We start from the raw sequence: 57,671 nt of genomic DNA, 5'->3' as shown, positions 1-57,671 counted from the left end.
CGTACGTACGGATTTTCCATCAATTCCGCCGCAATCCGCCGCGATTGCTCACGAAAGGCAGGGTTCAGCTGCTGAAGCAGTCCTCCCAAGGATTCCATGGCTTCAAGCCCCCTTAATGTTTCAATATAGAATGAACAATTGAAGTGTACCCCTGACCATCTTGATGGCATAGGAACTTTCGATCATTTGCAATTCTACTGTTCATTCTATAGAAAAACAACCAATAACTCAACAGATACATCTGGTAAATAGCGTAACCCTTCCACCACCGTACGTAATGCCTAGTATAGAGCACACTTGCAGTCCTGTACCTTTTAGTGTGTGTTCAAAAGTCTGTTTTTTGACTCTTTAAACAACTACTATCAGCGGCGCAAGCCGACAGTAACGATCTCGCATGAACCTGTCTGTATGTTCCATTCCTTGCTGGCAAATGATAATGTCGACGCCTCTTCTATGTTGTGGGAATGAAGCATTTCGCCCTCTTCCTCCAGGATGTTGCTTTTGTATGCCGTTTCGAATGGCTGTGGAATCACTTGTGATGTTGCAAGCTTCAACGTGGCAGATTCGGTGGTCATATTGAACCAGCGGAGCATCACATCACCGGAATCCTCATTTACCTTGAGTGAAGAAAATGCTAAACCGTCTCCTTGCCATGCAAACGGTGTGTTGCTAGGTGTCAGATAACCCGGGTGTACTTCAGTCTGTGCCAGCGTCCAAGGAACCTGGAACTGATACGCCTCAATATATGCACCTGACGCTGCACCATTGCCATCATGCGGAATGATCTCGATTTTAAACGTATGTTCACCAAGGCATTGTGCTTCAGGTGTCGGGAACAAGCCCCAGTCTCCAAGTTCACCCACAGCACGAAGCAGCGTAACCGCAATAGTATTGCGACCATCCTGAAGGACTTCATATTCATTCAGGCCCAGATTGGCAACGACCAATCCTGCGTTTTGTTCACTTACATCTACAAAACTCTGTTGATGCTGTGTATTGCTTGGATTTTGCCACTCCGGTGCAGGCTTGTTATCACGTGTTGCAATTTCGAACATGGAATCCACATGATGAACAGCAGATACGAGATCCGTTGGGAAAAGAGCACGTACCCGATGATCCTTCGCCTGATTGTTGAAGGTTGTTTCCATTTGTACTCCTTTTCCATTACGACTGAGGGATACAACCGTGCGAATCTGGAGCGGAACCATTTTAGTTGAACGCTGGGCTTTGCGATGTGGATAATAAATTAGTTCTCGCTGTTCCTGATCCAGCATCTCATCCGCTGACTCCGGTATTTCCCATTGATGAATTACCTCGATCGAGGCTGAGTATGATGTATCTTCTAATACCCGAATCTCAGCCTGAAGCGCTTGTGTTGTCAATGCTACTTCATTCTCTGGTTGCTTGAACATGTATTCATTACCAATATCGCCTACATTTTCGTACACGCCAAGGTCCTTGTAAGTCCGGCCTGTTCGTTTATCCGTGAGTGTGAATGAACCGTTGTCTGCAATCGTGACGATCATATGTTGATTTTCCATGCCACGTTCACCACGCAACAGCGTAGTCGTTTTTGACGGAGTATCACTCTTAGCATCATCCGCAAAGTTGACCAATGCATAGGTTTTCAGGCCAAATGCAGCTACATTCTCTGTTTCAAAACGAATGCGAACTCGTCGACAGCTATACGGCTGGCGGAAACGGTCATCCGGCAGATCATAGCCAAATTGCAGACCCAGATCCTCCACGGTACATGGAATGTGGTTACCATCTTCATCTACAAGTATGCGATCCAACAGATCAACGGCTTTCATCTGCGTCGCCATCTCTTCCAATGTATATCCATCCCGGAAATACAACCGAGCCGCGTCCAGTTCCATCTGAACCACACCGCTGCGTTCCCAACCCGTTGTATTAAACACCACAACAGGTCGAGCCTGCTCGCCATAACGTGCAAATATGGAGGTATCCACGGCTGCGGCAATCTGGCTGGTGCTCTCCTCAATCAATGCCTCTGCTACATGACGGCTCTTATCAAACCGTGTTACCATCTCACGGTGCACCTCATCCACACTGCATCCACAGATGCTGTCATGCGGGTGATTTTGCATCAGCGTTTTCCAGGCATACGTCAGTTGATCATGTGGATAAGCATGACCAAGCAGATAGGCAGAGGATGCCAGTGGTTCGGCCACTTTTTCCAGCATGGTCTGGCCCAGTTGGTTCATCTGTTTCAGATACACACGAGCCGAGGCCGTGTTCACCAGAGTTCCCCAGCCATCGGTACGCTGGCTGCGCAGTTCTCCTTTGACCGTGGACAACTCATGTTCAGCCGATGCTCTCAGGGCAGTCAGATAATCTGGAAAGTTCGAGTGAACGAACTCGATATCAGGATATAATTGCTCAGCCATACGAATCGCTTCCGGCAGGTCTCGCTGAATCGGCTGATGATCACATCCGTTCATGTATAACAACTCATTGGTGGATGCATATTTCTCTGCGTCAGCAAGCTTGGTTTCCCAGAACTTGCGGGCTGAAGCCTCATCTACTGGAACTTCATTCCCGTTGGAATACCAGTTGGCAAACAATACGCCGAGCACTTTCGATCCGTCTGGCCCTTCCCACATCAGCTCCGAGAAGCTTGATTCATATCCGGCATCCGAAACCGTATTATTAAATCCCGTAGGCTTCACGCCACGTCCAAAGAACACATTATCAATGCCTGATTGCTGCATCAGCTGCGGGGTCTGTCCGACCAATCCAAATGTATCGGGAAAGTAACCAATTTTCGAAGGGGTGCCGTAACGTTTGGCATCCTTATGTCCAACCTGCATGTTGCGCACATTGGCTTCTCCACTCGTTAGAAACGCATCCTGCAAAATGTACCATGGTCCAATCACAATCCGTCCATTGCGGATATGTTTCTCCAGTCGTTCCTTCTGCTCCGGGCGAACCTGAAGATAATCTTCGATGATAATCGTTTGTCCATCCAAATAAAAGCTTTTATAGTCCGATCCCTCATCAAGCTGATCCAACAGTGAATCGACGAGCTGAATGAGTCGCATATGATGCTTCTCATACGGCAAGTACCATTCCCGATCCCAGTGGGTATGCGAAATAATATGTGCTCTCTTCTTCTTGGTCATCGTGTGATCCCACCTCTTTCATCTTGTTGTTCAATCTCAACCTCATCAGGGCGATACACCGCAGTCAGCTTTCCGGAAGCATCAGTCGCAAACAGCACCGAACGATTTTTCTCCAAATGGAACGAGTACGATACACCTGTACGTTGATCTCTCACATGAACTTCATGGTTCAAGGCAAACTCCGATACAAATACATACAGATTTCCTTTTGGAAAACTCAGCTTCCGGCCGTAGATCCCTGCGATATCTCCGCCAGATATCCATTCCAACTCCTGTCCGATGCCCGAAATCTCGGTTGCATAACGATACAATTCAGCAAGTGGCTCGTCCCGTCCATTTAACTCGAGCGGCAGTGGAGTCCAGATTAATTTCCCTTTGCCCAAAGGCAGCACGTGTACTTCATCTGGTGTACCATTATCCCTGTAAAGTAAAGTTTCCTTTGCCACCTCGGCGATACGACGCCGTCCATAGGTCACCCGGTGATTCACGCCATTAATATTCAGCAGTTCTTCCCGCTGCACGTTACCCAGACTGCGTTTGCCTACGATATGATCTGCCCGGTCAGTTGCCTTCCAGTATGCATCCAGCCCCAGTGGTCCAGTGATGAGCAGACTTGTACCTTCCTTCTCCGCAAACGTGAGCAATTGTTGAAGTGCATCGCTGTCCATATTGTGCGGACTCGGTACGATAATCAGTTTCGGTGGTTGCTGCCCCAACGCTTCCAAATGATATTCGGATAACGCACAGAATGGCAGTTTCAAATCATAGGACATCACGCGAGTAAGCTTCGTAGTAGCATCATAGGCCAGGGCACGGTTGGAGAAGTCATTGGAATACGGGAACACCACTGCAATATCCTCCAGCTCACGGTCTTCAAAGAGATCACGAATGCCATGCATGAATCGGCCGAAATCATAAGATACATCCGCCTCCGGTTTCTCCGTACCATCTGCACGCAAGGCTCCGATATGAGACTCATTGGCATTATCCATATAAAAGTTAGTGTTCCATATCCATTGCACCGCTCCTGCGCCGCCTGTCGAGAAAGCATAGGCGTACTTGCGTTCGAGAATGCCACGAAGCTCTTCTTCCGTACGTTTGGCTCGCCCATCCGGGGTTTCCACATACATGATGCCCGTCTCCTGGATGAGATTTGGCTTATGTGGCGTTTTAGCGAAAATGCCATCCCAGATCAGATCATCATTCAACCACCAGGAATGCACGGTTGTATAATCCACTTCTCGTTCATAGAAGAATGGCGAAGGACGCTGTGCACCAAGGGCTTCGTCCTGTCCCACCGTGACCAGATGATCCGGTACCAGATCCTTGATCGTACCTACAAGCTCTCTTGCCCAAACATTGTGCATTTCCATGGAGAAAAGACAGTAATCGAGCCAGCGTGTTCCTTTTTTGGCCTTGTGCATGTCCTGTACATCAAAGTTAATCTCTTCTGCCTCCGGGATCACCGCGGCTGCAAAATTGGGGAGCTGCTTCGGTGACATGTTCCATGCCTCCTGCAACGCTTCAATCGTCTGATGCCGCTGCTGAAGCCATTCGACAAAGGCTTGCTGTTCATATGAATCCCTCGCCGAGCGTGGACCAGCTGAGAAGATGCGCACCGGATCAAACATGGATGGCTCATTAATCAGATCCCAGTCCACATGTGTTGTATGCGTGTGACGACTGACGATACTGCGGATGAAACGTTTCTGTGCTTCGACACTCTGTGGGTCCAAATACGGATTCGCTCCTTCCCATGTCTCCGGTGTAAAGGAGAAGAAAGTGAACGTGACCTGCAAGCCGTGGCGCTTCGCCGTTAAAATAAATGCATCAATGGCACGAAGCACATCCTCTGCCATATGTCCGTCCACCTGCATCATGTTGCGATAGGCGGTCCAAATTCCCGTCCGAATCCAGTTGATTCCTGCTTTTGCCATCTGGGCCATGTCTCGATCCCAAACATCCGCATTCGGCAGAAACAGAAATTTCCGTGCGACATCGGAGGTCATGTAGGTCATGCCCACAACGGGCAGAGGACGTCCGTCTTTTACAAAATAATCTCTGCTGCGGGTAATCACTTCCCCTTCTGCCAGCAATGCTGCATCTTGTCCCCAGAAGCCTTGACGCAAAGTCCGAACTTCCCCGTCAGGTGCCTGCGCGTGGCATACGATCCGATACAGCCCACTTTCAATGGAAACCGGGAGAAGTATGCGTTCGAAACGCTGCTCACCGGAAAGTTCCATCTCCAGTTGATGGCTCCATACCTTCTCCGTCGTTCCACTTATACGATCCTCATGCTCGACCGTTATGTCAAACGTCCACAGCTCGGACTCGGTAAGTCTATTGCCTGCTCGCTGTAAAATCTGGCCTTGAAGTGTGAGTACAGCCCGTTCATCTGGCTCATACGAAGCATAATTCGTTTTCAGGGATAACTCAGTTACACCTTGCGCACAGAATTGCGCCCACTTCACCATCTCGTCAGCGCCATCCTGCGTCCAGAATGAGGTGGTCAGCGGCAGATGCACAAATATCCATCGTGAACCAACGAAAGTCCCGCGGGAGTTTTCCCACAGAACGACCGGAGCGGCGATGCTACGTCCATCCTTGCTCATGCCACGAAGTAATGGATAAATCTGCGTACTCATGGGACCGGATGAACCCATCTGGTGGGGCAGATCACTTGTTTTGGTTGTATGTGGAACCAGATTCCATGTATCTGCCTTCTCGAACAGCCCCTCTTTCCCAGTGAGAAGCGGTATCTGTTCGGATGAAGTGTACGATTGCACATTGGCAGAAGATACGTTCAGTGCCTCATGAATATAGAGTTCCTGGTGATAAGCAGTCTGCTCGGACTCTACAACCCATGCCCCATTCTCATATCGAACCGGACGTTTAAAGGGTGCGCCCCCCACACTAATCAGGCTTCCGCCCTGGTGCAGGTAAGCTGCAATCTCCGTCCAGGCGGACTTGGGAAAATAGGGTGCATGCAGATTGACCAGACATCCTTCACCTGCTGTAGTCTTCAAAGACTCTGCGAGTTCTTCGGCGTTTACAACGGTGATCTCTTTGACTGCTTTCCATGTATTCAGAGCCTGCTCGGTTGGAAAAGCACCTTCCATTGGAAACGCAGGATCAGCGAAGATAATCAGCTTTTTATCATTAGGTTGGATACTCATAACAGGCCATCCTTCATGGATTTATAGACCAACTGGGAGAACAAACTATTGGACCACGCAAACCATTTTCGTGTAAAAATCGTTGGATCATCAGCGTGGAAGCCTTCATGCATATAACCTGTATCCGCATCTGTCGCTTCGAGCATGCGAATAATCTCCAGTTTCTCCTCGGCAGACTGCGCAGTCAGACCTTGCATGGACAATCCCATATGCCAGATGTAATCTGGTGGTGTGTGCGGGCTACCGATTCCTTTGGCAACCTTACCCTCATAATAGAACGGGTTCTCTTTGCTCAGAGCGAAGCGGCGGGTATTTTGGTAGATCGGATCATCCGCTGTGACGTAACCCAGATATGGAATGGACATGAGTCCCGGTGTACCCGCATCGTCCATGAGACAGTGGTTGCCATAACCGTCCGTCTCGTACGCATAGATCGGTCCAAATTCCGGATGACGATAAATACCGTACAACTGAATGCCGTGATCTACGTCCTGCTCCAGATCCTTCAATTCCTGCAAAAGTTCCATATCCCGGAACACCCACTCGGCAAACTCCTGCATTTGGCGCAGAGCTACCACCGCGAACATGTTGCCAGGGATATTGTAGTGGAAATCACACGCATCATCACTGGAACGGAAACCGGACCAGATCATACCCGTGTAATTGACTGGCATGCCCTTTCCGTGATTGCGCAGGGAATCTGTTGGGATACCGTTATTGCGTGTGAAGCGATATGGGGATTGTTCCATGTGATGCTGTTCGACTTTGAACAAATCCACGATTTTACACATCGCTGCCTTGAAACTGGAATCGAAAATGTCAGTCAGCTCGGTTTCCTTCCAATATAAATAGGCCAGGCGCACAACGAAACATAATGAATCAATCTCAAATTTGCGTTCCCACACCCAAGGTGACATCTCGGTCTCGTCCGTAGTGTTCCAATGCCAGTCGTTAGCAGTCTCATTGAAGGCATTGGCATATGGATCGATGTGAACATACTGGATATGACGTTTGATCAGCCCGCCAATGATGCGTTGCAGGTCCTCGTCTTCCTTTGCAAACGGAATGTAATGTACCACCTGCTCCACGGAATCACGCAGCCAGGAAGCCGGAATATCTCCTGTGATAACAAAAGTTGTACCGTCCTCCATCAACTTCGTAGTTGTTTCAATGGTGTTGGGGAAGCAGTTTTTGAATAATTGAAGTAGCTTTGGTCGGTGAGCCAGTTTCTGTTCTGCTTCTTCGAGCACGGCCTGAATGGATTGTGGCAAAGCAACAGGTGGCATGGATATTTTCGGTAATCTGAACTGTTCCATGGATGAGTACAACTCCTTAAACATATTGAATGGTGTAGCGATACAGGATGAAACATAAAATTTACACGGGACCACTGCGCGGTCAGAAATATCCTCCGATCGCTGTTATCCCCAGATTTTTTTGATTCCCTTTTCTAAAGGGTAAAATCTGGGGATAAAGGCGAACGCTTCGCTTCTTCGAATTCTTTCTGTCCTCTCCGTTATCGTGTAAATGTTTGGTTGAACATGTATAGCTCAAAAATATTTCAAAAAGGTTTACCGCAGTAGTACGGTTTGTATTTCGTAAGGTTTAAAAGATAATGTGATCTGACCATGGGTATGGGCCAGTTTTTGGACCGGTTCTTCCAGGGCATTGGAGTGATAGGCTTGCTCAAAGGCATGTGGCCATTGCAATGTGATGCGTTCGCGTTTGCCTGACGATTCATAGAAACGGAGGACGGTGCCTTGTCCATCCTCTGCCATTTTGACGGTATCCAGAATGACATGGTTACTATCAAAATTAATCCATGCTCCGGTTGCCGGGCGTACAGGTGCCGCATTAGCAGTTACATCTGGAGTTGGATCGTCGCCATCTCCTGCGCCATGTTGTACTTGATCACTCTGTTGTACCTGCACCGTCTGTTGCACTTGTTTCATTTGCTGTACCGTCACCTCATGATTCAGTTCGGCGGCCTGACGTACGGTGTGTGCTGTTCTCCAGTCTCCATCGTGTGGATATAACGAATAGGTGAATTCATGTTCTCCCAGATCGGCTGTGCGATCAGGCCATTTTGGTGCACGAAGCAAGGACAAACGAATGGTACTTCCCTGCACGTCGTACCCGTACTTGCAATCATTGAGCAAGCTCACGCCGTATCCATATTCGGATACATCCGCGAAGCGATGTCCACAGACTTCATACTGGGCTTGTTCCCAGCTTGTGTTGCGATGTGTTGGACGTTCCAGTGCGCCAAATGGAATTTCAAATGTGGCCTTGGAGGTCACCACATCAATCGGGAAACCAACTTTCAGAAGTTTGTGATTTTCGTTCCAGTTCACCTGTGTCTGAAAGTCAATTCGTCGTGAGTCATGATAAAAGACAATATCCTGTGTGATTTCCGATTGATGTAGCTTCCAGCGGAAGCGCAGGACATCCTTTGTTGTACCCGCCAGCACCAGCTTTTTCTCCAACAGTTCCACTTCGCCAGCAATCTGCTCTTCATAACGACTGTCGATATCCCATGCATCCCAGAGCGTTGGGCGATCGTGGAAGAAGTGAAGTTGATTGCCACGTTCACCCGGTTTCAACATCTCACGCTCTGCGGTTTTATCCCACAGACGGGTGATCTCCCCACGTTCATTGAACTGCACATGATAAAAGGCAGTATCCCATGTATCATTAAAGGTTGGTTGTGCGGCAAGGGTGGTCATTTCCCGTACATTCGTTTCCCTTGTATTTTCCGGTACCAGCCAAATCGTCTTATATCCAAACGCCGGAATGTCTGTCACGAGAATAGACATACTGCCATCCTCCCGATCCATCCGCAAGCGCTGGCCTTCTTCATCGATGCCGTAACGATCCAAGCTATCCTGCACAGCCAATTGAACAACTGCACTGCGTTTCCAGCCCAGGCTGTTGAATACAACATAGGCTAATGAACCTTCCGGTCCCTCTGTGTTGATACCGGTAGTCAATGCTGCAATGCCTTGATCCAGTCCGGTTCTGCCCAATTCAAATACCTGTACATATTCTTCATTCGAAGTGACGTAGGATTCCGTAATCGCCGATCCCGGTATAATATCGTGGAATTGATTCAGCAAAATTAATTTCCAGCCGTCATGCAGTGCTGAACGCACTTCAGTTTCGGTATCCGCCTCCATATCTGGCAGAGCGAGTGTATTCCACAATTCAGCTTCACGATATAGAACTTCCGCTTTCCGGTTGTTGCGCTTATTGCGCGCATGGGTCGTGTAGGTTCCCCGATGTAACTCCAGATACAGATCGCCATGCCAGTTCGGAAGTACAGGTTGCTCCTTTTCAATTCCGGCAAAGAAAGCTCCAGCTGTGCTATAACGGCTCGCAGGCTGACCTACCATCAGGTCTGCGCGATCCACATACTCCAGCATCTCGCGTGTTACGCCACCGCCGCCATCTCCGTGTCCGTATAGAAGCATATGCTCCGGATGCGCTGCTTTCTCACGGTAGGACTGCCAGTGATCATGAATGTCCTTCGGCAACGTATGCTCGTTAACACCATGATTGAGGTAAGACAGAATGGGTGTTCCATCAATGCCCACCCAGTGGAAGAGATCATATGGAAACACATTTGTGTCATTCCATCCGAGCTTTGTTGTCATGAAATATTCCACATTGCCATGCTTCAAAATCTGTGGCAGAGATGCACAGTACCCGAATGTATCCGGCAGCCATTCAATCTGTGATGTCTTGCCAAACTCCTCCATATAGAAACGCTGACCATATAACATCTGGCGAATCAGGGACTCCCCGCTTGGGATGTTCAGATCAGGCTCAACCCACATGCCGCCCACCAGCTCCCAGCGACCTTCTACAATTCGCTGCTTCACCCGCGCGTACAGCTCAGGGTCATGCTCTTTCAAAAATGCATATAACAAGGGTTGGCTCTGCGAATACGCATAGTCAGGATATTCATTCATGAGTGCATCCACGGTAGAGAAGGTACGGCTAGTCTTACGTACGGTCTCGCGCACAGGCCACAGCCAGGCAATATCAATATGGGATTGTCCCACCATATGCTCCAGACCTTCCGCGTTTCCGCCAATCTCACGCACATGATGCTTCAGATTATTCTCAATCTGACGAATACCCTCTCCCTGCTCAATCTCTTCTGCTGACATGCCTACAAATTGATCCATCGCACGATACACCAGTTCTAACAGGCGAACCCGCCGAAAGTCACTTTCCGGTAGCAACACAGCCGAATCACGCACAATAATGACGGTATACATCAGACTACGAACCGCTTCATTGGGTCTCACCAGCAGGCTCGTAATTGATGTGATCGGCGGCTGAATAACCGCCTGTTGATTCAACGGGTCCACAGGTTCAGGTACCGGGTCAAACATCTCAATCTCAAGTTCTGGAGCGTTTCCGACTTTGGATGGATCAAGCGTGACGTAGGTATGATTGCGGTCAAGGCCCTGATAAGAGTGCCCATTTACCCGAAGCAAACCTTCTCCGCCTGTCTCAAATACAAGCCCATAAGGTGCTTGCTGCCATGTAGCAGGGATCTCCAAACGTGTTCTAAAAAAATAAGTCGTTCCCTGTTTGCTCGGAAAACGCTCAAAATCTTGCCCTTCGGGGTACTCACCATGATCCTCATACTGTCCTGGCACATTATAATAAGCGCGGGTAATGTCCCAGCTACGCAGCTGTAATTGCTCCAACCACTGATGTTCGGACAACTCGCGAATAAATCGTCTGATACGTTCCAATGTCTTACGCCTCCCTTACGGTCAGTTCGGCCATTTGCGTATCGTTAACGCAGCTGCCGATATGAATATGGAATTTTCCCGGTTCAACGACAGGTTTCAAATCACGACCAATATACTGCAGTTGCTCGGCTCCGATTCGGAATTCCACGGTCTGTGTCTCTCCAGGCTCCAGGTTAACTTTTGCAAACCCCTTCAGTTCCTTGGCGGGACGAGTCAGTGAGCTGACCACGTCAGAGATATACATCTGTACAACTTCTGCACCTGCATAAGGGCCAGTGTTGGTCACATTCACAGATACCGTGACTGAATCACCCGCTGTCATGGATGCACCACTCAGCTGCGGTTCGCTGTACTCATATGTGGTATAACTCAGTCCGTATCCAAATGCATAACGTGGCTCCAAATCCTCTTCGAGGTAACGCTTGCCTCGGGAACGTTTGCCGTTATAATAGATCGGTAATTGGCCGACATGCTTTGGAATGGAGATCGTCAATTTACCTGACGGATTCACATCACCGAATAGAATATCTGCAATGGCACGACCGCCCTCTTGACCCGGATACCACGCCTCCAGAATTGCATCGGCATGTTCATCTACCCAAGGTTCAGTGATCGGACGACCATTAATGTAAACAACTACAAGTTTCTTGCCGAGCTTGTGAATTTCCTGAATGAGTTCCAGCTGTACTCCGGCAAGACCCAACGTCATCCGGTCGATCCCTTCGCCACACTCCATATCGTTCCATGAGTTATCCGAGACATTGGAAGCGCCCGTTTTCAGATCGATCGTTCCTTCTCCAAAGTCACGCGCACTGGAGCCACCAACCACCATAATGACTGTATCTGCCTGGCCGGCAACTTCAAGGGCACGCTCGAATCCTTCTTTCGAATCACCTTTGATCCGGCAGCCTGGTGCATATAACAACTGATCTGTACTGCTGTCACCAGTCAAAGGACCAACAAAACTCTTCTCCGTTTGCCCATCCACATGATTAGCAAGCTTACTGCGAATCCCATCCAGTACCGTCGCCACTTTCGACTTCGGTTGCGGAGATGTGTAATCGCCCAGTTGATTGTAAGCCTGATCCGCATTGGGACCAATGACGGCAATCCGGCCCACATTTGCTATCGATAGAGGTAGCGTTTCAGCCTCATTTTTGAGAAGTACAATACCTTCCGCAGCCAATTGTCGAGCCAACTCAACATGAGCTTCACTGCCAATGACCTGCGCTGCGCGATCGGCATCCACGTAAGGCTGTTCGAACAATCCCAGTCTGAACTTCAAGGCCAGCACACGAGAGACAGCCTGATCCAGAACCTGCACATCAAGCTTGCCTTCTGCCACCGCCTGCACCAGATATTGCCCAAACATCTCACCAGACATTTCCATATCGATGCCTGCCTCAATCGCCTGTACGGAAGCTTCCATTCCATCTGCTGCGACATCATGCCCACTTGCCAGCATGTTGATCGCACCACAATCCGTAATAACCAGACCGTCAAAGCCCCAATCCTTACGCAAAACATCTTCCAGCAATTCCGTATTCACGGTGCAAGGCGTGCCATCAATTTCGTTGTACGCTGGCATGATCGACGCAGCGCCAGCTTCCACCGCTTTGCGGAATGGATACAGATCCACTTCCAGCAGTTCGCGCCAGCCCATATGTACAGGCCCTGCATTGCGTCCACCTTCCGAGCTGCCATAACCGACAAAATGTTTCAGGGTTGCCGCTACTGTATCTCCACGGTCAAGACTTTCACCCTGCAGTCCTTCCACGGACGCAACTGCCAGCTCTCCAATGAGAAACGGATCTTCACCGAAACATTCCTCGGTACGTCCCCAGCGCGGATCACGCACAACATCCAGTACCGGAGAATAGGTGACCGCGCCACCTTGAGCACGTGTCTCCCTCGCTACTGCCTGGCACATCTCCCGGTACAGATCCACATTCCAGGTGCTCCCCAATAAAAGGGGAACGGGATAGACCGTTCCGTCAATGGCCATATGACCATGCGAGCACTCCTCCCCAATCAGAATGGGAATCCCCAGTCTGGAATGCTCTACCGCATAACGTTGAATCAGGTTAACCGCCTCAGCGCCTTCTTTGGCGGATAGTCCATTTTCCAGCGTAACGCCAGTCCAAGGGTCTGCCCGAAGTGCACCATAGAGGGAGCCGATGCCCCCATTTTCCACTTGCTGTTTAAAGGATTCACTTAACGTGATGTTCCCTTGATCATTCGTATAGGTCTGCCAGCCAAATGGCTGCGTAAGTTGGCCTACCTTTTCTTCCGTAGTCATCAGGCTAAGCAGGTGTTGTACCCGCTCCTCTACGGATTTGCTCTGGTCCTTATAAGTCATCAATCTGCATCTCTCCAATCCTATAACCTGATCCGATTATTCTTTGACCGCGCCCACCGTCAGACCCTGTACGAAATAACGCTGGAAGAACGGATAAGCGAATATAATTGGCAACGTGGCAAGCACAACCATTGCCATTCGGGACGTATCCTGCGGAATGGACTGCATGGCTGCCAGACTCATCGAACTGTTAGCAGAGTTCTGCTGGATAAACTGGATACTCGACTCAATCCGCATCAGCATGGATTGCAGCGGCACCAGATTAGGATTATCAATGTATAACAGCGCATTAAACCAATCATTCCAGTAACCGAGTGTACTGAACAACCCGATGGTTGCAAGTCCCGGCAAGGAAAGTGGAATTACGATTTTCATAAAGGTATAGAATTCTCCGGCACCATCAATTTTCGCCGATTCAATGACTGCATCCGGCACACTGGTGGAGTAGAATGTACGCAGAATCATAATATAGAAGGCATTCATCGCCAGCGGCAGAATCAGTGCCCATAACGTATCTTTTAATCCAAGCAGCTGGGATACGACCATATAAGTTGGGATCATCCCGCCGTTGAACAACATGGTCAGAATCGCAAAGATGGAGAAAAATCTCCGGTATCTGAAGCTCTTGCGGGAAATCGCATACGCATACAGCGACATGAGAATCAGACTGATGATGGTACCAAGTACCGTCACCAGGATGGTAACTCCATACGCACGCAGCAGCGTGTCCCCACTCTGCCAGACAAACTGATATGCCGCGAGACTCCATTCTGCCGGAATCAGACGATACCCATCACGGGCCAGTGCTTTCTCGTCTGTAAACGAGATAATAACTACAAATATAAAAGGAAATACACAGATCAGAGCGAATAGACCAGCGATGATGTTCATGATCACGTTCCAGCCGCTGGATACGTGGTGGAAGTCGCGTTTTTTAACAAGCCCTGCTTGAGCCATAGTGGTTCACTCCTTTCCCTTGTCCTAGAATAGGCTGCTGTCTTTATCGATTTTGCGGACCACATAGTTGGAGATCATAACAAGCACAAAGCCCACGACGGATTGATACAATCCGGCAGCCGTACTCATCCCAATCTCACCACTAGTTTTCAAACCACGATATACATACGTATCAATAACATTTGTCACGGAATAGAGCGTACCCGAATCCCTTGGCACCTGATAGAACAGTCCAAAGTCGGCATAGAAAATGCGGCCTACGGCCAGCAAAGTCATAATCGTGATGATGGGCGACAGCAACGGAATCGTAATGTTACGAATCTGCTGCCACTTGCTTGCTCCATCAATCATGGCTGCTTCATACAGCGATTTATCAATCCCCAGAATCGAAGCCAGATAGACAACGCTGCTATAACCGATGGTTTTCCATAACGCTACGAATACCAGAATATACGGCCAATATTTCGCCTCGGAGTACCACTGAATTGGTTCCATCCCAAACCAGCCGATAATCTGATTCAACATCCCGCGGTCCATGCTCAAGAAGCTGAATGCGAAATAACCAACAATAACCCAGGATAGAAAATACGGCAGAAACATGCCGGTTTGATACAGTTTGGCGAGTCGTTTATTCACCAGTTCCGAGAGCAGGATTGCCAATGCCACAGCAAATACCAGTCCCAGGAAGATAATGGCGATGTTATAAAAGAGGGTGTTGCGTGTAATGAGCCATGCGTCACTTGTGCTGAACAGGAATTTGAAATTGTCCCAGCCAACCCATTCACTCTTCATCAGACTTGCCCAGAACCCTTCACGACTGAACCGATATTCCTTAAAGGCAGCCACTGTACCCACAAGAGGCAAGTAGGAGAAGAAGAAGAACCAGATGGCGCCTGGCAGCACCATGAACAGCATGACCCGGTTTCTAATCAGGTTTTTCAAAAATGTAGTCATTGTGGAGTTCCTCCTTCAGGCTTGAATGAAAAAGGACCGGACGCGATAAGCAGCCGCCCGATCCTTGCGATGTACTGTTACTTGTTTTCCGCTCTCCAGGCATCCAGCTGGCTTTGGGCTTCAGCCATTACTTTCTCCAGCCCGGCTTGATTGAACTTCTCAATCACTTGATCCAGATTGGCTGCCGGGTCCAGTGTACCTGTCATCAATGCTGCCCAATACTGCTCTTTCACGTTCTGTACCGCCGTCAGTTCGGCAGATACATTGCTTGAATCAAAGTTAAAGCTGAGGATCGGGGAATTGGTACCTTCAGCGTTAAACTTCTTGAACTCATCCCATTTGTTGTCCGGGTCATTGCTGTTCAGATAGAGCAGCATGTTATTCCCAAGGGAGTATGAAGGCATATCGTAGTTTTTCGATTCAGGCAGATTTTCCATATGCGTGTCATCCACTTTTTTGTAGTGTGTGCCCTCGATACCGGAGTCCACCATATTACGCAGCACAGGATCTGTATTCAGCAGGTTCAGGAATTCCATCGCTTTCTCTGGATATTCCGAGTTGGCCGAGATGGCCATGATGGAACCTTGTACAGATGTATTCGTTATAATTGCTTCACTTGCAGGTGTTGAAACGACTTGATAACCGTAACTTGCAGACCATTGGTTGTCCGCGAGCGGCTGTGTCTGTGCACGATCCAGGAACCAGTTGCCCGATGTTGTCAGGTCGTTCGTGGAACCTGTTGTAGCTGCTTCAGCAGATACATAACCGGCTTTGTAATATTTGTGCATCGTCGTAAGTGCTTCTTTCATTTCAGGTGTTTCCAATATGTTCACGAGTTTATAGTCCGTTGTATCCAGCTTGATTGCCATCGGCAGATTCTGAATGACATAGTCATACGGCACGTAAGGAACATAGTTTTTATCCATGGCAAAAGGTGTTACACTTGCCTCGTTTTCCTTGATCGTTTTCAGTAAAGGCTCCAGACTGTCTAACGTACGGACACCAGAGGTGTCCAGCTTGTATTTATCAACCAGCATTTGGTTAAAGCGCCATACCTCTTGTTGAGGCAGCTCTTTGTTGGCTGGAATTCCGTAATTGTGTCCGTCTACCTTCGAACCGCTGAGGAATGCAGGATCAATGGTCTTGGTGAGATCCTGACCGTATTCAGCAAGCAGGTCATCCAGTTCAAGGAATGCACCTTTTCTGGCATTTTGTACATAATCAAATCCACCAGAAGAAGTGAACAGAATGTCCATTGGCTCACCGGATGCTACGTTAACCTGCATCTTCTGCGGGTAGTCACCCCAGTCAACCATCTTCATCGTTACCGTGGCATTAATTTTCTCTTTGGTATACTTGCTCACTTCTTCCATCACTTTATTGACGTCTTTCTGAGGGGTACCGATGGTATACCAGATCAACTCTACCGCGTCATCTCCAGCTCCCCCGGATTCTGAAGCATCTTTGCTTCCTCCACAGGCACTAAGAACAAGTGTAACGGCCATTAACAATGCAAGAACGAGTGAGAAGCGTTTTCTTTGTTTACTCATTTCTTTGATCCTCCCTTTTCGTGTTCCCTTAGGCTCTACTTACTAACTGCTTTAACCTTATCGAATGAAAGCATTTACAAAAAGAAGATAAACTTAAGTTTTCGAGGTACAAATTAAAGAGAAATTGTCCTTGGGCATCTATTTTGTACCTATTTAAATAAATCGCTTACATGAAAGAGACATGCCGGGTAACGTATGCCATGATTTTCTACCATGCCATTCCTGTTCCCGATATGTCTCTTGGCTCTCTGTCCCCATGGTTGGATCTACCCGTCACCGAATTAACCAAACACCTTGAAATCAGTCGGTGAAATCCCCACATATTTGCGGAACTGTTTATAGAAATACCCCGTCTCCCAATACCCCACATTTCGGGCGATCTCATGTACCTTCAGATTGGAATTGCGTAGTTGCTCCTTCGCACGTTCAATCCGGTATTTGTTGATATATTCGGCAAACGTCTCCCCGGTCTCCTTATGAAACAATTGTCCCAAATACACCGGATGCAGATGATAGTGGGCACCCAGCAGCTTCAGGGAAAGCTCTTCTGCGTAGTGTTTGTCGATATGCTGAAGCACTTGGTTTACAATCGGATTCTTCAGATCCTGCAATAGGGATTGGATCGTCTGCGACCCAACCTGCTGAAGCGCCCGCACGAGTTCATCAAAAGTGCCACTGTCCAGGACAAGTTGAAGCCCTTGTTGGTATATGGCAGACTCATCCGAGTGTTTGATGCCCTCCAGTTCCATTTTGAAGCGAATCACAACTTCCAGTGCGGTATTCTGTAACTCCCCAGGTGTAAGCCCATCGCGATGCTGTTCAAAATCCATACGAATCCGGTCCGCAAGTTGTTCTGTATTCCGGGACAGAATCAGTTTCGCGTAATCCCTCCAGTCAATGAAGAAGGACGCTGCCGAGTTGCCGCAACGATCCAGAATGGCATGGTCGATGACTTTCAGATCGGGATAGATCATCACGTATTGGAGCGCCTTTTTTGCCTCTTCATAACTGGCCGGCGCATGGTATATCCCCTTCATCAACCTGCCCACACCAATACGTACCGCAGGATGTGTTACTGAGATGGCATCGGATAAAGCCTGAAGGCCATCCATTAACTTCTGTTCCTCATCCTCGTTACCGTCGACATTGGCAACAATGACGAGATCACCATCGATGTCATGAAAGACATTCAGATGGGACTTGTCCTTCAGCATCTCCTCCACACGTTCAAACATGCCGAATGTTTGCCCTTTGTCTTTGTCACGCAATATAGCGACAGCAACGTCCGGCGCATCCAAAGAAAGGTTCATAAACTGGGCACGTTCTTCAAATTCGGTAGCTGCAATCTGTCCCGTAAGCCACCGATGAAGAATGTTATCTTTTAGAATCTGGATGCCATAAGCATCATCGGCTTGAGGTGATACCATATGATCCAGCTTGGATGCTGTGTTGCTCAGCGTGGATTCCAGTTCCTCCACGTTAATCGGTTTAAGCAGATAATTTTCGATCCCCAGCTGCATGCCTTCCTTCAGGTATTCGAACTCATTGAAACCACTGAGGATAATGACCTTAAGCTCAGGTTGCACTCGCCTTGCTTCCCGAATCAGATCGAGACCATTCATGAGTGGCATGGATATATCCGTAATCAGAATGTCCACAGGCTGAGAAGAGAGCGCTTGTAACGCTGCTTGCCCATTACCTGCATGGCTCACAATTTCCATTCCAAACGAAGACCAATCCAGAATATCGTATAACCCTTCAATGATGAATGGCTCATCGTCCACAATAAACACCTTGTACATATTACACACCTGTCCCTTCTGTATGTGGATAACGCACCCTGATCCGTGTTCCTTCTCCGAGGGTGCTCTCTATGGTGATACCGAACTCTGGCCCATACAGGAAGCGCAATCGACTATGGACACTGCGCAGCCCGAACATCTGACCAGACTCTTCAGGACGTTCCAGTTCTTCAAGGATTTCCGTCAGGCGTGCCGGTTCAATGCCTTTGCCATTATCTTTGACTTCCACTTGCACCACATCATCTGTCTCTTCCACAACAATCGATAATCGGTTATCCGAACGTTCCGTCTGAATGCCGTGTACGACATAATTCTCAATGATGGGCTGCAGCGAAAGTTTCACCACAGGGTGTTGATAATAGGCAGCATCGATCTGGATCGTATATATGAAAATATCCTTGTAGCGGATTCGGAATAACTCCAGATACAAGCGACAAGCTTCCATCTCATCCTTCAGCGTATAATTTTTCTTCTGCTGTACCAGGCCCTTGAACAATACGGATAGACTATAGATCATCTCGCCGACATCTCTCGCCCCTTGGGATATCGCCCTCATCCGAATCACTTCAAGCGTATTGTAGAGAAAATGAGGATTGATACGCGCCTGTAACGCGACCAGTTCCGTCTCCTTCTGTTTGATCTCGGCTTTGTAGACGCGTTCAATGTACAGATTCAGCTCGTCCAGCATGTCGTTGAAGCTATGGGATATCTGCCCCAGTTCATCATCACGCGGATCGTCGATGCGAGCCGTCAAATTGCCATATTTCACTTTTTGGGTGAAGCGAATGATTCGACGGGTTCGTTTGGCAAAGTTAATAATGAAAAACGCCGGAACCAGCACGGCAAACAGAATACATACGATACTGATCGAGATGATGGTATTGCGAATGCCCGCATAGGTTTCAGCCATCTCTTCTAGCGGAACGGTGCCAATGACCACATAACCCTGATCGGCGGAGACAAACTTGTTCACGTACATGTTCTGCTCCTTTTTCATTGAATCCATATCCGTCTGATCAAACAGCGAATCGGCCACATTCACGTAGGGGTACTTCTTCCCGTAATAATGATTGTTGGAGTCAAATAACACTGTACCTTTCGCCGATAACACCACGATTTCTCCCTTGAGATTACTCTCGTAGTTGTCCAGCGCATTCCCGATTCCCTCCGAGTCAAAAAACACCAGAAACTGGCCCAGATTTCGAAGCGTCTGTGTATTATTAATCGGTACGCGGATCGAATAGAGCGCAGGGTCCCATTGATTGATCTCTTTGCGAATCCAGTAGTTGGGTGCACTGATATTGGGCGTTTCCATCGCCATCACGTCCGGAATATAGGAATGGGCCACATTGGTGTCCAGCTTGCGGAACTGCTTGTGTTGATTAAAGGTAGACAGATCCTGCTGCTCAGCGCTATACAACATGAGTTGGTTAATCTGCGAATTGCGATCCATAATGTTCTGAAAATGTTTCAACACATCGGCCGAATAGTCATCCTGATTGGCGTAATATCCATTCGTCATGTGCTGAACATATTCAGCGTACGAATGATTCATCAGGTAAGTAATGTTGGCCGAGAGTGCCTCATTCTGATGCATGTCCCTCACCATGTTTTGTACCGATTCATACTGCTGATGAATGTACCGATCCACATGTTCCATCGCCGCTTTCTGGATCGCCAGTTCCCGGCGAATCGTGGAGTCGGACACCGACAGGAAGATGATATAAGACAATGTAATGATCGTGACAATGGATATCATCGAGAAGATCAGGAGCATTTTCATAAACATATTATTTTTGAAGAAATTATTGTAAACGCTAACAATTTTCAAGTTGCATGTTCCCTCCGATGCTGTTTTCCTGACTATATAAGTTAAACTAAAGATTACTTACACTGACACTACGATGACAGAATAACCTTCCAATCGCTGTTATCCCCAGATTTTTCAATTCCCTTTTTCTAAGGGGAAAATCCGGTGATAAATGCGAACGCTTCGCTTTTTCAGTTTTTTTCTGTCCTCTTCGTTATCGTGTAAAAAATTAGTTCAACTTATATAGAATTATATCATTAGGCTTCTGACATTAACTTGTCACCTGCAACTTTTCTTTAGTTTATATCTGTGTTTCTTTAATTTCACCCTATTTAAAAACGCTTTCATCCACTATCGTTAACCATAAGTTTAGCTTTGTGTAAAAGAATACCTTACATTCATTCCACTTGAAGGAGGAACAGCATGACACGCAAACTCAAACCAAAAGGCCTCATTCCCAAGGTCACTGCCATGGTCCTGACCACGGCTCTGCTTGGACAAGTTGTTGCATCATCCGTTTATGCCGGAGATACGCTCCCTTACACCGGTGAAAGTGCCAAAGGGGTGAATCAGCCCTATCAACACGGGTACACCTCGGCCCAGATTCTGAACTGGACACCCGAAAGTGATATCCATGGCGATTTACTTCGTGCCCATGTTCCCTTGCAGCCCCGTAATGAAGCGTTCGCTGCCACACAGGCTTATCCTGAGCTTAGCCCGGACACCCAACTGTTCACAATGAGTGGGGATTACGGCAATGCATTCTTCGATAGCACACCATACACCAATGAATTCAGCCAGTACCTCTTCAATTATTGGCAATATACAGACTACTACAGCTATTGGCACGGCATGGCCTCTGCGGGAGTACCTGAGGAGCTGTATGACCCAAGTAAGGAATGGACGGAGAAATATTTCGAGTTTGGCATTTTGAACATTCCGAATCCGGCCTATACCAATGCAGCCCACAAAAATGGCGTCAAGTCGATTGCCAACATCTTTTTCTCAGACAATGACCGTGGACCACAGACGTACAAACAAATGCTGATCCAGGATGAAAACGGTAATTTCCCTGTGGCCGAGAAACTGGCCGAGATGGCAGAATACTACAACTACGATGGATATTTCTTCAATCAGGAAGAGGTTGCCCGGGGTGTAGCCCCTGAGGATATCGCTTCCTACAAGAAATTCATGAAATATCTAAGAGATAAAGGTCTGTACGTTCAGTGGTATGATTCCACCATCAATACAACAGGCAAGATTCAATACCAGAACCAATTCAATGGGCTCAACAGCCCCTTTGTGCAGGATTCCGTTCTCGGCAGAGTTTCGGATTCCATCTTCCTGAACTATGTATGGAACCATAAGATGCTCCGCGATTCCCGTGATCATGCCCTTAGTCTGGGACTGGATCCATTGGAAACCGTATTTGCTGGTGTCGAAGGTGGACATGACAAATTCGGCCGCTGGAAGCAATCCTATGACCTGCGCCATAATCTGGATGAGAACGGTCAACCGATGAACAGCATCGCGACATTAGGTGCCGACTTCACCCACAACGCTCTGGATGAAGAGATGGGTGATGGCAGCACCAATCATCGTGCGGAGGATGAGTACCAGTGGATGACCTTTGTACGTGATCGTGCCTGGTGGTCTGGTCCAAATCAAGACCCGACAGATGCACGTCGTAATGCGTCTGCCGATCTGTCGGATGTGTATGCTTCCGGTGCAAACTGGGATGGAATCGCCGCTTATCTGACCGAACGCTCCGTTATCAACGGCTCTAATTTTGCGACCAGCTTCAATACGGGTCACGGTCTGAAATATTATGAAGACGGCGCTGTCTCGAACGATAAAGAATGGTCGAATATCAACATTCAGGATATCCCTGTCACTTGGCAATGGTGGATGGATAGTAAAGGTGAAGGTGACAAGCTCAGTGTTGATTTTGACTACGGTCCATCTTATGAGAAAGGCGCAAGGTACAACTACGACTCCATCGGTGCGTTTAATGGCGGCAGCTCTCTCGTGGTGAACGGTACACTGAACACGGACAACTTCCTGCGCCTGTACAAGACCGACCTGTCCGTCAACGGACAATCCAAACTGGAACTGACGTATAACAAACCGTCCACCAGCGATGCTTCTTCCCTGCATGTTGGGTTAATCTTCGAAGACGATCCATCCAACGTAGTCAACGTACAGGTGCCTAATTCAGGCCAGCATACGGAAGGCTGGAAGACAACTTCGCTGGATTTGAGCGCCTATCAAGGCAAAACCATTGCCGCTATGGGATTGTTCTTTGAACCGAATGGCAAAGCGATTGAGAATTACCAGATGAACATTGGTGAGATTCGTATGTTCGACGGTTCAGCCGCTGTACCGGATGCACCAACCGGGTTCCATATTGCCAAAGCACTGACCAACACCAATGAACTGGTTGTCGCCTGGGACATGAAGGACTATTCAGAGGTCAAGCAATACAATTTATATGAAAATGGCGCCTATGTTGGCGGCGTGTATGATTCCACTTTTTATATTAAATCGCTTAAGCAACCTTCTGGTGAACTGTCCATACGTGCTGTTGGTGCAGATGGTACCGAAAGTGAAGCAACCTTCCTGCCTTACGACCTGAATGCAGCCGTTCAGAATATTGATGTGAAATTCAAAAAGAATGGCGATGCTATTATAAGCTGGAAAAACCCGAAAAAGGCAAAAGATTCGGGCAAAGACAAAGATAAGAATACGGGTAAGGATAAAGACAAGGATAAAAATAAAGACAAGGGTAAAGGCAACGAGTCCATTCAGCTCACCCTAGAAACCGAATATACGAAAGAACCCTTCAACAAGTCGCTTCAGGTCAAAAAAGGAAAACAGTCTGCCATCCTCACCGGACTTCCGACCAATGGTGAGCATTATGTGCTGAACATCGCCATTGGCGACCAAAATCCGGTAACCTATACCGGACAGCTGGCAGATCTTCAGATTACACCATACGCCAAGGAAAAGATCAGGGTAAAAGATGGAAAATATACACTTGCCCTGCCCGATCTGGAGGACTGGTACAAGATCTATGTTTATGAAAATGGGGTGGCACGTGAGTTCGGAGTCACTTACGTTTCGCAGAAATTCCCGTATATCATTCGGGGAAGAACAAAGCTGAGTGAACTGACCTTCACACCCGCGTCCAACAACAGCTCTTTGAAGCTGGTCATTGAGGATTATGCGGGTAATCAGGCTACTACGATTTTGAGATAATACTGCAAAGTATTTTTTGTGTACACCAGCATAACAGTAATGAAAACAAACAGCCCTTCACTTCCGAAAGGAAGTTGAAGGGCTATTCTTGTTGATCTAACAATAAATATTCTGCCCAACAGCTATTAAACAGCATTCCCGTTAGCATAGTCCTTCGGATGAAATTGAGGATAGATGCTTGCGCAACTGCTTTTTGTCTATTTTATCCACAGCTGTTCTCGGCAAAGTATCCACAATGAACAGTTGAGTCGGCCATTTGTACGGAGCAAGGTGTGGCTCACAAAACGCCCGCACCCGCGTCAGATCCAAACTGTCACCATCCCGTAACACTATGAAAGCGACGAGTTCCTCGCCTTCGCCAGGAAGAGAATGTCCGATTATGGCCGCCTCGCTTACCGACTCATGGCTCACAATAACATGCTCCACTTCGGCACAGAACACATTGGAACCGCCCACAATAACCATATCCTTCAAGCGATCAAACACATAAAGATAACCTTCGACATCCAGACAACCGACATCCCCAGTTCGAATCCAGCCATCGGGCATGGTCTCGGCAGTAGCCTCCAACTGGCGCCAATACCCCAGCATGGTCTGTGCACCTCGAACAACGATTTCTCCAGCCTCGCCCGTAACTGTCTCACTTCCGTCCGTATCTAATATCCGAACTTCGAAGGCCTGCTCACCTTGGGCAGCCAAGTCAGCAGGACGACCCACGGATCGAAGGCGAAGAGGATCGCCCATATGCTGAGCAGGAAAAAGGCGGCTTATGGACATTCCACATTCCGCTTGTGAGTAGTTGTTCACAATGATAGCTTCAGGAAATTGCGATACGGCATCCTGAAGTGTATCCGGGGAAATAATGGACTCTCCGCAGCCAATAAGCGATAGACTCTTCAAGTTTCTACCTCCTACGGATGCCTCGCGGGTAAGATCACGAAGCAGTTGGCCTACGGTGCTGAGTTGTGTAATCTGATCACGTTCAATAGCTTCCATAATGCGGTGTACATCCGCTGGGTATTCGTCTAGAAATACAAGACAGCCCCCGGCAGCCATGGTCGCCCACAGCTGGAACTGACCCACCAGATGGGATAAGTTGAGCACTAACACACGACGCTTGAGATCATGACCGAAGCCTGCAGAAGGCGTAAGTTGATTCCAAGCAGCCATACCACGATGCGAATGCATGACCCCTTTTGGCCGACCAGTTGTCCCGCCCGTATAAATCAGGACTGCCGTATCGTCTACACTTCGTTTGAAATGGTCTTTTGTAGAGAACACATGTTCCCGCTGTAAAAGAGCAGCGAGCGAACTGCTAATCGTCTCTTCTTCGTCTGTCGTGAACAGTTTTGGACAATACCCAAGAAGCTTTACCGTGGCAATAGCTGCTTTAGCATGTTGGTCATCATGAATAACCATATGTGGTTCTGCATCCTGAAATATGGCAGCGAGTTCAGGCACTGTTAGCATAGGAGACGGCACGAGCGGTATAGCCCCGATCCCAACTGCTGCATAAAACGCAACAACGAGCTGGGGATCTGGATCACCTAAAAGGGCAAAGCGATCACCGGCCCGGAGTCCTTCAACATATAGAGCATGACTCAGTCTTTCAACTAGACCGTTAAGCTCCCCATAACTCATCGTTTGCCCATGTCGCGTTAACGCAGGTTCCTCAGGGTACAGACTTGCTGCAATAGGCAATCGTTCGGATAGAAGCAAGCAAATTACCCCCAACATTTTAATTTCCACTTTTTCCGTTAAGAAAACTATGGAATAAAGAGAGAGTAGCATATATCTGGAATAATAAGTAATCATTATCCTCTATTAAAACCATAAATTCTCCTGATATTACAATTCTGCCAACATACGATCCTTGCCGTTAACCTACTTGCTAGCTTAATTAGGCATTTTGATGCCTTCATAACACATGTACTATAATAATGGGAATTAAATGAGGGATGGTGTTTCTTAAATGAAAACTTTTTATTGTGATCTTGAAATTACCTTAGATGTCATTGGCGGAAAGTGGAGACCTCTTATTCTGTATTACTTAATAAAAGGTCCTAAACGGACTGGTGAATTAAAAAGGCTCATACCAACAATTTCTCAGAAAATGCTAGTCCAGTCGTTGCGGGAGTTGGAGAGCAATAATTTAATTATAAGAAAAATGTACAATCAGGTACCACCAAAAGTGGAATATTCAATATCAGAAATGGGTATGTCACTTGAACCCGCTTTGCGAACTCTTTGTGATTGGGGTCAGATCTATGCAGAGAAGACATTGAGCAAGGATGAATATCAGAGATTAAATGTAGAATAGAGTAATTTCAAAATCAATTTATGATCTGATTCATCACAATTATCACTTTTTGGTTACTATATAACAAAAAAGTACGTACTATTTTAAAAGTGCTACATGGTACATAATGAGCCTTGTAATATAAAGAAAATAAAAAAATTGAGAATAGGAGTGTGTGGTGATCTATGAGATCTGGCTTGAACCAGTCGGTGAATGGGGTAGTACACTGACGAATGTAAGACGGTAAGTTTTCAAGATGAGAAATGTGAAACAACTATTTTCATGTATTTATAGACGTTCAAAGGAGTTGTTAATATGGGGAAAATACTTATTACTGGAGCAACAGGTAATCTCGGTAGCAGAACGCTAGAACTTCTTCTCGAAAAAGTTCCGTCAAATGAGGTCGCGATATTAGTCCGTGATCCGGAATCTGATAAAGTGGCAAGATTTGTTAAAGAAGGTGTGGAAGCTCGCCAGGGCGACTATTTTGATTATAACTCTCTTCTACGGGCTTTTGATGGTGTTGAAAAAGTGATGCTCATTTCTGCGGTAGCATTTACCGATCGCAATACACAACATTTCAACGTCATCGCTGCTGCAAAGCAGGCTGGTGTCAAACAAGTGATTTTCACGTCGATCATACGAAGAGAAAATTCAAGTCTTATTGTGCCCGAAGTATCGATGTCAGACTTATTTGCTGAACAAACGCTTAAAGCATCCGGATTAGACTATACCATTTTGCGGAATCCACCGTATCTTGAAGTCATGCATTCGTATTTCGGAGATGCGCTTAAATTCGGTGTGCGAGTACCAGAGGGTTCCGGTAAAGTAGCCGCTGCATCTCTGAATGATTTGGCGGCAGCCAACGTAGCCGTTCTCACCCAAAACGGACACGAAAATAAGTCATATACTCTAAGTGGCAGCGAGGGAAGCTCTTTCGAAGACATCGCTACAGCCCTCTCGGAGATTAGTGAGATCAATATCCCTTATGAGGCAATTAGCGAAAAAGAATATATAGACACTATGGTGGCGAATGGCTTACCTGTTTTTATGACTGATTTCTTAATAGGTTGGGTGCGAGGAATTAACACTGGAGAATTCTCCGAAATATCTGGAGATCTTGAACGTCTGATTGGCCGAAAACCAATGTCATATAAGGAATTCTTTAAAATCAAATCTCCGTTCTCTAAAGTTAAAGATTGAAGCTAGTTAGCTTAATGAATTGGAGTATTGAACATTAGAAACATATCTAGTCAATTAAAAAAAGCCCGGTCCTTCCCCCGGGCAACATACACTTTTGTATGGGTTACTTACTTATAAATTCCACCATCTTCTGATGCAATTCCTTCTCAGAAGACTGAAAAATACCATTAAAATCCTGGGGTTACGGATCAATTTGTTTAACTGGTCTATTCCATATTGTTGAACAACAAACTAGGACTAATCAGCCTGTTTGAAATCTCACTTTAAATCCTCTGTTTTATTTCATATCTTTACAAATGAATAATGTTAAGCAAAGATTGGAGTAGTCTACAAGCCATTGCTTTCTGCAACACCTATAAGTACATCATCTTAAACGAACATCTTGAAAACGCAGGTAAACAAGATGTCGAAACCATTACATCTTATAATTGGTCACCAAAAGAAGACATCATTGCATTTGCTTATGGAAATACGGAGAAAAGCATTTTAGCAATATACGATACGAAGAAAGACCGTTTAGTTCATCTCCCTCGGGCAACCAACTATATTAGCACAGGTTTAATTTTATGGCATAAGAACGGAAAAAATATGGATTACATTAGTGAGTATCCTTCAGATCAATGGATTCTTTTCAGATATGATACCACAAGCAAAAAAGTTAAACCTGTAAAAAAAATGACTCGGAAAGAATCTCAGCAGTGGTTTAAATTCGATAAATAACAGCATTATTTAACTCCCCTTCCTTTATCCCCTACCTACTGACAACAGCTCTCTTATTCATATTTTGTAGTAAACCGATTTTCTTTACGACTTTTATGTCGTTTGTAGCGTTCATATTAGTGAACGGAATTTTATAGTAAATTTTGGTTTTCATAAAAGAAACAGGAGGTGATTGGTTTCCCCCCCGTTAGGAGTCTAGTACTACGCAAATTAAAACCGAGGTGTAAAATGAAGAAATCTATAATCCTGTTACTATTCAGTATGCTGCTACTCTTGCTAATTCCCCTGCATACCCATGCAGCTAAGAATCAAACTAAAATTATTTTAGATGGCCAGGAGCTAGTTTTACCCCATGATATTGAAGTCGTTAATGTACGAAACAATATTATGATTCCAATTCGGGTAGTCGCCGAGAATTTAAAATTCAACGTGAAATGGGACCAAAAGACACAAAATGTAAATATAGAACAAGCTTCTAATGCAATTTCCTTGACCGTTGGAAAGGATCAAGCTACAGTCCAGAACAACACCGTCCAACTTAATATCGCTCCACAAATGATCAAGAATACGGTTGTTGTTCCCCTACGTTTTGTTAGTGAAGAGATGGGTCTGAGAGTGGGCTGGAATAACAAAAACAAGATTGTTACGCTAACCAGCAATAATGTATTACAACCAGTTTCACCTCCTCATGGAAATGATGCAGGCACTAACCTGGTTCATGATATAACGTATGCCAATAATCAACTCGTCGTCTCATTGGACCGTGAAGTTGCTCCAGTCATATCTACACTTAAAAATCCCGAACGAATTATTTTGGATTTCCCATCCACCAACTTCGGAAATATGGGACAGGTCCCATCTGGAGGATCCATGGGAAGACTGGATGTTAACGAATTCCCAAGTGTTACTGACATACGTTATTCTCTTTTCAAAAATGAACCTCCTCAGGTTCGAATTGTAATCGAATTAAACAATATAAATTCGGTGAATTACACACAACAGACAATCGCCGGCAAATTTATCCTTGATCTAAGTATGGCAAATGAACCTGCACCTGCAACTCCTGTGAACAGCGGCAAAAAAATCGTCGTTATTGATCCGGGACATGGAGGAAGTGATCCAGGTACAATAAGTTACACCAAGCAACCTGAGAAACATTTTGCCCTTGCTTTAGGGCTAAAAGTGCAGGCTCTTTTGGAAAAGGAACCTGACATAGAACTAATGATGACTCGGGAAACAGACATCTACCCTACACGACCGGAACGTGTCAAACTTGCCAACGATCTCAACGCAGATGTGTTTGTATCTATACACGGTAACAGCGTCCCTGCTGCTCCTCAGATATCGGGAACTGAAACGTATTATTACCAACGTGAGAGTAGTAAAGCACTGGCGACTCTCATCCATAAAAATCTGATCGATGCCTTGGGATTTAAAGATCGTGGCGTTAAGAACGGAAACTACCAGGTCATTCGAGAAACCACGATGTCTGCGGTTCTTCTAGAAATCGGATTCTTAAGCAACCAGATGGAGGAGGAGGCCATGATGTCAGAAAGCAATCAAGATAAAGCAGCACAGGCCATTGTGGATGGGATAAAAGAGTATTTGAAGCTATAGGACAGTGAATAATTCAAGAGGATGTGCTTCTATGAAAAAAAGAATCTATGTGGCTATCGCAATATGTGCAATAAGCATACTAGTGGTAGGCTGTGGCAGCAAACCTACTTCTTCTAGTCCAGTACAGGGTTCCGATCCTGCTAATACGACACCAGCGCCAATAGCTAACCCAAGCGAAGAAAATGGAGAATCTCAAGAAATTGAGGTGTTTTACGCAGATGATCAATTATTACAAGTAGAGCAACGTAAGAAGGAAATTACATTTAAAGATGACTCCGAAAAATACAGTAAGACGTATGCGGCCCTTCAAAGTAGTGGTCAAACCGAACTAATTCCATTGTGGAGTAATATTGAACTACTTTCTGCTACTTTTGATCAAGGGAAATTAACGCTGGATGTGCATATTCCGGATGAAGCAAGATTAGGGTCTGGCGGAGAACTCTTAGCGATCGATGCTTTGAAAGGAACCTTTTTTCAGTTTGATGAAGTAACCCATATTGATTTGCTCGTTGATGGAGATGCAACTGACAGTTTAATGGGTCATGCAGAATTAGAACATCCACTAACCCGTGAATAGATCCATAGAAAACAATTCTCTGCTTGAAATGCGCTCTTTAGAATGGATATTGAAAAAAATTGCTGGTTTATCCGATGAGATTAAAGTCGCAACATACAAAGCATGATTTAAAAATAAAAAGCCATTCGCATCAATACTTTGCGAATGGCTCTTATTTTTTCGGTAAAAGGTGGACTTGCACTTCTTCTTGGTCAGGGAGTTACGAAGTTCCTTTTTGTTTACTTGCCTGCATCTGCTGGGCAAATCTCATCATCTCTTCAAACTCTTCCTCAGATACGGCATCCCCATCGTTGCTTATGTCTTGTACAATCGGAATTTCGGGTTTAGCTTTGGTTCCTTTGCCGTATGTACGGGTACGGGTTCCAGCTGCACCAGCAGCCTGTTTACCTTTGACCTTGGCCTGATCACGAATATATTGCACAGCTTTCTCATATGAGTTCACCTGCTTGAGCAACATATTGGAGGCAATGGCCTCAACGAAGTTACGGTTAATCCGCTGCTCTCCGCCAGATACAAGCAATGCCATCAGATAATGAATCAATACATTGATGACTTCACCAGGCAACTTGTAGCTCAGATCAATTTTCTCAAATATATCAATCAGATTGTCTGGTACTGCACCTGGGAAGAACGTCTGCAACAGGCGGGTATACGGTTCGTTACGCAACATCATATTGTATTGATGAATATCACACTTCGTCATGAATTGCGGAGGTACTTCGACGTAATATTCCATCTGTACCCCATGCTCAACAGGTGGTTCACCGGAGTCTTCTTTCCGCTCTGGCTCCTCCATATGCTGCCTCAGTGCCACGACCTTGGCTGCCTGTACAGTTTGTTGCTCATGGCGTTTCTTCGTCTGTCTGAACTGCATGCTCGCTTTATGCTGAAGATCATCCAGAATCAGCTGGCCCTGTGGAGTGAAGATATCATCTTCATCCAGCAGACGGCATACATCCTGCACACTGAGGTTGAACTTGTTCACCACATAATTCACAATGCCCAGTTGTTCATGATCGAACCGCAACTGCTCTACATGACGGCGATTGACCGACTCGCGCGGGAAACGCAAAATAATGTCGGCATAGTTCAAACTGTTTTCTTCCGCTGCATCGTTCGTGCCTGTCCGCTGGGCCGTCGTTGATACTTCAGACAAAGCCTGCTCCAACTCATAATCAATCACATGGGTATTCAATTCAAATATATCGTAAAAGGGAACAGAAATATTCTCTTTGTTGGCTGCCGGATAAGGCGCGTCCCCATTTTCCACTGCCGAGAAACCGGAACGCAGGGAAAGGACGGCAAATTTGCCAATCTTGTCACGAAGCAGCAGTGTCAAATGCTGTGTCCGGAAAAACTCTGCCGGAGAGAGCGGCGGTTGCAGCTCATATTCGTAGATGTAATCATCACTTTCCGGTATATATAGCCGTGAAGTCTGAAGTAGCCCCACTGCCTCAAGCTTGGATGTCTGCTCTAACAAATATTTGCGACCTTTTTCACTTGGCTCTAGCCCAAGTGTCATGAACAGCCTCCGTTGCTGTTCAAGCGGCGAATAACCGACCTGTTCACCGGGAAGATGCTGAAACAACAGCCGATACAAGCCAACCGCAAAAGCACCTACCATGGGCTGATATGCTCCTGTAAGCATACGGTCATCCAGGGCGCTAAGTCCAAACTCCCTGTATACGCAGTAGCGATGATGTTCAGTATAATGGTGCAGATTCTTCATGCGCATAGCCTGATCTCCTTCTCCCCAAAAGTATGTTTATCTATTCTATCATAAATGTCTGATCCTCAAATGTTCAAAAACAGGTAAAAAGATGGCCCGTTCTCGCTCCGTTTCGTCCTAGGTCGACATCATTCACGTTTTCGCCGAATTCAGCAAATTCCTAAAATAAAAATGTCGAGAGCCGCTAGAATACTATAAAAGCTGTAGCCGCAGAATACAAGGGAATATCTAAAGAGAATGTTCTCCAGATGTATATGAAGTACAAGTGTACAATAATCCTTCTAGTATAAATGAACAGCAAAAAAGCCTTCCCTTTGTACTCGTAAGCGTTTACGACAAAGACAAGACTTTTACGCGATTACAGTGGCATGCGTTACCTCGTTCCAACAATCTAAAACATTCTGTACCCACCCAAACGTAACTTCTGAATCGTCCAGCCACTGATTACCGCACCAGCCAGTCCCGCTACGCCCGTCATATAGTCCACAAGCTGGAAAGAACCCAGATGTGACATCAGAGACGACGAATGATCCCATAGAGAGTATACAACAACAGGCAGAATTACAATGATGAACAGATAGGAAGGGAACCAGGTGGTCTTCATCAGCATGTTCAGAATGAAACCGATACCAAACATCATAACAAAAAATAATACCATTAATACCAACACAGGTATAAATTGCATCGGGCGACATTCACCTCTTCTTTCACACTTTCGGGTTTCACTTCTGGATAGTAGTTAGTGTACCGCAAAAAATGTGGCGAAGCAACGAACTTTCTGGACAAATTTCCCTATATTTATGTACTGTTCATTTGCCCTTCTCCTTCATGTTGGGATACAATGTAAACGATAAAGCACTCACCCGTCCCTTATAGTGCGTGTTCAAAAAGACTGGTTTTCAGTGCGGACTTTTTGAACAACCTCTTATAGGGATTTGGAAATATACCTTGCAGGAGGAACACAACCAATGAACGAAGCCGCATCAACACTGGAGGGCTGGTATGCCCTGCATGATTTTCGCTCGATTAACTGGGCCGCCTGGAAAGCAGCAGATGATGAAGAACGCGCTGTAGCACTGGACGAGCTTCAGGAATTCTGGAAAGAATGGAAAGAAGTCGAGGATTCATCCAAAGGAAGTACCGTTGTGTATACGGTTGTAGGTCAAAAAGCAGACCTCGTCATGATGCATCTGCGTGAAACGCTGGAAGATCTGAAGGCTGTTGAGAACGCGTTTAACAAAACGATGTTTGCCCAATACACAACTAAGTCGTATTCCTACGTCAGTGTAGTGGAACTGAGCAACTATCTTGGCAAAGAAGGCGAAGACCCGATGCAAAATCCGGAAATTATCGCCCGTCTGAAACCCGTTCTGCCACAACGGCAATACATCTGCTTCTATCCGATGAACAAAAAACGTGAGCTGAATGACAACTGGTACATGCTGTCCATGGACGAGCGTCGTACCATGATGCGCAGTCACGGCATGATTGGTCGCAGCTATGCCGGTAAAGTGAAACAGATTATTACCGGCTCCGTCGGTTTCGACGATTGGGAATGGGGCGTTACGCTATTTGCGGATGATGCACTTCAGTTCAAAAAACTCGTCTATGAGATGCGTTTCGATGAAGTTAGCGCGCGTTATGGCGAATTCGGTTCGTTCTATGTGGGAAGTCTGTTGAACGAAGGAACACTGGAAGACATGCTTAAGCTGTAAACATGATGCCAAGCACAATAATGCACCGCGACATCTCCTGAAAAGGATACTGTCTGCGGTGCTTTATTGTGTATCAATATTCTACTACCTCAAGCTTGATTTAGATCTATATAGTTTGAACTATTTATTTATACAAAAACGGAAAGGACAGAAAAAACCTGAAAAAGCGAAGCTACATCGGAAGCATAGGCTATTCTGTCATTGAAGTGGATGTGTAAACATCTTTAGTTCAACTTATATAAAGTCTTAATCTTCATCCTCCTCATCTACCGCTTTCAGCGATTCGAGAAATTCGGCAGTGGCCCGGTCACGGTCCCGCCCCTTCTCTTTAAGCCGCTCAATCGCAGGCATAATGAGAATATCCACTTCTTTCTGCACAATGTATGCCAGATCGTATTGATCCTGTTCCTCCAGATAACCACCGACCTGCATCAGGGCGTTGTATCGATCCAGTTCCTCACGCGTTAATAGTCCCCGGACCTGAACACTGCAATGTCTCATCCAAAAAACCGCCCTTTCTTCAGGACTAGCGGGATACCACCAATGATGAACAGATAACGCAGATCAACCAGCTTCTTCAGCTGAGCCGCTTTCCAGCCTTTGTATTTCTTGCCGCCTACAACGGCAATAGCTTCCCCTTTACCCAATGAGGCAACCGTGCCTTTGCTCGTAAATACAAAAGGTTGAGGCTGTTTCTTGCGAATGGATGCCACAACGTTCTTGGCGCAGTTCACACCCTGCTGCATCGCAATCTGGGCTGTTGGCGGATAAGGTCGTCCTTCAGCGTTGAACACAAGTGAATTATCACCAATGACATAGACATGCTCGTGTCCAGGAGCACGCAGATAATCATCTACTTTCACACGTCCTCGCATCACTTCAAGACCTGCCTGTTCAAGCAGTGAGTTACCGCGAATACCGCCGGTCCATACGACTGTAGCCGCATCGAGCTTTTCACCCTCACCTACAATAACCCCGTCCGGGAGACATTGCTTGATCGGAACACCAATTTTGAAAGTAACGCCCTTCTTCTTGAGCACATTCATCGCATGCTCTACCAGTTCCGGATCAAATCCAGGTAAAGCTGAAGGCGCTGCCTCTACATTGTAGATGTGCACATGTTTTGGATTCACGTCGAACTCCTTGCACAGCTGTGGAATACGATCTGCAAGTTCAGCTACGAATTCAACACCACTGAAACCCGCTCCACCTACGACAAACCGAATACGATTTCGTTTGTTATCGTTTTTGTACATCGCAAATTGATATTCGATGTGTTCTCGAATCAGTCTGACCGAGTTAATGCTGCGGATTGTCATGGCGTGATCGAGCATCCCCGGAATACCGAAGGTCTCAGGCTCACCGCCTAGTCCAATAATCAGATAATCATAGGATAACGTGCCGTCCTCCAGAATAATCTTCCGATCCTGCAGACGAATCTCCTTCACGGAAGACTTGACCAGATCAATTTTGAACTCATCAATCAGCTTGGAAATAGGGACTCTTGCATGCTCAATGGTATCCGTGCCGGCTGCCGGCATATGTAGATGTGTAGTAATATAATGATAATCATGCCGGTTCACCAATGTGACGTCGGCCTCGTTATAGTTCAATTCCTTCTGCAGCCGCTGGGCTGTCAGAATCCCGCCATAGCCCGCGCCGAGGATGACGATTTTGGGAATACTGCTCATGTCTATACCCCTTCCGGTTTCACTTGCACCAGCCCGATCTTGGGTGAGATGCAAAATGCACATACTTACAAATATTGATGAGGTCTTGCCCATTATGACGACAAATGTTAACTTCGCGAATTTATTTAAACGTTTGCATCAATTTCATAACTCACTAAAAATGGATTTTATGAAACTAGATATCGACATATTGAACTGTTTTGATCTATATCTAGACTTGATTGAAGCAACTAAAGGGTTTATGAAATTGATACGTTTGCACGCAAGTTATCGTTTCAAGTTGTGAAATTAACCACAAGATTCTACAAAACACGGGCTCTCTCTTCATATTACATATTGACTCTAAATTAGACAAAAAAACACATAGTACAGGTCAAGGATATCTGTATTTCTAGTAAAGATCAAGGTTTTTTTTGTTATTTTTCATAACCTTTCATTTCCAATTTCATCCTATTCTCATCTGATCTTCATCAATTGTTCCCAGTTTCGTGACGCCGCTAACTTTGCAACCCTGAATACACCGTTTATAATAGGAAAGACAGTTCAGCACCAATGCCGGTTACGTTACGTAGCCTGCACATTCTTTCTGTTAACTACCTATTAAAATATGAAAGGTGTTGTTGATTCTTGACTGCACAAAATTCCAGTCATGATATGACTGATTTACTTATTATCGGTGGAGGCCCTGCGGGTCTGTTCGCCGCGTTTTACGGTGGGATGCGTCAGGCATCCGTTACACTGGTTGAAAGTATGCCACAGCTTGGCGGACAGCTTGCCGCTCTTTACCCGGAGAAATACATCTATGATGTAGCCGGATTCCCGAAAGTAACGGCTCAGGAACTGGTGAATAACCTGGTTGAGCAAATGAGTCATTTTAACCCGAACATCCGCCTTGAAGAAAAGGTTGTATCGGTGGAGAAAAAGGATGAACAACATTTCGTCGTGAAGACGGATGAGAATGAATATCATGCCAAAGCCGTCATTATTACAGCTGGTGTAGGTGCATTCGAACCACGTCGCCTGGAGCTTGAAGGTGCTGCCAAGTTCGAGAAGAGCAACCTGCACTACTTCATCAGTGATCTGAATGCCTTCGCTGGCAAAAAGGTATTGATCAGTGGCGGCGGTGACTCCGCGGTAGACTGGGCACTCATGCTGGAGCCTATCGCTGAGCAAGTGACGCTGATCCATCGCCGGGACAAGTTCCGTGCGCATGAGCACAGTGTCGAAAACCTGATGAATTCCAAGGTGAATGTCGTTACACCGACCGAAATCACGGAACTTCATGGGGATGACACGATTACCAAAGTAACCCTTTCCCATGTGAAAACCAAAGAAACTCAGGAAATCGAAGTAGATGACGTGATCGTTAACTTCGGATTTGTCTCTTCTCTCGGACCAATTGCCGAGTGGGGTATCGAAATTGACAGTAACTCCATCGTTGTTGATTCCCGCATGGAAACATCTATTCCAGGAATCTTCGCTGCCGGAGATATCACAACATACCCAGGTAAACTGAAGCTGATCGCTGTCGGATTCGGCGAAGCTCCAACAGCCGTCAACAATGCAAAGGTATACTTCGATCCGGATGCCAAATTGTCCCCAGGACACAGCAGTAACATGAAACGCTAGTTTTGCTGAAATAACATATATTGATACAAAAAAGGGTATCTTACTCCTGAGTGAATCCATATCAGGAGGGATACCCTTGTCTTATATATGCCCGCTGTGTAACGGTCTGGTTGTACCGGAGCAGGCTTGCCCCCACTGCCTTCAGGGACTGTTAGAATGCGGCAAATTGGATGATTACACCGGACCATACAGCCCCTACGTATCCCACCCTTCCTCTGACACGGCAGACGAAGTCGAAAACGTTTGCAATCATGTGATGTACTGTCACCATTGTCAGACGAGCACGCCATGGCCTGTCTCACTATGGGACTTGTCCGGAAACCTGTAACATTGCCTGCAATGAGGATCTCTAGTGAAGAATGGCAGATACGTCGGTACCCAGTTTGCGCTTATGGATTTCTGCCAACAGCAGTGCGATGAAATCTCGTTCGAGATTCAACTCAATCGCTTTATGGTAGGAATCCAACAACATCTCATCGGATAACATAGCCATTTCCCGCCACAACCTTTCCTTTTTTTTCCTCAAAACTATCATATCAGAGATTCATATAGAGAACAAGCGTTCTTGTTATCCACAACGTTATGTGGAAATCCTGTGCATAGTTTGTTGATAAATGGAAAAAATACAGAGTAATCAACATGTATAGTGTGGACAATATTTATGCACAGGAAGTTTGTACTACTGTCAGAACGTTTATCAGCGTATTTTTTTTGGAATAAATTCATAGTTTCAAGACTTGTTGCGAGTAAATTACCCAGTAATGTAAAATTTCAAACGGTTTTCATACCGTTTTCTTCTATATATTATCGGTTTTTCTTGAATTTTCTTGAGTTTTCCCATTCATTTTCTATTGAGGTCTGGTATTCACTTCCAAAATCCAGATCTTACCTGAATAATCCAGTCCATAATCAAATCCAAGCTGACCTACACCAGGGAACTGACTTTCCATAATGTACGTACATGTCAGTGTAAGTGAACGCATCTCCCGGCGTTTATGTCGACCTGATATATGTGGCAGGGATAAACCAAGAGCTCGCCTTCCTGATAACATGGTGCCACCCTTGCTCAGATTTGTCACACAGAGCCCAGGACGAGCGAGTCGCCCTACTAAAGAGCGGAATACCCAGCCTCGTTCGGTTTTGACAACTTTGACTCTGTAATCAACAGGTCTCCCTTGAATCGTTGCCAGATGAATGCCTTGCTGGATCAAGTACCTGCGTCTAGCCTTTACACGCACCAGAGAGCGATACATCTGGCTGAAACTGGCGAAAGAACGGGTTGTCTTCATATGAGTGTATCGATAAGCCCCACCGCTCGCCGATACCCGGATGACACCGTAACCTCCGCCTCCTACAATAGGTTTGACATAAACCATTCCATAACGACTGAGCATTTGCAGCAGATTACCCGAGTTGAATGCCTTGGTCTGTGGGATATGGACAGCCGCTACCGGGTATTTCATCAGAGCCGCTGTCTTCCGCCATTTGCTTGCAAGTTGTCTCGACATGGGTTGATCTCCTTCCTTGAAACAATAGTCCTTCCTTATACATACTCAACAGAAGCCTTGCTTTCTTGGATGTCTGTCCACGGCAAAGGCCCCTTTTCCATGTAACCTGTCCCAGGGGTGATGGCGGAAACGGGAACAAGCACCCGGTTTCCTTTTCAAACAAGTCAATCTGTCGTATGCTACTAAGGAATGGCTTGGAAGGGCTTAAATATGAGGATCTAAGGAGCGTTCAGAACAAATGGAAGCATTTTTCAAATCACTTTATGGCGTAGCCTATTTTGCAATGTCGATCGTTCTGGTAGCTGTTACGGTACTTCTCTTTGTCACAGGTATTCGACTGTTTATGCAAAAGCGTAATCGCGGCTTTGCCGTGAGTTGTCTTATATTTGCCTGTTTCATCGTCTTTATCATTGTTGTTATGCTAACTACGCCCTTCTCTGCCACACCGCCGGGTTCACCGGAAGCCATGGCTGCCCTTCTTCACTTCGGGTAGTTGAACCTCTGTAGAAGGAGATGCTTATGAAACGTACTAATGAAACCTTAGGAATTATTGATATCGGCTCGAACTCCATTCGTCTAGTTATATATGAACTGGATCAGGACGCAGCCTATCGCATCATTCATGAAGACAAATACGCCGCTCGTCTGAGCAGCGTTGTTGAGCCCGATGGTACCATCCTTCGCCATTCTTTGGATAAAGCCATCACCATCTTGCGTCAATTCAAAGCGACCTGTGAAGCGTATCAGACCAAACTGATCCGTGCAGCAGCTACGGCAGCCATTCGTAATGCAAGCAATGTCCTGCAGATTATTGAATGGCTGGAGACAGAGACGGGGCTTACCATCGAATGTGTATCCGGAGATCGGGAGGCCTATTACGGTTTCCTTGGTGTTACTCAGTCCATTGATCTGGCAGACGGTTTCGTCGTAGATATTGGAGGCGGCAGCACAGAGATCACGGTCTTTCGGGATCGGAAGAGGTTACATAGCATCTCCCTCCCTATTGGTGCAGTGAATTCACATGCCCGTTACGGGGACGAAGATCAGTGGACCGAGGCGAATGCAAATGCATTATGCAACGAAGTCATTGAGGCTCTCCGTGGACAGGATTGGATTCGTGAGCATCCCGGCCTGCCACTCATCGGACTTGGCGGCACAATGCGTACACTCGCCAAAGTGGAACAGAAGCGTACCCAGTATTCTTTGCCTGTCACCCATCATTATGAGATCAGTGAGGAAGCGATGGAGAACATCGCTAACTCCTTGCCTCACCTCACCTCGGCACAGCGCAAAAAGGTACCTGGGCTCGCCAAAGATCGCGCAGACATCATTGTGCCCGGCGTACTGATCCTGCGAACCGTCTTCCAGTTAATTCAGGGAGATCGTTATGTGGTTAGTGGTGCGGGTCTACGAGACGGGTTATTGCGAGATTACATGGCTGGAGGTCAGCCAGTCGTTCCGGACGCGCTGAAGGACAGTATCCGCAACTTTATCCATTTTGGTCCGCCTATTCCAGAGAAACGTCTGCAACGGATTCATCAGGATACGGTTACCCTGTATACGGCATTACAAGGTACCCCTCCTGATCAAGCAGATGCCCGAATCCTGTATGCATCTTCCATGCTGCACATGGCAGGTAAGCAGATTAACTATTTCCGTTATACACAGCACTCGGCCTATTGGATCATGAATTCAAGTATCTATGGACTTTCTCATCGGGAGACCATTCTAAGTGCCAGTGCAGCTGATTATCATCCCAAAAAAAGAACGCCCCAGCTTCTGAATAAGCACCGGGACATTCTGAAAAACTCGGATGAGCGGCATGCTCATCGTATTGGCTCTCTGCTGCGCTTATCGGAAGCCATCAATCGATCCGAAAGCATCGCTGCGATTGAAGCAACAAAAGAAAACGACTCGCTGCAGGTGCAATTCACCTGTACAGCTGAGCCGTTACTGGAACTTGATGGCCTGGAAGAGGCTGTCAAGGATCTGAAGGAAGCCTGGGGAGTTACGTTAACGCACTCCATTCAGCAGGCTTCCAAGGGATAATACCCATGGCCTCCGTCTGACTTCTCAGCGGGGGCTTTTCATTTTTTACAAATACATAATTGCCACCAGGCATAAGCTCTCTGGCTTTGACATTATCCATAAGGGACAGATTAAGAATATCGACCAGCATCTTCTTCAGCTCTGGATCAAATACGGGACACATCAGTTCAATTCTTCGATTCAGGTTACGTGTCATCCAGTCTGCACTGGAGATGAATACATCGGGGTTGCCGCTATTTTCAAAATAAAACAACCGTGAATGCTCCAGAAAACGATCCACAATGCTAATGACCCGAATATTCTCACTGAGCCCCTCTACCCCCGGACGCAGACAACATACACCACGCACAATCAGATCGATCTGCACGCCGGCTTGAGAAGCCTCGTACAATTCATCAATCATTTCCTGATGGGATAAGGAGTTGATCTTGGCAATGATTCTGGAAGGTTTGCCTTTCAGCGCATGCTCTGTTTCTCTACGAATCAGTGCAAACAGCTCATCCTTCATACCATCTGGAGCTACACGGAACGCCTGCAATGCCTTCGGACCGGAGTATCCGGTAATCTCATTGAACAATTCGGATGCATCTTCCCCAATAATCGGATTAGAGGTGAATAGTCCCACGTCCGTATACACTTTGGCTGTGCTCTCATTATAGTTACCGGTTCCTACATGGACATAACGTCTCAGTCCCTGCTGTTCCCTGCGTACGACAAGAATGATTTTGGCATGGGTCTTCAGTCCAACTAGTCCATATACCACGTGACATCCAGCCTTCTCCAGCTTACGGGCCCAAGCAATGTTGCGCTCTTCATCAAACCGGGCTTTCAGTTCCACCACCACCGTGACCTGCTTACCACTCTCAGCGGCAAGTGCAAGTGCCGGAATAAGGCGTGAATCGCCATTGACCCGATATAAAGTCATCTTGATGGCCAGAACTCTTGGATCTTCCGAAGCCTCCAATATAAAATCGGTGACCGGCTCAAACGATTCGTATGGATGATGCACCAGTACATCGCGTTTGCGCAGCAGCTCAAAATGACTTTCTCTTGGCAGAAACTCAAGTGGGTAGACTGGCTTCACCGGACTGTACTTCAGATGTGAGAAACTTTCCAGACTGTCCACAAATCCCGCCAGAAAACTCAGATCGAGTGGTCCATCAATTTCATATACCGGGTCCTGAATATCAAATTCATCCTGCAATTCCAATAAGGCATCCGGTCGAAAATCCTTGCAGACTTCCAGTCGTACAGGAGCCCCGCGGCGTCTGCGTCGCAATTCTTTTTCAATAGCCTCAAGCAGATCTTCCGCTTCTTCTTCATTAATGAACAGATCCGCATTGCGGGTCACTCGGAATTCCTGTGCAGCAAGTGAGATATATCCGCTAAATAGCGTATGGATATGATGTTTGATAAGGTCTTCAATCAGTATGAATGTTTTCTTTTTGCTATTCGCCCGAATGGGAGCCTGAACTACCCGCGGCAGATTGGAAGGCACCTGAACAATAGCCATAAACGGCTCTCCCTCTTGCTCCCCTTCCTTCTGTAACATCACGGACAGATAGACAGACTTGTTGTGTACCAGTGGGAACGGGCGACTCTGGTCAATCGCCATCGGTGTGAGTACCGGAAAAATAATTTCATGAAAGTATTGGTCCATTGCGCGCTGCTGTGTCACATTAAGATCTGTATATTCCTGAATGTTCACGCCTTTCTTGGCGAGTAGACGAATGAGTTCACGATACGTTTTATACTGTTCGGCGACCATGGTCCCGGTTCGTTTGATCAATCTGCGGTACAATCCCGAAGGCGTGTATCCTGTAAAATCTTTTTGCGTGAATCCGGCCTTGATCTTCTCTTTTGTCTCTGCCACCCTTACACTGACGAACTCGTCCAGATTACTAGCGACAATGCCGAGAAATCTCATGCGTTCCAGCAGAGGCGTTGTTGGATCCTGGGCCTCCTGAAGTACGCGCCGATTAAATTCAACCCAACTCAAATCACGATTAACGTAGTTACCTGTTTTGACGTCTCTATGCATGTATGGCCTCCGAATGTGTTGCATATCTATTCTTGGTTAGAAGTTCTCATATAATTGTACTATTCGTAATCAACATCAAGCGTCAGCGCAGTGTAAACGCTACGTAAAATTTATGTAAATGATACCTCATGGCCGCAACTTTTTCCATCCCTTTACAAAGGTCAATAGACAGAGTAAAGTGAAGTACAGTGTGATTTGGTCCGGTTGCTTGTTCTCATTCCAAATATATTTGATTAAAGGAGTATATAATGAAATCCAACAAACCTAGAACGTTACAAAAAAATATAGAGTTTTTCACGGCTGCACTATCTCAATGTATGGTAAGCGCGTGGCAGGAAGACCCGGCTGGTGTCTATTGCGAGGTCGGTTGTGGCATTGTGGAGCGGATCAGTGAAGACAGTGTACGCATTCGAAACAATGACGGAACAAAGAGCCATTATGCACGAGATATCACGATGTTCCAGACTGAAAAATAATTTTGCTTAAATACGTAAAAAAGACTAGCTTTCCGAAACAAGGTGTTGTATACTCTTGCCACAAGGAAAGGAGGTGCGTCAACATTTCTAATGTCATGTTGAACGTGTCCCTTACCCGATCCACTAGCTCAAATTAAAAGAGTCTGGTGGAGGCGCGGGATACGGATCAATGTTTCAAAAAGCGCCACGGGTAGAAAAGCCGTCTTCGGACGGCTTTTTGTTTTCTCATTTTCTGTAGAGAGGTTGAGAAAACACCCGAAATATTGGAAATGGACCCTTTAGCAGAGCAAACCAGGATGGCTATAATTAGGATGCAACTCAACCTAAATCCGAGGAGGCATCTTGTAATGTTCAAAAATGTAAGGGGTTTCAAGACATCCATCATGTTGGCTTTTGTTTTGTTATTCACCTCCATCATGTTGCCCGCAGGTCAACATGCCAGCGCAGCACCAAGTTTCGCCAAAGGAGCCGACATCAGTTGGGTTCCCGGAATGGAAGCCCAAGGCTACAAATGGAAAGATAAAAACGGGGTGCAGCGTGACATCATTGATATTTTGAAAAAAGACTATCAAATCAACTCCGTTCGCATTCGGGTATTCGTTAATCCTTCGAATGATTATGGGAACGGTTACATGAATAAGGATCGTGCGGCTGCACTCGCACAACGTGCCAAAAATGCTGGCATGAGTGTGATGCTTACCCTGCACTATAGCGATTCCTGGGCAGACCCTGGTCAACAGACCAAACCTGCTGCCTGGAAAAACTATACGTTCCAACAGCTCATGGATGCGGTATGGAACCACACTCGTGAAGTTATGACGGCGATGCAAAGCAAAGGCGTTACCCCGGACTGGGTACAGATCGGTAATGAAACAAGCAACGGCATGTTATGGGAAGATGGCAAAGCATCCACCAACATGAAAAACTATGCGTGGCTGGTGAATACAGGCCATAATGCAGTAAAATCCCTGAGCAGCGGCACCAAAACCATTGTGCATCTGGCAGGTGGAGATGATAACGCCCTCTATGTATGGAACATTGGTGGTTTGATCAATAACGGAGCTAATTTTGACATGATTGCCATGTCCCTCTATCCTTCAGCTTCTGGCTGGAACACCGCTGTAACAAATACGGTAAACAACGCCAAGGATATGATCAACCGTTATGGCAAAGAGATCATCATCTCCGAAATTGGCATGGACAATAACCAGGCTGCAGCTGGAAAAAGTTTTGTTGCTGCGATGAAAAACCAAATCCGCAATTTGCCAAACGGCAAAGGAAAAGGTGTATTCTACTGGGAGCCTCAGGCTACACCAGGATACAACGGCGGCTACGGCAAAGGCGCGTGGCAGTCTAATATGATGCCGACGGCTGTCATGGAAGGATTTATTGACTAGAACACGGAGAGGTTAGAAGTTTGGATGGGAGCAGTGGTGGCGTTCCGGTGGCGGATCGTTCTTATGATCGCTGTTATCCCCAGATTTTATGAATTCCCTTATTAGGGAAAAATCCGGGGATAAAGGCGAACGCTTCGCTTCTTCAGAATCGATTCCGCCCCCTCCACTACGTTGCTGCTCCTTGAGACACTTCTAAAACCGTGTGTAGGCAAATGGATTAGGGTAATGTAGGGCAGAAGGCGCTATCCCTGGTGGGAGTAGCGCCTTCTTGTGATGAGGTGCGCTAAGGGTGCGTTCCGGTGGCGGATCGTTCTTATGATCGCTGTTATCCCCAGGTTTTATGAATTCCCTTATTAGGAAAAATCCGGGGATAGCTTATGCTTCCGATGTAGCTTTCTTGCAGAAAGCTTTCAGGCGAACGCTCCGCTTCTTCAGAATCGATTCCGCCCCCTCCATACGTCGCTGCTCCCTTGAGACACTTCTAAAATCGTGTGTAGTCAAATGGATTAGGGTAATGTAGGGCAGAAGGCGCTATCCCTGATGGGAGTAGCGCCTTTTTGTGATGAGGTGCGCTAAGGGTGCGTTCCGGTGGCGGAACATTCTTATGATCGCTGTTATCCCCAGATTTTATGAATTCCCTTATTCGGGGAAAATCCGGGGATTAAGGCGACCGCTTCGCTTCTTCAGAATCGATTCCGCCCCCTCCACTACGTTGCTGCTCCTTGAGACACTTCTAAAACCGTGTGTAGTCAACTGGGATTAAGTAGTCAGGTAAAACAAGGGCAGAAGGCGCTATTCCTATGGGAGTAGCGCCTTTTTGTGATGAAGTGCGTTAAGAGTGCAGCGTGGTGGACGTTCCGGGGGCGGATCGGGCACTTCTCAAGTGTGTCGCGATCAATCGAGGGGGGGTGCACCACTCGGGCTGGAGACTGATGTTCTTTTGGCTTACATATGAATATAATAAGTTTATTGAGATAACACATAGGATCAACTTCTTATTGGAGCGGGGGAAAATGGATGAGTTTTTTAAAAGGGATAGGTCAATTGGCTGGGGAAGTTACCGGAAAAGTGTTGGGCGGCAGCGTGAGGGTTGTCGGTGAGATTGCAGGAAGCCCCTTTATCAAAGAAATCGGGAACGGCGTAGAGAAAGCCACGATAAATACAGGCAAAACCGTGGGACAACTGGCTAGCGGGACATATGATCTTGCCAGTGGTGCAATTCGAAAAGATGGTACCGCCATAGACGCGGGGCTTGCCGATATTGGAGGTGCTGTAACCAATACTGCAAAAGGTGTAGCGATATCAGCCAAGTATGTATATAACAGCGGTAAAGATGTTGTTGTGGGCATGAAAGAGGAAGATAAGGACAGAGTCAAGCTGGGTGCCAAGAATCTTTTAGCTGCTGCTGCGGTAACAACAATCGCTGTCGGTGTCATTGATGCAGTTGATGGGCCTGAAGGTATAGATACTTAGGAATCCGGATTAGATCACCAATAACACGACAACTGCAGAAACACAACTTAGCAGGGCAACAAAAATATGTAGACAACTAAATGAGATTTTTTCAAGAACAATTCGCTGTTTCTTCTGAATAAGACACGAGTAGACAAACACTGTCACCACAACGGGCAAATATAAATGAACATCAGGACCATCCGTGCTCGGGAGCAATTTATTAATATATCCACCTATCGATTCGTTGAGCATCATAAACCCATATACAATACCGATTATCGCTGAAATAGAAAACTGAAATAATGTCCGAACTACATTATTCTTTGTAAAGAACAAGCCACCTTTACGGCACAGGTCGTTGACCATAATATATCTGTTGCCTCCTCGTTTTTCGATTACTCTTTTTAGTTGCTGCTCCTGTATTTTACCATAATGTTGATCCAGCTACTTTTTAGTTTTTGTTGAGCTAACGTCCCCGCTCAAACAAAAAATTGCCCTGTCCACCGGATCGGCAGACAGAGCAGTGATGGCGATACCAGAATACCTCTATGTTCAGCTTACCTTAGCAAGTCTCATGGCACGCATCGATGCGGCAGCGTATACGATAAGCGCTGTCCAGATCAGCGCGAAACCAACGAGCAGAACTGGCGAGACCGTTTCCTTGAACACGAACACACTCAGGATCAGCATGATTGTCGGCCCGATATACTGCACAAAGCCGAGTGTGGACAACGACATTCGAGCAGCCGCCCTTGCAAAGAACAGCAGTGGCAACGCCGTCACCACGCCGGAAAGCAGCAGTTCGAAGAACATCGGCGCAGGTAGCGTCCATGCCGTTGCTTTTCCTACTATGGCTAAATAGATCCAGTAGCCTAGTGCGACGGGTAGAACTACAGCGGTCTCCGAAAATAAACCCACAGAAGCGTCTTGCTTAATCTTCTTCTTCGCCAGACCGTACAAGCCAAATGACACGGCCAGCGAGATCGCGACCCATGGGAAACGCCCGTAGTCGATGGCAATGATAAGCACCGCGACACCAGCGATGGCAATCGCGAGCCATTGCCCACGGTTTGGCTTTTCATGAAGGAAGACAACCGCCAGCAGCACATTCAGTAACGGGTTCAAATAATAGCCCAGACTTGTCTCAACCACATGACCGTTGTTAACTGCCCAGATGAAGATCAGCCAGTTAATAGCAATTAGCAGCCCACTCGCGGTAAGGGACAGCAGGGTCGAACGACTGGTCAAGATGCGCTTCATGTCACCCCAACGACGTTGGACGACAACGAAAATTCCCATAAAGACAAATGACCAGACGACCCGGTGCGATAAAATCTCACCTGCCGGTACATTTTCAAACAACTTCCAATACAGCGGGAGAACCCCCCACATGATATACGCAATGATTGCGTTGATTAATCCATTATTCATAACGATATCCCCTCTTATTGCTCTAATGTCTCAACGGATTATACGCCTCGATCCTCGTTTAAGTAAAGGGGTAATAGGTCATACCGGAATCCATGCCTAGTTCAAATGACTTTTCTTTGAGCAAAAGCTTCACGTTAGTATAAACTAGTTCATTCCCGATCCATAAATCTTGCTTCCCCACCAAATAGTTTATCTGCAACTAAATCTCCATCTTTACTAAAGGCTCTTATTGTCCATGTATCCTCAGAGTACTCATCTAATACAAACAGAACATAATTATCAGTAACCTCTTTCAAATGGTAGCCATCAAGATTTGCTTTGACATTCTCAAGAGATAATTCATAGTTTTCCAAGGGCATAACACTCTCCATGTGATTTCCAAGGGCAACATATTTGATATTTGATTCCCTAGCTGTTTTTACCGCGACTACAAAATAGTTTGAATCACCAATCCCAGCAGCTTCAAATGGTTTGCCCTCCTCAATCCAATGACCATCTGTACTTATACCATAACGATATAGAACTCTGAACTCCTTCTTTAATCCAGCAATCCCAAAAGTCTTATCTTGGTTGTCTTCAAACAACACTGCTTTCCCAAAATCATTAATTTCTTCAGATCGCACAATTTTGACGTCACCTGGTATTACATTTATTTCTTTGAAACGTAATCCATCTAGCGCCCCAAATAAAAAAATCCCCAGTATCAATATGCTTACAATAAGTTTTATCTTTTTCATTAACGGTCCCCCTGGGTACAACGACAAAGAACTTGTCTCTTTGATAAGACGTCAAACTGCCCTTAAGTTCTAATCTCAATACGCATACAGTACATTGGCACAATTAAAAAGCAGCCGACCCTTTTGATCAACTGCCGAATGGTGTTCATTTATTGATGTTTCATGGTAGCGTCACTTTGATCCTAATCTGGTTACTTTCACTTTCCTCCAACATGAAACACACCAATTACGGTTTCACCATCCTTGTCATACAGTGGAATATCCCACCCGTCTGGTGATCTGCTGTTCTGTATCGCAATAGCTTCTTCAGGTGTTTTTGGTTGCTCGCCATCCATGTCTTTTTTCAGCAGATATCCTTCTGTACCATCCACACCAGTAGCCAGGATTAAATCAGGTTCCGTTTCTGGAGAAGTCGCATATGCGGCAGAACCATATGTCTGTCCATTCTTATTTTTCGGATAAAGAGAAGTGATGTGAATTTGATTCATCGCATTTTTAACGTTTGGATATTGGGATAACCCCGAACCACTCGATACACTAATCATTAAAGCCACAAAGATCAATAGTATAACTCCATTAGAATACATCTTCACAACTGTTCACTCCCTTATACTTTTAGGCTCGCAGAAAATCTGATTAAAAGAAGTAGGCCTTCCATATAATCGCATTTACATCCCATATTTAGAATAATATAACATAGATTCAAAGGAGTATTTGGAAGTTGAACGATAATCATCTAACCTGTCTAACTTTATTGCAGAACATCCCTCTTCGATAACATAAAAAAACGGACACCGATCTGTGGAGATCAGCGTCCGTTTGTATGTTCCATATAATAATTTAAAAGTGTTACTTCACTTCGCCAACAACGGTAAAACGCTCGTTTTTGTGTTGTGGGTTCTCAATCTCATCAACCAAAGCAATCGCATAGTCAGCATAGCTGATGTAGCTGTTGCCCTCGCTATTCACGAGAATAACATCGTTGCCTGCTTGATATTTGCCGGTGCGTACGCCTTCTGGATTAAAGAATCCAGCCGGGCTCAAGAATGTCCATTGAATACCTGAAGATGCTTGCAGATCCTGCAAGTTTTGGCCTTGGTTCGTTGCAGTTGCTTTGTATGCATCAGGGAATCCTGGGGATTCAAAGAGACGCAATGTCTTGGACTCGTCTGTGAACAGACTTCCTGCTCCACCCACAACGATCAGACGAGTATTTGGTGCATCTTTCAGGATGTTGATCAACGCTTGTCCTACTTCCACATGCAGGTTTTCTTTACCCGCCGGTGCACCAAATGCATTTACAACCACATCGAACGCTTTAACATCTTCAGCTGTAAGATCGAATACATCTTTCTCCAGCGTATTCAGGCTTTTATCTTCCAATTTGGATGCATTACGAACGATTGCCGTTACTTTATGCCCTCTGTCTGCCGCTTCTTTCAAAATTACACTTCCTGCTTTGCCTGTTGCACCAATGATTGCAATATTCATCATGATCTCTCCTTTAAATTATCAATATTGTTTATGTTGATCTTTATATTGTAACTATAATTGTTACAACTAAACTTGTCAACCGTATTCTCTTCTCTCTTTAAAACCTCGTAAAATGAAAAGATTTGTAGTAGGATTTCTACCTTTTATCGTTCTTCATTCCGAATTAGAAAGGCCCTGTCCATCCATAGATGTACAAGGCCTCCTAACTATAAAATGTATCAGCAATGGGCTAACAATGTAGCCTGACCAGGTGGTTCGTTAACCTTCATATTGCTTAGATTTAATGCATCCATGCATTTTTTTACGTCATGCGATTAGTTGTTCCCTTTTTAAAGACAGTCCATTCGCTTCAACAGATAGGAAAGCTGATGGGTTCCCAATAAGATTCGTACTCGTTGCATTTCCAGGTATTCCTGTAGTTATAACACCTGCGTTGTATGTGCTTACCCCGAGAGGAAAGAGATAGTTCCGTCCCGCATTGTTATCCCATGTACCGCTACCGTTGTTAAATACCGCTTCCAGTCCCGTAGCAGTTCCTACATCAATGGTAATTTTGTTATATCCGGTGAGCTCGGATGCCGGAATGGCAACGCCTGGTGGTGTCGTCCAATTACCTCCTGCAGGGCGGTAATGAATATTGGGCTGGGCAAAACCCTGCTTGTAGTAGATGGTTACACTGTTACTTTTCGGAGCATCATCGGTCGTTACGCTTAACTCAGCACTTGCATCCGATTTGTTCTGTGCTGCATCATAGGCCGTGACTGTATAAACATAACTCGTTGATGCCTTCAGGCTATTATCCGTATATGCAGTTGTCGTACTCGTGCCGATTTTGACACCGTCACGGAACACTTCATACCCGGTTACGCCTACATGGTCGGTCGACGGATTCCAAGCCAATGTTACACGATCAGCCGCTTTTGCAGTCACGGTCAGACCGGTTGGTACGCTTGGGGGTGTTATATCCACGTGAGGCGCTCCTTGTGTAATGACTCCGGAATTATAGGTACTAACCCCTAATGGAAACTGATAATTTTTTCCTCCATTATTATCCCATGTGCCACTACCATTGTTAAACACAGCCTCCAGCCCCGTCGCTGTACCCACATTGACTGTCATCTTGGTGTATCCGGGCAACTCGGCTGCCATCATTTTCACACCCGGAGCAGTCGTCCATGTCCCCCCTGTTGGACGATAGTGAATATACGGGTTCGGATAGCCCTGTTTATAATATATGGTTACCGCATTACCTTCTTTGGTACGTACCGACAGAGCCACACTAGCAGGTGAAACGTTGCCTGCTGCATCTATCGCTTTAACCGTATATACGTATTCTGTTGCCGGTGCAAGGGACTCATCCGTATAGTTTAGTTTGGTTGATTCCCCTACTTTTGAACCGTCTCGATAGATTTCATATTTTGCTACTCCGTAATTATCCTGGCTGGCTGACCAGTCAATTGTCACAGCGGATGAGGTAGCATGCTGTACAGCTACATTTGCAGGCGCTGTTGGTGGCTCTGTATCTGCTGCCAACGTTTGGATCTGTACAGTTGAACTGGCGGAAGAGACATTATTCCCCTTGTCTCTCGCCTTTATACTATATGCATATGATTTCTTAGGCTCAAGACCGCTATCCGTATATTCCGTTGTCAGCGTACTTCCGACTTTGACCCCATCCCGATAAATATCATAGCCCTCTACACCCACATTATCAGTGGATGCTGCCCATTGCAGTGTAATGCTGCGATCTGTCACACGTTTTGCATTGACTTCTGTTGGCACTGAAGGCGGTGTCCGATCGACCACCAGGAACGGATGTGTACCCTGGATTGTTCCATTCGCATCCTCAACAATTTTGCCCGATGTGTCTTTTTTATATTTCCCCATACCCACATATACCGTCTGTATCTCACTGCGCGTAACATTGCCATTCGCATCGACAGCTTCAATATAATAATCGACCAGTTGATCTTGGAAATCGTTGAAATACGTGTAATACATATCCCCGATCTCCTGAGCAGGCACACGCTTAAACATATCTGTGCTGCTTGGCTGCCAGGCCACACCGTTCATATCCGATTTAAGATCACGTTTCGTCATCGGATATTCTTGCCAGCTACTAACCTTCGTCGGATCGATGTTGGATACCCCTTTGGCCTTGAGCTCAGCAGGATCGTACACACGGAAGGTGTTGTCCTTGGCATCTGCCAGCTTATCCCGATGTGTCCGTACCTTCACCTTAATATCATTCACACCGTTAACATCATAAGCATAGGTATAAATGCCGAACGTATTGTCAAAATAATGAAGTGTCCATCCCTCCGCCTTGCTGACATTGGCGCTTCCAGGATTATATGGATAACGCTGCGGCCACCACATTGATGGTCCGGTACGGTCCTTCGCGAGTTGACTACTAACATAAGGCTTGGAAAAGAAGAGGGACTGATTGAAAGATAACGTCGGCTTTACCCCATCATCCACATTCTCATCATAATAACCAAACCCGGAATCCAGTGCAGGCAGGAGGAAATACCAACTTAACTCTGCCGGGTTCGCACCTCCCTTATAATTATTAGCAGGATCTCCTTTTACCGGGTAAGCCATCATCCAAGGATTAAGCTGATTGCCCTCATAAGTAATCTCACGGTCTAGTGCCGTCGTTGGCTTCCAATGGTTCGGATTGCTGTCCAGCCAAATCTGTTCAGCTGTCTTGGCATAATTCAGTGCAGCTTGCTCAAGCGCAAAATTACGCTCCAGATAATGGTATCCATATTCAAACGATACGGTCATCCCTTCCTGTACACCATCCAGATTTTTCTTCGGCTCCAGATTAAGGCCTGTAGCCTTGTTAAACGCTTCAAACTGCCCCTTCCAGATTCCAAATGGAAGACGCCAGTGATACCATGTCGGATCTGATGAGGAGTCCCGCGTATCGATCCATGAACCGTCTTGAACATGCACTACATCGTCGGCTTTTGGTGTGTTAGTCCGCAAGTATTCATTGATACTCTCTCCCTTCACACCCGGCTGAGCATAAGTCACATTTCCTGCATTGCGCCAAGTATCCTCTGATCCTGCACGTCCTGAAGAATTATCCCCATCATGGGCAATCACGAAGAACTGCTTCTGATCAACCATTCCTTCAAAAGGCTTCAGCGCATCTGCCTTGACTGAACCCTGATACCCCTCTTCCCACGACTCTGCCTGGGCCACAGGGATACCAACAATCTTTTTCTCAGCACCAGTTTCAGGATTCACATGACGCACCCAATGAGGCGTAGAAGCAAATGGATATTTGTTATGAACCACCTGTTTCTCATTGAACATGGGAGAAGATACCCACGAACCCACATTGCTCGTATTCTGCAAATCCGCTCGGTTTGGCGGTGACACCATAGTATCTTTGCCCGGATCGTTCAGTAGCGGATAGTCCTGGAGAGTTCGCGAAAAATGATTGTTTCCAATTACGGACCACTCAATGCCAAGTTGGTCCAAGACCGGGATAATCCGTTCCGAGAAACCCAGCTCGGTGGGAAAAAAACCTTTGGACGATTTAAAGCTGTCTCCCAGAAAAAAAGGTTGTGCCAGCACAGCATTCTGGTAGATCAAATCCTTTAGCAAATATTCGTTGCCAGCCAATGGCCCCATGGTATGGTGTCCGGAGAAGTGAATGAGATCCATCGTCCGTTCTCCATTCGTTGTTTTGAGATTATTGTAAGCATTCTTCCATGGCGCACCCCAATCTTTATTGTTGTAACCGTTTACATTATTGGTATACATAAAACTGTTCACATTGTTCAATACCGAACCTGACATGGTTACCTGCATCCCTGCAGCAGGGTGATTGTTCCTCAGGTCACCAGCAACTTGCCATGGCCAGTTCAGATAAGCACCTGTCTTTGCATGGTGACTATAATACGCCACGAGATCATCATGGGGCATAGGCATTCCCCCGGGTAAAAAGTATGGATATCCTGCCGGAGGGTTATTTTTCAGATCGATGACTTGCCCATCATATGTGTAGCGGATTGGGGACCCCACAGGTGCAGAAGCATACTTGGATGTGTCGTAGTAGGCCCAAAAATTGGGCATATGGTTATGATACACATGAGAAGCCGAAATTTCGGCATAAGCCGTTGTATTTTGGGTAGAAATAATAATCGATAATACCAACAGAAATGCGCCGAGCTTGCGCTTAAGATCCATGTTCTTCCTCCCTTATTTTCTCCCCTATGGGAAACAAGAATTCTCGTTATTTACCTAAGCTCTCTAACCCTTTTAACGTTTTAGCATGGTCTGACTCAAGACCCTTTCTAATTTGTATCTATACAACTCCTCCTCCTTCCCTCTCCCCTGTTGTTTCGTGTTCTTCTGTGCTGTTCAAATTTAGATGTCTTTTTGTGCAAACGTTTGTACAAAAGGGGATATCCTAGAGATTTTCTTAGAACAAACGGCTTATGAATCCGCTTTTTTAGCAGGAATACTGTGCTCTCAAATCTGCAAACGTTTGCACAAATAATATACTTTCTATTGGAACAAAATGTCAATACTGAAGAGGCGTAATTTTATACCGTATATATATATCTTGGAATCGGTAAATTAGAGAACTCAGCTACCCTGCCATAAAGTCAAAAAAAAAAAAAAACACACAATCCCAAGCGAATGTCCTTCGCTGGAACTGTGCCTTATCATTGCAACCACCTTCTATATTAACAATCTTTATCCGGCACACCCGCATCTTCCTTCGTACGGAAAGAAGATCCACAACCACAAGTGGCTACCGCGTTCGGATTATGGATGGTAAACCCACCTGTCATACCGGACTCTTCAAAATCAATTTCAAGTCCATTCAGATATTTCAGGTTTTCCTTCTCGACTACAACCTTCATGTTCTGAATATCCATATACAGGTCCTCATCGGACTCTTTATCATCAAAGCCCATGGCGTACGAAAATCCGGTGCAACCGCCCGGTGCTACGCCAAGACGCAGGAACATACCAGGTGTCTCTTGCTGTGCAAGCATCTCTTTCAATCTGTCAGCAGCCGTTTCGCTGATGTTAATCATGCCAGGTCACTCTCCTTTTTCATATAAAATCATGTTCAAAAAGGGCGCTTTTCAGTACCAATAAGATGGGATGAAGATAGAAATGGAGTAGCGGAGCGTAGGCAAAACTTACGTGAGCAACTACAATGTTTCCAAAGGAAACATACTTCGTAAGCCTCCCGCCTATTTCGGCTGAATCCCATATTCGATGCTGAGATGCCGCTAGGCATCCTTCGTAATCAAAAGCGTACTTTTTGAACAACCTTTCACTAACTCTTCTTTAAATTATACTCCACCCCGTCAAGGGTCTCAAGTCATGTTTGCCTCTTTCCGCGTTCCCCCTTTACTCCTTTTTCTTCCCAGTGTATTGAACCCCCGCGACACGAGGTTTATAATGAATAGGTGGTCGCACTGAAATGTCGATATTTTGTCATGACTTATTCAGACGATGGTCATAATTGGAGTTGTAATTTTTTTCACATTTCGAGACTGTAACACAGTCCCCAATGCATATATGAGTCAACAGACTCCATTTTTTGAAAAAATTTAGCTTTCATATGCAGCACACGCTGCACCGGGTAAATAAGAGTTAGTCCAACTAAGAAGGCGGCAGTTGACCGCATTTTTTCTATGTAGTTCTGTATGCAGATCCTACACACAACTCAAATCCGGTTAAGAACAGGAGGAAACAATATGTCTACATTGGTAACACCGTTCACAGACAAAAGAATGGCTGAAATCGTTGAGAAAGTGCAGAACGGCGTAAGGCTGAGCGTAGAAGATGGCGTATATCTGTATGAAACAGATGATCTGCTGACTTTGGGCCAGCTGGCCAATGAGGCCAACCTGCGGAAGAATGGTAAGAAAGTATATTTCATCGAGAACATGAGTCTTTACTTTACGAACGTATGCGAAGCCCACTGCGCTTTTTGTAATTTCCGCAAAGACCAGGGTGAAGAAGGCTCTTATACATTATCCGGTCAGGAAATGATCGATTATGTGGAACAGCATATTCATCCGGGCGTACGTGAGTTCCATATCGTAGGCGGACATAACAACCATGTTCCTTTTCAATATTATGTCGATTCCCTGCGTGCTTTAAACGAGAAATATCCGGATGTTACACTGAAAGCTTACACGGCAGCCGAGATTGATTTCTTCACCCGGATTAGCGGACTCAGCATCAGAGAAGTTCTGCAAGAGCTGCAAAAAGCAGGTCTGAAAACATTGACTGGTGGCGGCGCTGAGATTCTGTCGGATGAATATCGCAAAAAAATGCGTGTAGACAAAGCCAACGTGGATCGTTATCTTGAGGTGCACCGTACAGCTCATGATCTCGGCATGCGTACACATACTACGATGTTGTATGGATCGATCGAATCCTATGAGGACCGCGTCAACCATATGGTGCAGATCCGTGAATTGCAAGACGAGACCAACGGATTCATGGTCTTCATCCCGCTTTCCATGCAGCCAAAAAGTAAAAACGCGAGCATTATGCGTCGTAACTCGGCTTATGAGGATCTCAAAACAATTGCGATCAGCCGTCTGATGCTGGATAACATCGATCATATCAAAGCATACTTCATTAACATCGGTCCACAGCTGGCTCAAGTTGCTCTTGGATTTGGTGCTTCGGATGCACACGGCACGATCGTTCGCGAACGGATTAGTCATGCGGCAGGTGCACTCACACCTGAAGGCCTTACACGTAAAGAGCTCATTTGGCTCATTAAAGGTGCAGGACGTATTCCGGTAGAACGTGATACGTTCTACAATGAAATTCAAGTGTACGAATAGGACATAACTCCATCCACAACCAATATTGCACCAGCACCACTCCAAAACGCAGCTTTCATTATAGGGAGACGTTTGAATTCGAGTGGTGCAAACTGCTGAATAATATCTTCAATTTTCGACGTCTACTTTTTAATTATTCAAAACCAAACAAAAGGAGCAGCTATGTTATTGCATAGCTGCTCCACAGTTTACAGCCCCATTTCAGTGGGACTGATGCAGAAAGGAAGCCGAGTCATGAAAAATTTCGTCATTCTTGGAGGCGGCTATGGCGGCCTCACCATCATCAAGGAACTTCTGGAGGGTAAAATTCCATCCGATACACAAATTATTTTGGTGGACCGCAGCCCCTTTCAGGGATTAAAGACAGAATATTACGCACTCGCGGCAGGAACCGTATCTGATTATGACCTGCGTATCCAATTCCCAGTGAGCGATAAAGTCACTTACCGTTATGGAGAAGTTATTTCGATTGACCTGGAGCAGCGTCAGATTGAATTTGAAGGTCAAGATCCGCTCGTGTACGACAAGCTTGTCATTGGACTTGGTTGTACAGACCGTTTCCACAATACACCAGGCGCCGAAGACTACAGCTGTACCATTCAGAGCTTTAGCAAAACACGCGAGACCTACCTTCGCCTGAATGAAGTCAAAGCCTATGGCAATGTGCATATCGTAGGCGGGGGATTAAGTGGTGTCGAGATGGCAGCCGAACTTCGTGAGAGCAGACCGGATCTAAACATCAGCATTCTGGATCGTGGTGAACGTGTATTATCAGCCTTCCCGCAGCGTCTATCCGTGTATGTGCATGAATGGTTCAACGAACATCAGGTAGAGACACGCGGGCATATCGCCATTTCACGTGTTGAACCTAATGCCATCTATAACCGGGATGAACAGATCCTAACCGATGCTGTCGTGTGGACTGCAGGCATTCAGCCGGTAAAAGTGGTACAGGATCTGGACGTGACCAAAGACCCTCAAGGTCGTGTCGTTCTGAATGAATACTACCAAATCCCGGAATATACCGATGTGTATGTCGTTGGTGACTGTGCCAGTGTACCATATGCACCTAGCGGTCAAGCTGCGGAAGTACAGGGTGAGCAGATCGCCCATATTCAGCATGCCCTCTGGAAAGGCGAAAAGCCCAATCCACATCCACTCAAGCTTCGTGGCACACTCGGTGCACTCGGCAAGAAGTCTGGGTTTGGGCTGATGGGCAAAACGTCCATGATGGGACGTGTACCTCGTATTTTGAAAAGTGGTGTGCTCTGGATGTC

The 57,671-nt window shown here is 46.2% G+C and carries 41 protein-coding genes (2 of these 41 cut by a window edge); 16 read left to right on the top strand and 25 right to left on the bottom strand.

All coding sequences use genetic code 11. From position 1 onward, the window contains the following. From dnaI to FE296_RS19670, 11 genes are all read right to left on the bottom strand, one after another. A protein-coding gene (gene dnaI, locus FE296_RS19720) for a primosomal protein DnaI (RefSeq protein WP_150366065.1) crosses the window boundary here: on the bottom strand, positions 1-98 show its 5' end (the start). Its footprint begins 853 nt before the window's first position; 98 of the gene's 951 nt are visible here — the first part of the coding sequence; its start codon is at positions 96-98; its stop codon lies beyond the left edge, outside the window. A gap of 264 nt (positions 99-362) precedes the next feature. Then, on the bottom strand, positions 363-3,146 hold the full coding sequence (locus tag FE296_RS19715) for an alpha-mannosidase (protein ID WP_150366064.1): 2,784 nt from the start codon (positions 3,144-3,146) through the stop codon (positions 363-365). Then, a complete protein-coding gene (locus FE296_RS19710; protein WP_150366063.1) occupies positions 3,143-6,322 on the bottom strand; it encodes a beta-galactosidase in 3,180 nt (1,059 codons plus the stop codon). Before FE296_RS19710 ends, FE296_RS19715 begins: the two co-directional genes overlap by 4 nt. Continuing rightward, a complete protein-coding gene (locus tag FE296_RS19705) occupies positions 6,319-7,638 on the bottom strand; it encodes a glycoside hydrolase family 125 protein (protein ID WP_150366062.1) in 1,320 nt (439 codons plus the stop codon). Before FE296_RS19705 ends, FE296_RS19710 begins: the two co-directional genes overlap by 4 nt. 255 nt (positions 7,639-7,893) lie before the next feature. Further along, a complete protein-coding gene (locus FE296_RS19700; protein ID WP_124117534.1) occupies positions 7,894-11,091 on the bottom strand; it encodes an alpha-mannosidase in 3,198 nt (1,065 codons plus the stop codon). 4 nt (positions 11,092-11,095) lie between these two features. Next, positions 11,096-13,450 carry a glycoside hydrolase family 3 N-terminal domain-containing protein gene (locus FE296_RS19695; RefSeq protein ID WP_124117761.1) on the bottom strand — a complete coding sequence of 785 codons (2,355 nt, stop codon included), beginning with the start codon at positions 13,448-13,450 and terminating at the stop codon, positions 11,096-11,098. A gap of 36 nt (positions 13,451-13,486) precedes the next feature. Continuing rightward, positions 13,487-14,407, bottom strand: a complete 921-nt coding sequence (locus FE296_RS19690; RefSeq protein WP_062837930.1) for a carbohydrate ABC transporter permease — start codon at positions 14,405-14,407, stop codon at positions 13,487-13,489. Between the two features lie 24 nt (positions 14,408-14,431). Then, positions 14,432-15,361: an ABC transporter permease gene (locus tag FE296_RS19685; protein WP_124117532.1), complete on the bottom strand. Its 930-nt coding sequence runs from the start codon at positions 15,359-15,361 to the stop codon at positions 14,432-14,434. A 77-nt stretch (positions 15,362-15,438) separates the two neighbouring features. Further along, complete coding sequence (locus FE296_RS19680; RefSeq protein WP_124117530.1) at positions 15,439-16,911, bottom strand: ABC transporter substrate-binding protein; 1,473 nt, start codon at positions 16,909-16,911, stop codon at positions 15,439-15,441. Between the two features lie 281 nt (positions 16,912-17,192). Next, positions 17,193-18,713 carry a response regulator transcription factor gene (locus FE296_RS19675; protein ID WP_150366061.1) on the bottom strand — a complete coding sequence of 507 codons (1,521 nt, stop codon included), beginning with the start codon at positions 18,711-18,713 and terminating at the stop codon, positions 17,193-17,195. A gap of 1 nt (position 18,714) precedes the next feature. Further along, a complete protein-coding gene (locus FE296_RS19670) occupies positions 18,715-20,544 on the bottom strand; it encodes a sensor histidine kinase (protein ID WP_150366060.1) in 1,830 nt (609 codons plus the stop codon). Between the two features lie 402 nt (positions 20,545-20,946). Between FE296_RS19670 and FE296_RS19665 the strand changes: the two genes are divergently transcribed. Then, a complete protein-coding gene (locus FE296_RS19665; protein ID WP_150366059.1) occupies positions 20,947-23,781 on the top strand; it encodes an endo-beta-N-acetylglucosaminidase in 2,835 nt (944 codons plus the stop codon). Between the two features lie 141 nt (positions 23,782-23,922). Here FE296_RS19665 and FE296_RS19660 read toward each other — a convergent pair whose 3' ends face one another. Then, on the bottom strand, positions 23,923-25,500 hold the full coding sequence (locus tag FE296_RS19660) for a class I adenylate-forming enzyme family protein (protein WP_190945379.1): 1,578 nt from the start codon (positions 25,498-25,500) through the stop codon (positions 23,923-23,925). 253 nt (positions 25,501-25,753) lie between these two features. On the opposite strand from FE296_RS19660, the gene FE296_RS19655 reads away from it, so the two are divergent. The 5 genes from FE296_RS19655 (at position 25,754) to FE296_RS19635 (ending at position 30,197) form a co-directional block, all read left to right on the top strand. Continuing rightward, positions 25,754-26,101 (top strand): winged helix-turn-helix transcriptional regulator, encoded by a 348-nt coding sequence (locus FE296_RS19655; protein WP_124117520.1) that lies wholly within the window; start codon positions 25,754-25,756, stop codon positions 26,099-26,101. A 294-nt stretch (positions 26,102-26,395) separates the two neighbouring features. Beyond that, positions 26,396-27,283 carry an SDR family oxidoreductase gene (locus tag FE296_RS19650; RefSeq protein ID WP_150366057.1) on the top strand — a complete coding sequence of 296 codons (888 nt, stop codon included), beginning with the start codon at positions 26,396-26,398 and terminating at the stop codon, positions 27,281-27,283. A 303-nt stretch (positions 27,284-27,586) separates the two neighbouring features. Further along, positions 27,587-28,003, top strand: a complete 417-nt coding sequence (locus FE296_RS19645) for a hypothetical protein (RefSeq protein ID WP_124117516.1) — start codon at positions 27,587-27,589, stop codon at positions 28,001-28,003. Positions 28,004-28,231: 228 nt separating this feature from the next. Further along, a complete protein-coding gene (locus tag FE296_RS19640) occupies positions 28,232-29,620 on the top strand; it encodes an N-acetylmuramoyl-L-alanine amidase family protein (RefSeq protein WP_190945378.1) in 1,389 nt (462 codons plus the stop codon). Positions 29,621-29,651: 31 nt separating this feature from the next. Next, positions 29,652-30,197 (top strand): GerMN domain-containing protein, encoded by a 546-nt coding sequence (locus FE296_RS19635; protein ID WP_150366056.1) that lies wholly within the window; start codon positions 29,652-29,654, stop codon positions 30,195-30,197. 199 nt (positions 30,198-30,396) lie between these two features. Here the strand turns inward: FE296_RS19635 and FE296_RS19630 are convergent, their stop codons facing one another. Both FE296_RS19630 and FE296_RS19625 read right to left on the bottom strand, forming a co-directional pair. Continuing rightward, a complete protein-coding gene (locus tag FE296_RS19630) occupies positions 30,397-31,932 on the bottom strand; it encodes a replication initiation and membrane attachment family protein (RefSeq protein ID WP_124117512.1) in 1,536 nt (511 codons plus the stop codon). Between the two features lie 385 nt (positions 31,933-32,317). Continuing rightward, on the bottom strand, positions 32,318-32,611 hold the full coding sequence (locus FE296_RS19625) for a YuiB family protein (protein WP_124117510.1): 294 nt from the start codon (positions 32,609-32,611) through the stop codon (positions 32,318-32,320). 283 nt (positions 32,612-32,894) lie between these two features. On the opposite strand from FE296_RS19625, the gene hemQ reads away from it, so the two are divergent. After that, positions 32,895-33,641, top strand: coding sequence for a hydrogen peroxide-dependent heme synthase (gene hemQ, locus FE296_RS19620; protein WP_062837936.1), 747 nt, complete (start codon positions 32,895-32,897; stop codon positions 33,639-33,641). Between the two features lie 246 nt (positions 33,642-33,887). On the opposite strand, the gene FE296_RS19615 is transcribed toward hemQ, so the two are convergent. Together FE296_RS19615 and FE296_RS19610 are read right to left on the bottom strand one after the other, a co-directional pair. Then, positions 33,888-34,142, bottom strand: coding sequence for a hypothetical protein (locus FE296_RS19615; RefSeq protein ID WP_017692433.1), 255 nt, complete (start codon positions 34,140-34,142; stop codon positions 33,888-33,890). Next, positions 34,139-35,332, bottom strand: coding sequence for an NAD(P)/FAD-dependent oxidoreductase (locus FE296_RS19610; protein ID WP_036605766.1), 1,194 nt, complete (start codon positions 35,330-35,332; stop codon positions 34,139-34,141). Before FE296_RS19610 ends, FE296_RS19615 begins: the two co-directional genes overlap by 4 nt. A gap of 654 nt (positions 35,333-35,986) precedes the next feature. Here FE296_RS19610 and FE296_RS19605 point away from each other — a divergent pair. Further along, positions 35,987-36,961 carry an NAD(P)/FAD-dependent oxidoreductase gene (locus tag FE296_RS19605; protein ID WP_210437008.1) on the top strand — a complete coding sequence of 325 codons (975 nt, stop codon included), beginning with the start codon at positions 35,987-35,989 and terminating at the stop codon, positions 36,959-36,961. A gap of 76 nt (positions 36,962-37,037) precedes the next feature. Beyond that, positions 37,038-37,289: a hypothetical protein gene (locus FE296_RS19600; RefSeq protein ID WP_124117506.1), complete on the top strand. Its 252-nt coding sequence runs from the start codon at positions 37,038-37,040 to the stop codon at positions 37,287-37,289. Positions 37,290-37,310: 21 nt separating this feature from the next. On the opposite strand, the gene sda is transcribed toward FE296_RS19600, so the two are convergent. Together sda and FE296_RS19590 are read right to left on the bottom strand one after the other, a co-directional pair. Next, entirely contained in the window at positions 37,311-37,454 is a 144-nt protein-coding gene (gene sda / locus FE296_RS19595) for a sporulation histidine kinase inhibitor Sda (protein ID WP_017692430.1), read from the bottom strand. 355 nt (positions 37,455-37,809) lie between these two features. Further along, positions 37,810-38,469, bottom strand: coding sequence for a YheC/YheD family protein (locus FE296_RS19590; protein WP_124117505.1), 660 nt, complete (start codon positions 38,467-38,469; stop codon positions 37,810-37,812). Positions 38,470-38,707: 238 nt separating this feature from the next. Between FE296_RS19590 and FE296_RS19585 the strand changes: the two genes are divergently transcribed. After that, entirely contained in the window at positions 38,708-38,962 is a 255-nt protein-coding gene (locus FE296_RS19585; protein WP_017692428.1) for a hypothetical protein, read from the top strand. 26 nt (positions 38,963-38,988) lie between these two features. After that, positions 38,989-40,518 (top strand): Ppx/GppA phosphatase family protein, encoded by a 1,530-nt coding sequence (locus tag FE296_RS19580; RefSeq protein WP_190945376.1) that lies wholly within the window; start codon positions 38,989-38,991, stop codon positions 40,516-40,518. Here the strand turns inward: FE296_RS19580 and ppk1 are convergent. Continuing rightward, a complete protein-coding gene (gene ppk1 / locus FE296_RS19575) occupies positions 40,478-42,559 on the bottom strand; it encodes a polyphosphate kinase 1 (protein ID WP_091020823.1) in 2,082 nt (693 codons plus the stop codon). The two genes, FE296_RS19580 and ppk1, sit on opposite strands and share 41 nt — an antisense overlap. Positions 42,560-42,807: 248 nt before the next feature. Between ppk1 and FE296_RS19570 the strand changes: the two genes are divergently transcribed. The 3 genes from FE296_RS19570 (at position 42,808) to FE296_RS19560 (ending at position 45,905) form a co-directional block, all read left to right on the top strand. After that, positions 42,808-43,035 (top strand): hypothetical protein, encoded by a 228-nt coding sequence (locus FE296_RS19570; RefSeq protein WP_017692425.1) that lies wholly within the window; start codon positions 42,808-42,810, stop codon positions 43,033-43,035. A gap of 347 nt (positions 43,036-43,382) precedes the next feature. Then, positions 43,383-44,432: a glycoside hydrolase family 53 protein gene (locus tag FE296_RS19565; RefSeq protein ID WP_124117502.1), complete on the top strand. Its 1,050-nt coding sequence runs from the start codon at positions 43,383-43,385 to the stop codon at positions 44,430-44,432. Between the two features lie 1,017 nt (positions 44,433-45,449). Next, a complete protein-coding gene (locus FE296_RS19560; protein WP_124117500.1) occupies positions 45,450-45,905 on the top strand; it encodes a hypothetical protein in 456 nt (151 codons plus the stop codon). Between the two features lie 534 nt (positions 45,906-46,439). Here FE296_RS19560 and rarD read toward each other — a convergent pair. From rarD to FE296_RS19530, 6 genes are all read right to left on the bottom strand, one after another. Beyond that, complete coding sequence (rarD, locus tag FE296_RS19555; protein ID WP_150366054.1) at positions 46,440-47,318, bottom strand: EamA family transporter RarD; 879 nt, start codon at positions 47,316-47,318, stop codon at positions 46,440-46,442. Between the two features lie 149 nt (positions 47,319-47,467). Beyond that, on the bottom strand, positions 47,468-48,055 hold the full coding sequence (locus tag FE296_RS19550) for a hypothetical protein (RefSeq protein ID WP_150366053.1): 588 nt from the start codon (positions 48,053-48,055) through the stop codon (positions 47,468-47,470). Positions 48,056-48,252: 197 nt separating this feature from the next. Next, complete coding sequence (locus FE296_RS19545; RefSeq protein WP_143786599.1) at positions 48,253-48,648, bottom strand: hypothetical protein; 396 nt, start codon at positions 48,646-48,648, stop codon at positions 48,253-48,255. A gap of 256 nt (positions 48,649-48,904) precedes the next feature. Then, positions 48,905-49,546: an NAD(P)-dependent oxidoreductase gene (locus tag FE296_RS19540; protein ID WP_124117486.1), complete on the bottom strand. Its 642-nt coding sequence runs from the start codon at positions 49,544-49,546 to the stop codon at positions 48,905-48,907. Between the two features lie 309 nt (positions 49,547-49,855). Further along, positions 49,856-53,755, bottom strand: coding sequence for a carbohydrate binding domain-containing protein (locus FE296_RS19535; RefSeq protein WP_150366052.1), 3,900 nt, complete (start codon positions 53,753-53,755; stop codon positions 49,856-49,858). Between the two features lie 503 nt (positions 53,756-54,258). Continuing rightward, positions 54,259-54,615 (bottom strand): HesB/IscA family protein, encoded by a 357-nt coding sequence (locus FE296_RS19530; RefSeq protein ID WP_062837974.1) that lies wholly within the window; start codon positions 54,613-54,615, stop codon positions 54,259-54,261. Positions 54,616-55,287: 672 nt separating this feature from the next. Here FE296_RS19530 and mqnE point away from each other — a divergent pair. Together mqnE and FE296_RS19520 are read left to right on the top strand one after the other, a co-directional pair. After that, positions 55,288-56,394 (top strand): aminofutalosine synthase MqnE, encoded by a 1,107-nt coding sequence (gene mqnE / locus FE296_RS19525; protein WP_124117482.1) that lies wholly within the window; start codon positions 55,288-55,290, stop codon positions 56,392-56,394. A gap of 234 nt (positions 56,395-56,628) precedes the next feature. Further along, on the top strand, positions 56,629-57,671 hold the 5' portion of the coding sequence (locus FE296_RS19520) for an NAD(P)/FAD-dependent oxidoreductase (RefSeq protein WP_150366051.1). The gene runs 19 nt beyond the window's last position; the window shows 1,043 of its 1,062 coding nt (coding positions 1-1,043); it begins with the start codon at positions 56,629-56,631; the stop codon falls past the right edge of the window.

The sequence above is a fragment of the Paenibacillus sp. UASWS1643 genome, from assembly GCF_008693195.1.
Taxonomy (GTDB): Bacteria; Bacillota; Bacilli; order Paenibacillales; family Paenibacillaceae; genus Paenibacillus; species Paenibacillus amylolyticus_B.
The sequence above is the reverse complement of the archived record's forward strand: the minus strand, read 5'-3'. Positions and strand labels throughout refer to the sequence as shown.

Excerpts from the sequence above, each read along its gene's own strand:
- FE296_RS19665 (WP_150366059.1), top strand. The coding sequence starts at position 20,947 with ATGACACGCAAACTCAAACCAAAAGGCCTCATTCCCAAGGTCACTGCC.
- mqnE (WP_124117482.1), top strand. The coding sequence starts at position 55,288 with ATGTCTACATTGGTAACACCGTTCACAGACAAAAGAATGGCTGAAATC.
- FE296_RS19630 (WP_124117512.1), bottom strand. The coding sequence starts at position 31,932 with ATGCGCATGAAGAATCTGCACCATTATACTGAACATCATCGCTACTGC.
- FE296_RS19610 (WP_036605766.1), bottom strand. The coding sequence starts at position 35,332 with ATGAGCAGTATTCCCAAAATCGTCATCCTCGGCGCGGGCTATGGCGGG.
- FE296_RS19635 (WP_150366056.1), top strand. The coding sequence starts at position 29,652 with ATGAAAAAAAGAATCTATGTGGCTATCGCAATATGTGCAATAAGCATA.
- FE296_RS19690 (WP_062837930.1), bottom strand. The coding sequence starts at position 14,407 with ATGGCTCAAGCAGGGCTTGTTAAAAAACGCGACTTCCACCACGTATCC.
- rarD (WP_150366054.1), bottom strand. The coding sequence starts at position 47,318 with ATGAATAATGGATTAATCAACGCAATCATTGCGTATATCATGTGGGGG.
- FE296_RS19530 (WP_062837974.1), bottom strand. The coding sequence starts at position 54,615 with ATGATTAACATCAGCGAAACGGCTGCTGACAGATTGAAAGAGATGCTT.
- FE296_RS19675 (WP_150366061.1), bottom strand. The coding sequence starts at position 18,713 with ATGTACAAGGTGTTTATTGTGGACGATGAGCCATTCATCATTGAAGGG.
- FE296_RS19615 (WP_017692433.1), bottom strand. The coding sequence starts at position 34,142 with ATGAGACATTGCAGTGTTCAGGTCCGGGGACTATTAACGCGTGAGGAA.
- FE296_RS19585 (WP_017692428.1), top strand. The coding sequence starts at position 38,708 with ATGGAAGCATTTTTCAAATCACTTTATGGCGTAGCCTATTTTGCAATG.
- hemQ (WP_062837936.1), top strand. The coding sequence starts at position 32,895 with ATGAACGAAGCCGCATCAACACTGGAGGGCTGGTATGCCCTGCATGAT.
- sda (WP_017692430.1), bottom strand. The coding sequence starts at position 37,454 with ATGGCTATGTTATCCGATGAGATGTTGTTGGATTCCTACCATAAAGCG.
- FE296_RS19640 (WP_190945378.1), top strand. The coding sequence starts at position 28,232 with ATGAAGAAATCTATAATCCTGTTACTATTCAGTATGCTGCTACTCTTG.
- FE296_RS19565 (WP_124117502.1), top strand. The coding sequence starts at position 43,383 with ATGTTCAAAAATGTAAGGGGTTTCAAGACATCCATCATGTTGGCTTTT.
- FE296_RS19715 (WP_150366064.1), bottom strand. The coding sequence starts at position 3,146 with ATGACCAAGAAGAAGAGAGCACATATTATTTCGCATACCCACTGGGAT.
- FE296_RS19625 (WP_124117510.1), bottom strand. The coding sequence starts at position 32,611 with ATGCAATTTATACCTGTGTTGGTATTAATGGTATTATTTTTTGTTATG.
- ppk1 (WP_091020823.1), bottom strand. The coding sequence starts at position 42,559 with ATGCATAGAGACGTCAAAACAGGTAACTACGTTAATCGTGATTTGAGT.
- FE296_RS19550 (WP_150366053.1), bottom strand. The coding sequence starts at position 48,055 with ATGAAAAAGATAAAACTTATTGTAAGCATATTGATACTGGGGATTTTT.
- FE296_RS19695 (WP_124117761.1), bottom strand. The coding sequence starts at position 13,450 with ATGACTTATAAGGACCAGAGCAAATCCGTAGAGGAGCGGGTACAACAC.
- FE296_RS19540 (WP_124117486.1), bottom strand. The coding sequence starts at position 49,546 with ATGAATATTGCAATCATTGGTGCAACAGGCAAAGCAGGAAGTGTAATT.
- FE296_RS19570 (WP_017692425.1), top strand. The coding sequence starts at position 42,808 with ATGAAATCCAACAAACCTAGAACGTTACAAAAAAATATAGAGTTTTTC.
- FE296_RS19680 (WP_124117530.1), bottom strand. The coding sequence starts at position 16,911 with ATGAGTAAACAAAGAAAACGCTTCTCACTCGTTCTTGCATTGTTAATG.
- FE296_RS19645 (WP_124117516.1), top strand. The coding sequence starts at position 27,587 with ATGTTAAGCAAAGATTGGAGTAGTCTACAAGCCATTGCTTTCTGCAAC.
- FE296_RS19535 (WP_150366052.1), bottom strand. The coding sequence starts at position 53,755 with ATGGATCTTAAGCGCAAGCTCGGCGCATTTCTGTTGGTATTATCGATT.
- FE296_RS19655 (WP_124117520.1), top strand. The coding sequence starts at position 25,754 with ATGAAAACTTTTTATTGTGATCTTGAAATTACCTTAGATGTCATTGGC.
- FE296_RS19560 (WP_124117500.1), top strand. The coding sequence starts at position 45,450 with ATGAGTTTTTTAAAAGGGATAGGTCAATTGGCTGGGGAAGTTACCGGA.
- FE296_RS19650 (WP_150366057.1), top strand. The coding sequence starts at position 26,396 with ATGGGGAAAATACTTATTACTGGAGCAACAGGTAATCTCGGTAGCAGA.
- FE296_RS19685 (WP_124117532.1), bottom strand. The coding sequence starts at position 15,361 with ATGACTACATTTTTGAAAAACCTGATTAGAAACCGGGTCATGCTGTTC.
- FE296_RS19580 (WP_190945376.1), top strand. The coding sequence starts at position 38,989 with ATGAAACGTACTAATGAAACCTTAGGAATTATTGATATCGGCTCGAAC.
- FE296_RS19605 (WP_210437008.1), top strand. The coding sequence starts at position 35,987 with ATGACTGATTTACTTATTATCGGTGGAGGCCCTGCGGGTCTGTTCGCC.
- FE296_RS19590 (WP_124117505.1), bottom strand. The coding sequence starts at position 38,469 with ATGTCGAGACAACTTGCAAGCAAATGGCGGAAGACAGCGGCTCTGATG.
- FE296_RS19710 (WP_150366063.1), bottom strand. The coding sequence starts at position 6,322 with ATGAGTATCCAACCTAATGATAAAAAGCTGATTATCTTCGCTGATCCT.
- FE296_RS19705 (WP_150366062.1), bottom strand. The coding sequence starts at position 7,638 with ATGGAACAGTTCAGATTACCGAAAATATCCATGCCACCTGTTGCTTTG.